The 57,671-nt window shown below is 66.4% G+C and carries 46 protein-coding genes and 4 pseudogenes (1 of these 50 running past the window's edge); 18 read left to right on the top strand and 32 right to left on the bottom strand.

The window, feature by feature from the left end:
* Positions 1 to 648 carry the 5' portion of a LysR family transcriptional regulator gene (locus OWR21_RS11245; RefSeq protein WP_147214758.1) on the bottom strand. The gene continues 297 nt to the left of window position 1, outside the view, so only the first 648 of its 945 coding nucleotides appear in the window; it begins with the start codon at positions 646 to 648; its stop codon lies off the left edge, out of view.
* A gap of 339 nt (positions 649 to 987) precedes the next feature.
* Between OWR21_RS11245 and OWR21_RS11240 the strand changes: the two genes are divergently transcribed.
* The 4 genes from OWR21_RS11240 (at position 988) to OWR21_RS11225 (ending at position 8,361) form a co-directional block, all read left to right on the top strand.
* Positions 988 to 2,079, top strand: a complete 1,092-nt coding sequence (locus tag OWR21_RS11240; protein ID WP_332395277.1) for an alpha/beta hydrolase — start codon at positions 988 to 990, stop codon at positions 2,077 to 2,079.
* 115 nt (positions 2,080 to 2,194) lie between these two features.
* Positions 2,195 to 3,505, top strand: a complete 1,311-nt coding sequence (locus tag OWR21_RS11235) for an efflux RND transporter periplasmic adaptor subunit (protein WP_147214756.1) — start codon at positions 2,195 to 2,197, stop codon at positions 3,503 to 3,505.
* 47 nt (positions 3,506 to 3,552) lie between these two features.
* The gene (locus tag OWR21_RS11230) at positions 3,553 to 6,759 is read left to right on the top strand and encodes an efflux RND transporter permease subunit (RefSeq protein WP_332395275.1); all 3,207 of its coding nucleotides are present in this window, start codon (positions 3,553 to 3,555) and stop codon (positions 6,757 to 6,759) included.
* Positions 6,760 to 6,834: 75 nt separating this feature from the next.
* A complete protein-coding gene (locus tag OWR21_RS11225; RefSeq protein ID WP_442968624.1) occupies positions 6,835 to 8,361 on the top strand; it encodes an efflux transporter outer membrane subunit in 1,527 nt (508 codons plus the stop codon).
* A 716-nt stretch (positions 8,362 to 9,077) separates the two neighbouring features.
* On the opposite strand, the gene OWR21_RS11220 is transcribed toward OWR21_RS11225, so the two are convergent.
* The 10 genes and pseudogenes from OWR21_RS11220 to OWR21_RS11175 all read right to left on the bottom strand — a co-directional run bounded on the left by OWR21_RS11220 (position 9,078) and on the right by OWR21_RS11175 (position 20,209).
* The gene (locus OWR21_RS11220) at positions 9,078 to 9,926 is read right to left on the bottom strand and encodes a hypothetical protein (protein WP_332395273.1); all 849 of its coding nucleotides are present in this window, start codon (positions 9,924 to 9,926) and stop codon (positions 9,078 to 9,080) included.
* Positions 9,923 to 10,933: a YaiO family outer membrane beta-barrel protein gene (locus tag OWR21_RS11215; protein ID WP_316891245.1), complete on the bottom strand. Its 1,011-nt coding sequence runs from the start codon at positions 10,931 to 10,933 to the stop codon at positions 9,923 to 9,925. The genes OWR21_RS11220 and OWR21_RS11215 overlap by 4 nt, the downstream gene beginning before the upstream one ends.
* Positions 10,934 to 11,023: 90 nt before the next feature.
* Positions 11,024 to 11,242 carry a hypothetical protein gene (locus OWR21_RS11210; protein ID WP_332395272.1) on the bottom strand — a complete coding sequence of 73 codons (219 nt, stop codon included), beginning with the start codon at positions 11,240 to 11,242 and terminating at the stop codon, positions 11,024 to 11,026.
* A gap of 445 nt (positions 11,243 to 11,687) precedes the next feature.
* Positions 11,688 to 11,819, bottom strand: a pseudogene (locus OWR21_RS11205) (hypothetical protein); the annotation flags it as partial.
* A gap of 305 nt (positions 11,820 to 12,124) precedes the next feature.
* Complete coding sequence (locus tag OWR21_RS11200) at positions 12,125 to 12,871, bottom strand: hypothetical protein (protein WP_332395270.1); 747 nt, start codon at positions 12,869 to 12,871, stop codon at positions 12,125 to 12,127.
* Entirely contained in the window at positions 12,868 to 14,427 is a 1,560-nt protein-coding gene (locus OWR21_RS11195; RefSeq protein ID WP_332395269.1) for a hypothetical protein, read from the bottom strand. The genes OWR21_RS11200 and OWR21_RS11195 overlap by 4 nt, the downstream gene beginning before the upstream one ends.
* On the bottom strand, positions 14,337 to 16,220 hold the full coding sequence (locus tag OWR21_RS11190) for a glycosyltransferase family 2 protein (protein ID WP_332395268.1): 1,884 nt from the start codon (positions 16,218 to 16,220) through the stop codon (positions 14,337 to 14,339). The genes OWR21_RS11195 and OWR21_RS11190 overlap by 91 nt, the downstream gene beginning before the upstream one ends.
* 21 nt (positions 16,221 to 16,241) lie before the next feature.
* Positions 16,242 to 17,393, bottom strand: coding sequence for a non-hydrolyzing UDP-N-acetylglucosamine 2-epimerase (wecB, locus tag OWR21_RS11185; protein WP_332395267.1), 1,152 nt, complete (start codon positions 17,391 to 17,393; stop codon positions 16,242 to 16,244).
* A gap of 556 nt (positions 17,394 to 17,949) precedes the next feature.
* Positions 17,950 to 19,251 (bottom strand): MFS transporter, encoded by a 1,302-nt coding sequence (locus OWR21_RS11180; RefSeq protein WP_147218456.1) that lies wholly within the window; start codon positions 19,249 to 19,251, stop codon positions 17,950 to 17,952.
* Positions 19,252 to 19,381: 130 nt separating this feature from the next.
* Positions 19,382 to 20,209: a putative hydro-lyase gene (locus OWR21_RS11175; RefSeq protein ID WP_316891250.1), complete on the bottom strand. Its 828-nt coding sequence runs from the start codon at positions 20,207 to 20,209 to the stop codon at positions 19,382 to 19,384.
* Positions 20,210 to 20,411: 202 nt separating this feature from the next.
* Between OWR21_RS11175 and OWR21_RS11170 the strand changes: the two genes are divergently transcribed.
* Positions 20,412 to 21,326: a glutaminase gene (locus OWR21_RS11170; protein WP_332395265.1), complete on the top strand. Its 915-nt coding sequence runs from the start codon at positions 20,412 to 20,414 to the stop codon at positions 21,324 to 21,326.
* Positions 21,327 to 21,363: 37 nt separating this feature from the next.
* Here the strand turns inward: OWR21_RS11170 and OWR21_RS11165 are convergent, their stop codons facing one another.
* Both OWR21_RS11165 and OWR21_RS11160 read right to left on the bottom strand, forming a co-directional pair.
* Positions 21,364 to 22,308, bottom strand: coding sequence for a LysR family transcriptional regulator (locus OWR21_RS11165; RefSeq protein WP_147218461.1), 945 nt, complete (start codon positions 22,306 to 22,308; stop codon positions 21,364 to 21,366).
* Entirely contained in the window at positions 22,305 to 22,592 is a 288-nt protein-coding gene (locus OWR21_RS11160) for a hypothetical protein (RefSeq protein WP_332395264.1), read from the bottom strand. The genes OWR21_RS11165 and OWR21_RS11160 overlap by 4 nt, the downstream gene beginning before the upstream one ends.
* Before the next feature lie 198 nt (positions 22,593 to 22,790).
* On the opposite strand from OWR21_RS11160, the gene OWR21_RS11155 reads away from it, so the two are divergent.
* Together OWR21_RS11155 and OWR21_RS11150 are read left to right on the top strand one after the other, a co-directional pair.
* The gene (locus OWR21_RS11155) at positions 22,791 to 25,154 is read left to right on the top strand and encodes a DUF4781 domain-containing protein (protein ID WP_332395263.1); all 2,364 of its coding nucleotides are present in this window, start codon (positions 22,791 to 22,793) and stop codon (positions 25,152 to 25,154) included.
* A complete protein-coding gene (locus tag OWR21_RS11150; protein WP_332395302.1) occupies positions 25,151 to 30,274 on the top strand; it encodes a glutamate cyclase domain-containing protein in 5,124 nt (1,707 codons plus the stop codon). The genes OWR21_RS11155 and OWR21_RS11150 overlap by 4 nt, the downstream gene beginning before the upstream one ends.
* Positions 30,275 to 30,358: 84 nt before the next feature.
* Here the strand turns inward: OWR21_RS11150 and OWR21_RS11145 are convergent, their stop codons facing one another.
* From OWR21_RS11145 to OWR21_RS11085, 13 genes are all read right to left on the bottom strand, one after another.
* Positions 30,359 to 31,426: an EscU/YscU/HrcU family type III secretion system export apparatus switch protein gene (locus OWR21_RS11145; protein WP_332395261.1), complete on the bottom strand. Its 1,068-nt coding sequence runs from the start codon at positions 31,424 to 31,426 to the stop codon at positions 30,359 to 30,361.
* Positions 31,423 to 32,223, bottom strand: coding sequence for a type III secretion system export apparatus subunit SctT (gene sctT, locus OWR21_RS11140; RefSeq protein WP_332395260.1), 801 nt, complete (start codon positions 32,221 to 32,223; stop codon positions 31,423 to 31,425). Before sctT ends, OWR21_RS11145 begins: the two co-directional genes overlap by 4 nt.
* 4 nt (positions 32,224 to 32,227) lie before the next feature.
* Positions 32,228 to 32,722, bottom strand: a complete 495-nt coding sequence (locus tag OWR21_RS11135; protein ID WP_332395258.1) for a hypothetical protein — start codon at positions 32,720 to 32,722, stop codon at positions 32,228 to 32,230.
* Complete coding sequence (locus OWR21_RS11130) at positions 32,719 to 34,077, bottom strand: FliI/YscN family ATPase (protein ID WP_316876461.1); 1,359 nt, start codon at positions 34,075 to 34,077, stop codon at positions 32,719 to 32,721. The genes OWR21_RS11135 and OWR21_RS11130 overlap by 4 nt, the downstream gene beginning before the upstream one ends.
* Positions 34,074 to 34,679 (bottom strand): type III secretion system stator protein SctL, encoded by a 606-nt coding sequence (sctL, locus tag OWR21_RS11125; RefSeq protein WP_332395256.1) that lies wholly within the window; start codon positions 34,677 to 34,679, stop codon positions 34,074 to 34,076. Before sctL ends, OWR21_RS11130 begins: the two co-directional genes overlap by 4 nt.
* Entirely contained in the window at positions 34,661 to 35,323 is a 663-nt protein-coding gene (locus OWR21_RS11120; RefSeq protein ID WP_332395255.1) for a SctK family type III secretion system sorting platform protein, read from the bottom strand. The genes sctL and OWR21_RS11120 overlap by 19 nt, the downstream gene beginning before the upstream one ends.
* A complete protein-coding gene (sctJ, locus tag OWR21_RS11115) occupies positions 35,320 to 36,087 on the bottom strand; it encodes a type III secretion system inner membrane ring lipoprotein SctJ (protein ID WP_316876465.1) in 768 nt (255 codons plus the stop codon). The genes OWR21_RS11120 and sctJ overlap by 4 nt, the downstream gene beginning before the upstream one ends.
* A 1-nt stretch (position 36,088) precedes the next feature.
* Positions 36,089 to 36,670, bottom strand: coding sequence for a hypothetical protein (locus OWR21_RS11110; RefSeq protein WP_316876466.1), 582 nt, complete (start codon positions 36,668 to 36,670; stop codon positions 36,089 to 36,091).
* Between the two features lie 61 nt (positions 36,671 to 36,731).
* Positions 36,732 to 36,935, bottom strand: a complete 204-nt coding sequence (locus OWR21_RS11105) for a hypothetical protein (protein ID WP_147218483.1) — start codon at positions 36,933 to 36,935, stop codon at positions 36,732 to 36,734.
* 140 nt (positions 36,936 to 37,075) lie between these two features.
* Positions 37,076 to 38,269, bottom strand: coding sequence for an FHA domain-containing protein (locus OWR21_RS11100; protein WP_332395253.1), 1,194 nt, complete (start codon positions 38,267 to 38,269; stop codon positions 37,076 to 37,078).
* A complete protein-coding gene (gene sctC / locus OWR21_RS11095; RefSeq protein ID WP_428984287.1) occupies positions 38,229 to 40,163 on the bottom strand; it encodes a type III secretion system outer membrane ring subunit SctC in 1,935 nt (644 codons plus the stop codon). The genes OWR21_RS11100 and sctC overlap by 41 nt, the downstream gene beginning before the upstream one ends.
* 15 nt (positions 40,164 to 40,178) lie before the next feature.
* Positions 40,179 to 40,454 (bottom strand): type III secretion system export apparatus subunit SctS, encoded by a 276-nt coding sequence (sctS, locus tag OWR21_RS11090; protein ID WP_024978637.1) that lies wholly within the window; start codon positions 40,452 to 40,454, stop codon positions 40,179 to 40,181.
* 44 nt (positions 40,455 to 40,498) lie between these two features.
* On the bottom strand, positions 40,499 to 42,454 hold the full coding sequence (locus tag OWR21_RS11085) for an FHIPEP family type III secretion protein (RefSeq protein ID WP_332395299.1): 1,956 nt from the start codon (positions 42,452 to 42,454) through the stop codon (positions 40,499 to 40,501).
* Between the two features lie 319 nt (positions 42,455 to 42,773).
* On the opposite strand from OWR21_RS11085, the gene OWR21_RS11080 reads away from it, so the two are divergent.
* The 5 genes from OWR21_RS11080 to OWR21_RS11060 are packed head-to-tail and all read left to right on the top strand — an operon-like array spanning position 42,774 to position 46,204.
* Positions 42,774 to 43,622 (top strand): helix-turn-helix transcriptional regulator, encoded by an 849-nt coding sequence (locus OWR21_RS11080; protein WP_147216330.1) that lies wholly within the window; start codon positions 42,774 to 42,776, stop codon positions 43,620 to 43,622.
* Complete coding sequence (locus OWR21_RS11075) at positions 43,619 to 44,557, top strand: hypothetical protein (protein ID WP_332395252.1); 939 nt, start codon at positions 43,619 to 43,621, stop codon at positions 44,555 to 44,557. Before OWR21_RS11080 ends, OWR21_RS11075 begins: the two co-directional genes overlap by 4 nt.
* Entirely contained in the window at positions 44,521 to 44,706 is a 186-nt protein-coding gene (locus tag OWR21_RS11070) for a FliM/FliN family flagellar motor switch protein (protein ID WP_332395250.1), read from the top strand. The genes OWR21_RS11075 and OWR21_RS11070 overlap by 37 nt, the downstream gene beginning before the upstream one ends.
* A 56-nt stretch (positions 44,707 to 44,762) precedes the next feature.
* Positions 44,763 to 45,422 (top strand): type III secretion system export apparatus subunit SctR, encoded by a 660-nt coding sequence (gene sctR, locus OWR21_RS11065; protein WP_332395248.1) that lies wholly within the window; start codon positions 44,763 to 44,765, stop codon positions 45,420 to 45,422.
* An 11-nt stretch (positions 45,423 to 45,433) separates the two neighbouring features.
* Positions 45,434 to 46,204 carry a lytic transglycosylase domain-containing protein gene (locus OWR21_RS11060; protein ID WP_428984288.1) on the top strand — a complete coding sequence of 257 codons (771 nt, stop codon included), beginning with the start codon at positions 45,434 to 45,436 and terminating at the stop codon, positions 46,202 to 46,204.
* A 40-nt stretch (positions 46,205 to 46,244) separates the two neighbouring features.
* Here the strand turns inward: OWR21_RS11060 and OWR21_RS11055 are convergent, their stop codons facing one another.
* Positions 46,245 to 47,342 (bottom strand): helix-turn-helix transcriptional regulator, encoded by a 1,098-nt coding sequence (locus OWR21_RS11055; RefSeq protein ID WP_332395247.1) that lies wholly within the window; start codon positions 47,340 to 47,342, stop codon positions 46,245 to 46,247.
* A 421-nt stretch (positions 47,343 to 47,763) separates the two neighbouring features.
* On the opposite strand from OWR21_RS11055, the pseudogene modB reads away from it, so the two are divergent.
* Both modB and OWR21_RS11045 read left to right on the top strand, forming a co-directional pair.
* A pseudogene (gene modB, locus OWR21_RS11050) lies at positions 47,764 to 48,472 on the top strand (molybdate ABC transporter permease subunit).
* Positions 48,469 to 49,212, top strand: a complete 744-nt coding sequence (locus OWR21_RS11045) for an ABC transporter ATP-binding protein (RefSeq protein ID WP_316898208.1) — start codon at positions 48,469 to 48,471, stop codon at positions 49,210 to 49,212. The pseudogene modB and the gene OWR21_RS11045 overlap by 4 nt, the downstream one beginning before the upstream one ends.
* Positions 49,213 to 49,214: 2 nt before the next feature.
* Here the strand turns inward: OWR21_RS11045 and OWR21_RS11040 are convergent, their stop codons facing one another.
* From OWR21_RS11040 to OWR21_RS11025, 4 genes are all read right to left on the bottom strand, one after another.
* Complete coding sequence (locus tag OWR21_RS11040; protein WP_332395245.1) at positions 49,215 to 49,712, bottom strand: flavodoxin family protein; 498 nt, start codon at positions 49,710 to 49,712, stop codon at positions 49,215 to 49,217.
* Positions 49,713 to 49,719: 7 nt separating this feature from the next.
* A complete protein-coding gene (locus tag OWR21_RS11035) occupies positions 49,720 to 50,532 on the bottom strand; it encodes a TOBE domain-containing protein (protein WP_332395244.1) in 813 nt (270 codons plus the stop codon).
* Between the two features lie 66 nt (positions 50,533 to 50,598).
* A complete protein-coding gene (locus OWR21_RS11030) occupies positions 50,599 to 51,102 on the bottom strand; it encodes a DUF6622 family protein (RefSeq protein ID WP_332395243.1) in 504 nt (167 codons plus the stop codon).
* A gap of 120 nt (positions 51,103 to 51,222) precedes the next feature.
* Positions 51,223 to 53,970, bottom strand: coding sequence for a sensor domain-containing protein (locus OWR21_RS11025; protein ID WP_332395242.1), 2,748 nt, complete (start codon positions 53,968 to 53,970; stop codon positions 51,223 to 51,225).
* 756 nt (positions 53,971 to 54,726) lie between these two features.
* Here OWR21_RS11025 and OWR21_RS11020 point away from each other — a divergent pair.
* The 4 genes and pseudogenes from OWR21_RS11020 to OWR21_RS11005 all read left to right on the top strand — a co-directional run bounded on the left by OWR21_RS11020 (position 54,727) and on the right by OWR21_RS11005 (position 57,062).
* Positions 54,727 to 55,080 (top strand): glycoprotein, encoded by a 354-nt coding sequence (locus OWR21_RS11020; protein ID WP_332395241.1) that lies wholly within the window; start codon positions 54,727 to 54,729, stop codon positions 55,078 to 55,080.
* Positions 55,077 to 55,501: pseudogene (locus OWR21_RS11015) on the top strand (hypothetical protein). The gene OWR21_RS11020 and the pseudogene OWR21_RS11015 overlap by 4 nt, the downstream one beginning before the upstream one ends.
* Before the next feature lie 51 nt (positions 55,502 to 55,552).
* A pseudogene (locus tag OWR21_RS11010) lies at positions 55,553 to 56,468 on the top strand (helix-turn-helix domain-containing protein).
* A gap of 153 nt (positions 56,469 to 56,621) precedes the next feature.
* A complete protein-coding gene (locus OWR21_RS11005) occupies positions 56,622 to 57,062 on the top strand; it encodes a universal stress protein (protein ID WP_147219106.1) in 441 nt (146 codons plus the stop codon).
* 60 nt (positions 57,063 to 57,122) lie between these two features.
* Here OWR21_RS11005 and OWR21_RS11000 read toward each other — a convergent pair whose 3' ends face one another.
* Positions 57,123 to 57,623 carry a Spy/CpxP family protein refolding chaperone gene (locus tag OWR21_RS11000; RefSeq protein ID WP_332395240.1) on the bottom strand — a complete coding sequence of 167 codons (501 nt, stop codon included), beginning with the start codon at positions 57,621 to 57,623 and terminating at the stop codon, positions 57,123 to 57,125.
* Positions 57,624 to 57,671: the final 48 nt, after the last annotated feature.

The following is a 57,671-nucleotide window of genomic DNA, read 5'->3' as shown; positions in this document are numbered from 1 at the left end:
CACCTTGTGGATCTGCTTCTGCCCGTCGATCACGAAATCCCAGTCCATGCGGCGGCCGTTGCGCGCAGAGAAGTAATTCACCGCCGTGTGGTCCTGCAGGTCTTCCAGCGTCTTGGGCGTGCCGCAGCGGGCCAGGTATTCCGGCGACGCGCAATTGACCATCGACAGCTGGCCGATGCGGCGCGCAACCAGGCTGGAATCCTGCAACTCGCCACCGCGCACGGCGCAATCCACGCCCTCCTGCACAAGGTCGACGGTGCGATCGCTCATGCCGATCTCCAGCTGAAGATCGGGGTACGCCGCATGAAAATCGCGAATGCGCGGCACGAGCAACCGTTTGCCAATCGACGCTGGAACATCGATGCGCAACGTGCCGCGCGCGCCCGACGCGCTCTGGGAGAAGGCAGCCTCGGTTTCTTCCAGATCGCCCAGCAGACGCACGCAGCGCTCGTAATACGCAGCGCCGTCGGCCGTGACATTCACACGGCGCGTGGTCCGGTGCAGCAGGCGCACGCCGAGATGCGCCTCAAGGCTTTGCACCAGGTTCGTCACCGTGGCGCGGGGTAACTGAAGGCTGTCGGCAGCCTTCGTGAAGCTGCTAGCTTCCACGACACGCGTGAAAACCTGCATGGCCTGCAAGCGATCCATCTGCGGCTCCTTAGGGACGGACTCCACGGGGCGGGCGCACTGCCCGATCAAAACGGGCAATGCGCCGGACCTGTGGAATCAAGGGGTCTGCTCATGCTCGAGAACACCCACGCATTCTGAGCATGGGGCGCGATCAGGAAGGCGGCGACTACGGATTTTCGCAGTGCAACAAGATCGGCCTTGAGCTAGGACACTTTGTAGCACAACCGTAAATTTTGATTGTTCGGCTGCAACTAATAGTGATGTCTGATTATAGGCATTTATCCGCGTTCGTCTAATCACCATCATTCAGCCCATCGATATCCGGGTTATCCGCAAAGGTAAGCCCCGCCTGACATCATGGGTTCTTCTCCACCGCGCCTCGTTGTTTCGGATCGCTCGCTGACCAGCGATGCGGCATCGGCCGCTGTTCGTCCAGCGCGACCGTACGCAACGCCCGCCCCCAAAAATGTTGCACTGAATAACAATTTGCGCGGCGCAGCATCGACGCTGCCTGAGCAAGCTTCTGCGTGCGAGGAAACGGCCCGCGCCGTGCCGCTGCCCCGCGCGGTCACGGCCGAAGATTATTGGACCCAGGGCTACGCCAGCCGCATCCGCCTGCGCGTGTTCCGCCCTGAAATGCACGCCGACGATGCCGCCGCACCGTTGCGCCGCCCCGGTGTGCTGTACCTGCATGGCGGTGGCTTCGTACGCGGCTCGATCGACGATGCTGACGCGCCGGCGCGCCACCTGGCCGCCACATTGCCGGCGGTGGTGGTCACGGTCGGCTATTCGCTGGCGCCGGCCGCGCCCTTTCCGGCCGCACCCGAAGATGTGTACGCCGCGCTGTGCTGCATGGCCGACCATGCCGACGCATGGGGTATTGACCGCCGCCGCATCGCGGTGGCCGGGCATGACGCCGGCGGCAACCTGTCTGCCGCACTGACGATGATTGCGCGCGACCGTGGCGGCCCGAACCTGCGTGCGCAAGTCCTGATCGCGCCGATGCTCGATCCGACCATGGCCCGCATGCGCCCCGACCACCTGGCCGACGCCGACAACTCGGCCGAAGTCTGCGCCGACTGCTATCGCCAGTACCTGCCCCGCCCGACCGAGCGCGTGCACCCCTATGCCGCCCCGGTGGAATCGCGCCGCCTGCAGGGCCTGCCCCCCGCCCTGCTGCTCACCGCGCCCCAAGACCTGCTGCGCACCGAAGCCGAGCGCTATGCCGCATGTCTCATTGAAGCGGGCGTGGCCACGCAGGTCGTGCGCGTGAACGAAGCCTGCCATGACTCGATTGCCATGAGCGCCGTGGCGCAAGACGAGATGACGTGCTTCCTGCGCTGGCACCTCGGCATGACGCGGCAGGCAGCAGCCCCCCGCAAACGCCGCCCACGTGCGGACCGGAAGGACCGCACCTCCATAGACCCGACCGGGGAGACGCCTGGCTGAACCCATACAACAAGAAACGGAGTGCGAGGCCGCCCGCGTATTTCTACGCTGCGGCCAACGCGCTTTTATCCAGTCTTTTTCTCTTTGCCTACCCAACAAAATCGAGAGAGTCATCATGAGCCTGTCCAAACGCACACTCGCCATTTCGGTTGCCGCCGTGCTCGGCGTTGCAGCTGTGGGCACCTACGGTCTGGTCTCCAGTGCCGGCGCTTCGCAGCAGCCGGCCGCCGCGCCTGCCGCCACGCCGGTGGATGTGGCGCCGGTGCTGGCCAAGAACGTTTCCGAATGGGATGAGTTTTCCGGCCGCATCGAAGCCGTTCAACGCGTTGAAGTCCGCCCGCTGGTGAGCGGCACCGTCACCGCCGTTCACTTCAAGGACGGCAGCATCGTCAAGAAGGGCGACGCGCTATTCACCATCGACCCGCGCCCCTACGCGGCTGAAGTGGCCCGCACACAAGCCGCGCTGACAGCCGCCAAATCGCGCGTGGCCTACACCACGTCGGAGCTGGACCGTGCGCAGAAGCTGGTGGCCGACAACGCCATCGCACGCCGCGAGTTCGAAGAGAAGGAAAACGCCGCACGCGAGGCCCAAGCCAACCTGCAAGGCGCCGCCGCCGCGCTGGAAGCCGCCAAGCTGAACCTGGAGTACACGCACATCGTGGCGCCGGTCTCGGGCCGCGTGTCGCGCGCGGAAATCACCGTCGGCAACGTCGTCTCTGCCGGTGGCGCTGCGCCGGTGCTGACCACGCTGGTGTCGGTCTCGCCGATGTACGTGGCGTTCGATGCGGATGAACAGAGCTACCTGCGTTACTCCGAAAAGGCCGCCCAGGGCGCCAAGACGCCGGTCTACATCGGGCTGGCCAATGAAGACGGCTACACGCGCGAAGGCGTGATCCAGTCCGTCGACAACCGGCTGGACGTGCGCTCGGGCACCATCCGCGTGCGCGCCACGCTCGACAACGCCGACGGCCGCCTCACGCCGGGCCTGTACGCCCGCGTGCGCATGAGCACCGGCGCGCCGCACGACGCCATTCTCATCACCGACAAGGCCATCGGCACGGACCAGGATAAGAAATTCGTCCTGGTGGTGGATGCGGCCAACAAGACGAGCTATCGCCCGGTGGTGCTTGGCGCCTCCATCGACGGCCTGCGCGTGGTCAAGTCGGGCCTGAAGGCCGGTGAGCGCATCGTCGTGAACGGCATCCAGCGCGTGCGCCCGGGCGACGCCGTGGCACCCAACACGGTGACCATGGATAGCCTCGTCACCAAGCGCGTGGTGTTGCCGGGTGCACAGCCGGACGCCCCTGCCGCACCCGCCGAAGCCAAAGCCGACACATCCGCTGCACCCGCCGCCAAGGCCGAAACCAAGCCCGCGAACGCCAAGACCGCAGCCAACGCACAACGCCTTCCGGCCGACCGCGCCTGATGGCCCCGATTGCGCTCAATCGCGACTGAACCTCATCGCTCACAGCCATGAACTTCTCTAAATTTTTCGTGGACCGCCCGATCTTTGCGGGCGTGCTTTCCACGCTGATCCTGCTGATCGGGATCATCTCGATCTGGCGATTGCCGATCTCGGAGTATCCCGAGGTCGTGCCGCCTTCGGTGGTGGTGCGCGCGCAGTTCCCGGGCGCCAACCCGAAGGTGATTGCCGAGACCGTCGCCTCGCCGCTCGAAGAACAGATCAACGGCGTCGAAAACATGCTGTACATGCAGTCGCAAGCCAACAGCGACGGCAACATGACCACGACGGTCACCTTCAAGCTGGGCACCGACCCTGACAAGGCACAGCAGCTCGTGCAGAACCGCGTGTCGCAGGCGCTGCCGCGTCTGCCCGACGTGGTGCAGCGCCTGGGCGTGACGACCATCAAGAGCAGCCCCGACCTGACGATGGTGGTGCACTTGCTGTCGCCCAACGACCGCTACGACATGACGTACCTGCGCAACTACGCGGTGCTGAACGTCAAGGACCGCCTTGCACGGATCAGCGGCGTGGGCCAGGTGCAGCTGTTCGGCTCGGGCGACTACTCGATGCGCGTGTGGCTCGACCCGAACAAGGTCGCCGAGCGCGGCCTGACGGCCAACGAAGTGGTCAAGGCCATCCGCGACCAGAACGTGCAGGTGGCGGCAGGCGTGATCGGCGGCTCGCCGTCGCTGCCGGGTACGGATCTGCAACTGTCCGTCAATGCACAGGGCCGCTTGAAGACCGAGCAGGAGTTCGGCGACATCATCCTGAAAAGCTCGCCCGATGGCGCCGTCACGTACCTGCGTGACGTGGCCCGCATCGAGCTGGCCGCGTCGGAGTACGGTCTGCGCTCGCTGCTGGACAACAAGCAGGCGGTGGCCATTCCGATCTTCCAGGCGCCGGGCTCCAACGCGCTGCAGATTTCGGATGACGTGCGCAAGACGATGGCCGAACTGAAGGAAGACTTTCCCGAAGGCGTCGACTACCGCATCGTCTATGACCCGACGCAGTTCGTCCGCTCCAGTATCGAAGCCGTCACGCACACGCTGCTGGAAGCGGTGGCGCTTGTGGTGCTCGTGGTGATCCTGTTCCTGCAGACGTGGCGTGCGTCGATCATTCCGCTGCTGGCGGTGCCGGTGTCGATCATCGGTACGTTCGGCCTGATGCTGATGTTCGGCTTCTCGATCAACGCGCTGTCGCTGTTCGGGCTGGTGCTGGCGATCGGGATCGTGGTGGACGATGCCATCGTGGTGGTGGAAAACGTCGAGCGGAACATTGCCGAAGGCTTATCGCCACGCGAGGCCACGTACAAGGCCATGCGCGAAGTGAGCGGCCCGATCATCGCCATTGCCCTGACGCTGATTGCCGTGTTCGTGCCGCTGGCCTTCATGACGGGCCTGACCGGTCAGTTCTACAAGCAGTTCGCGCTGACGATCTCCATCTCGACCGTCATCTCGGCCTTCAACTCGCTCACGCTGTCGCCGGCGCTGGCTGCCCTGCTGCTCAAGAGCCACGACGCACCGAAGGATTGGCTGGCGCGTGCAATGGACAAGGGCCTGGGCTGGATCTTCCGTCCGTTCAACCGCGTGTTTGGTGCGGCATCGGAGTCGTATGGCCGCAGCACCTCGCGCGTGATCGGCCGCAAGGCGGTCATGCTGGGCATCTACCTGGCGCTCATCGGTGCGACCGCGCTGCTGTTCAACAAGGTGCCGGGCGGCTTCGTGCCGATGCAGGACAAGCAATACCTCGTCAGCTTCGCGCAGCTGCCGGACGGTGCCTCGCTTGACCGCACGGAAGACGTGATCCGCCGCATGTCAGACATCGCCCTCAAGCACCCCGGCGTGGAAAGTGCCGTGGCGTTCCCGGGCCTGTCGATCAACGGCTTCACCAACAGCCCGAGCGCCGGCATCGTGTTCGTCACGCTCAAGCCGTTTGACGAGCGCAAGGGCGCCAACCTGTCGGGCGGCGCCATCGCCGGACAACTGAACCAGCAGTACGGTGCGATCAAGGACGCCTTCATTGCCGTCTTCCCACCGCCGCCGGTGCAGGGCCTGGGCACGGTGGGCGGCTTCAAGATGCAGATCGAAGACCGTGGTTCGGTCGGCTACGAACAGCTCTTTGCCGCCACGCAGGCCTTCATGGCCAAGGCACGCCAGACGCCTGAGCTGGGCCCGTCGTTCTCGAGCTACCAGATCAACGTGCCTCAGTTGAATGCCGACCTGGACCGCGTGAAGGCCAAGCAGCTGGGCGTGCCGGTCACGGACGTGTTCGACACCATGCAGGTGTATCTGGGCTCGCTGTACGTGAACGACTTCAACCGCTTCGGCCGCACGTATCAGGTGAAGGTGCAGGCAGACGCGCCGTTCCGCGCCCATGCAGAAGACATCCTGCAGCTGAAGACGCGCAACACGGCCGGCGAGATGGTGCCGCTGTCATCGCTGCTGCGTGTGTCGCAAGGCTTCGGGCCGGACATGGTCGTGCGCTACAACGGCTACACCGCTGCCGACATCAACGGCGGCCCGGCCCCGGGCTTCTCGTCGGGCCAGGCACAGGCGGCTGTGGAGCGCATCGCGCATGAAACGCTGCCCAAGGGCGTGCGCTTCGAGTGGACGGATCTGACGTATCAGCAGATCCTGGCCGGCAATTCGGCCGTGTGGATTTTCCCGATCTGCGTGCTGCTGGTGTTCCTGGTGCTGGCTGCGCAGTATGAAAGCCTGACGCTGCCGCTGGCCGTGATCCTGATCGTGCCGATGAGCCTGTTCGCCGCCATGCTGGGCGTGTGGGTCTCGCATGGAGACAACAACATCTTCACGCAGATCGGTCTGGTGGTGCTGGTGGGGCTGGCGTGTAAGAACGCCATCCTGATCGTGGAGTTTGCGCGCGAGCTGGAGTTGCAAGGGCGCACCATCGTGGAAGCCGCCATCGAGGCCTGCCGCCTGCGTCTGCGCCCGATCCTGATGACGTCGATCGCTTTCATCATGGGCGTGGTGCCCCTGGTGGTGTCGACCGGCGCCGGTGCGGAAATGCGTCATGCCATGGGCGTGGCCGTGTTCGCGGGGATGCTGGGTGTGACGCTGTTCGGCCTGTTCCTCACGCCGGTGTTCTACGTGCTGCTGCGCACGCTGGCGGCACGCCGCGGCCAGCGCTCGGAAGATGCACCCGATCGTGATCTGGACCTGGATGGCGCGCTGCCTGTGCCGTCGGCCCAGCACTAAGGTCAACACTCATCAAGACATCGTTATGAACGCGTCGACACAACAACAAACGGGTCCGGCCATGCGCGCGGGCCGCTGGACCCGCTGGCGCTGGCCGCCGCGCTGTTCCTGGCGGCCTGCTCGCTCGCCCCGACCTACGAGAAGCCGGACGTTGGCACGCCCAACGCCTTCAAGGAAGCAGCGCAGCCAGCACAGGCGACCGATGCACCGCTGGCCGCAAACGAGCAAGGCAAGTGGAAGACCGCCGAGCCCGCCCTGCCCGCCGACGGCGCATGGTGGAAGATCTTCAACGACCCGGCGCTCGACAAGCTCGAAGCGCAGGCCGCTGAAGCCAGCCCCACGCTGGCCGCCGCCGCCGCCCGCGTGACGCAGGCGCGCGCCTTCGTGCAGGCCAACCGTGCATCGCTGTTCCCGGAACTGGACGTGGGCTTCGGCCCGACGCGCCAGCGGGCGTCGGCGGCATCGGCCGGCTTGCCGGTCGGCGCGCCCGTGCAGCCGCAGACGTACTGGCGCGCGCAGTCCACCGTGGCGTATGAGGTGGACCTGTTCGGCCGCGTGCGCAACAACATCGATGCCGCCGGTGCCGACGCCGAGCGCGTCGAAGCGCTGTACCGTGCCGCACGGCTGACCTTGCAGGCCGACGTGGCGCAGACGTATTTCAGCCTGCGCACGCTGGATGCGGAAGAAGCCTTGCTGTCCCGCACGCTGGTCGGCCGCGAAGAGGCGCTCAAGCTCGTGCAGCGCCGCTTCAACACTGGCGACATCGGCGAACTGGACGTTGCCCGCGCCGATGCCGAACTGGCCACGGCACGCTCTGACCGCATCGGCGTACAACGTCGCCGCGCGGTGCTGGAGCACGCCCTGGCGACGCTGCTGGGCAAGGCACCGGCCGATTTCAACATGGATGCACAACCGCTCACCACGCTGGATGTGCGTGTGCCGGCAGGCCTGCCTTCCGCCCTGCTGGAACGCCGTCCCGACGTGGCCGCTGCCGAGCGCTCGATGGCTGCGGCCAACGCGCGGATCGGCGTGGCGCGTGCGGCGTTCTTCCCGCAACTGCAGCTCACGGGCGGCTTTGGCTACGAGTCGCACGACATCGGCGATCTGCTGAAATGGGGCAGCCGCACGTGGATTCTCGGGCCGCTGGTGGGCACTGCGCTGTCGCTGCCGATCTTCGACGGTGGCGCCCGCAGCGCCGGCGTGAAGCAGGCGCGCGCCGCGTATGAAGAGAACGTTGCCAACTACCGCGAAAGCGTGCTCGTCGCCTTCCGCGAGGTGGAAGACAACCTCTCGGAACTGCGCCTGCTGGCCGATCAGGCCAAGGCCCAGGACGACGCCGTGCGCGCTTCCACGCGTGCCGCGCAGCTGTCCCGCACGCGCTACAACGCGGGCTCGGTCAACTACCTGGACGTGATCGATGCCGAGCGCAACATGCTGTCCGCCGAACGCATCGGCGTGCAACTGGCCGGCAGCCGCGTGAACTCCACGGTGGGGCTCATCAAGGCACTGGGCGGCGGATGGGGTGATCTGCCGCCGGCCGCACCGGCCAACGCGGCAAACACCACCAACACGGCCCAACCCGCAACGGTGGCGCAACAGTAACCAGGCATTGCTCCCTCTCTCTGGAAAGCGAGATCTGCGCGGCTTCGGCCGCGTTTTTTTTGCCTTTGCTTGAGTGAACTGGGCCGATTGCAACGGCGGACGCTTCTTCCACGTCCTGATTCCATGCACGAGGCTTGGGGCTTCAACAGCGGTGCGCATATTGCGGATTCCGCGTCGCAGCGCGCGGCAATCGAACCTTGCCGAAGCGGACCTCACCCTTGACGCACCGCCGTTGCCCCGCAGACGGCGGTGCGCCACAGTTTTCGGTGCGTGCATCCGTCCCAAACATCCGATGTCCACAGCCCGAGAGCGGCGTGCGACCCTCAAACAGTGGCGCACGACCCTCGGAGGCCCGAACGCGGCCCAAAAACATCCGATACATCGGACCTCCGAGGCCCGAGCGCCACCCTCAAACCGTCAACGTTGGCCCTCTGAGGCTCATGCGCGACGGTCCGAGGCTGGAAGGTGGCTGTCCGAGCTCGAAAATTTCGACCTCTGACTGTGGAAGACGACTGTTTGAGGCTCGTGTTCGGCCCTCGGAGGGTCGACCTCGACGGTTGGAGGATCACGTTCGAGCCGTCGACGCTCGTGATCGACCGTTCCAGGCTCGCGCTCCAGCGTACGGGCCTCATGCTCTTGCGGGTACGCAGGCCACGTTGGCCGACGAAGCCCCCTGCCTGCGACGCGCGACGGCACCTCGCAGGCTGGCGGTGCGCCTACGAGAGACGCCGCCCACCCGCCCCACGCGCGTTCCAGCTCATCGCCCACGCATAGAAGCCGACCAGCGTGCCGAACTGCAGGAACACCGCCCACAACAGAAAGATCTGCGGGTACCACAGCATCGACCCTTTGAGCAGCACCACCGATGCGAGCGTGTACTGAAACGGAATGAACACCGTGAGATACGCCATGCCCATGACGGACAGCACCAGCTTGCGGATCAGGCCGAAGTCCAGCACGTTGTAGATCAGCGCATAGAGCCACGGCGTGATCAGCACCACCACGACCGACGCCTGCGTGAGCGAGCCGATCGAGCCGCCGCCGTCATACGGAAAGCTCGCGGGCCACATGAAGAAGTAGAACTGGGCGCTCGCCTGCACCACGCCAATAAAGCGCAGCCAGTACGCCAGCGGCAACGCGCGGCCGCCGATGAAACGCGTGCCGAACAGCAACGCGAGCGTGACGATCATCCCGACCAGCCATTGCACGGCGGTGGGCAACGCGGCGTCGCTGTGCGGATACGGAATCGCGCCGAAGCCCGGCACCAGCGCCTTCACGGCCGCCAGCCGCACCTGCCCCTCCAGGGCGACGCTCCAGAAACTGATGATGCGTTCCCACAGCCCGGCAATGGTTGGCCACAGCGCCCAGTAGCCGGCCGTGAGCGCCAGCGGAATGCCGAGCACATCGATCCAGCGCCAGAGCGGAAACGACAGGCGTCGCATCGCGCGGTGCATGACGATGCGATCGCCGCGATAGCCGATCACGCGCTTGGGCTCATGCCCGCGCAGCCGGCGCTTGGTGGGCAGGCTGTCGGCGGGCCCCTCCTCGACGGGCTTGGCGTTCATCGGAAGCTCCAGCGGAAGCCGATCTCACCGTAGGTGCGGTTGTAGAAGGGGTTGTGGTAGTACTGCGCGCCGATGATGAGCAGCAGGTCACGCGCGACACGCTCGCGCCACTGGATGGCGTAGCTCATGCTGTTGTAGTCCGCGCGCTCGGTGCCGGTGGTCAGCACCTGGTAGGCCTCGCGGGCGTGTTCCACGCGCAGGACGAGCGCGCGCTTTTCGTCGTTGCCGATCGTGGCCGCGATGTACTGGCTCGGGCCGAACACCATGCCCGGATTGGCCCGGTTGAAACGCAGGCCGCCCTCCAGCACCACCGACGGGAAATACGCCAGCGTGCTGAGCACCAGCCCCTGGTCATTGCGCACGCTGTCCTGGCCCTGCGCGTAGTAGGCGCCGATGCCGGCCACGAAACGGCGGTCGGGGCCGAACTTGCGATAGCCCGCCACATCCACACGCCACTTCGAGAACAGCTCGCTGTTGCCCGTGCCCGCACCGACGAGGACGTAGTAATCCTCCGAGAGATCGCGCGTGAGCGAGAGCGCGCCGTACTGGCCCGCAAAACCAAAGCGGCTCTGCCGGTCCAGCTCGGCCTGCCAGATGCCGTACGAGGTGACCATCATGCCGCGCAGGGCCACGGCGGTGGCGCCGCCAAAGCCATCGCTCATCCGGCCGGTGTCGAGCACGGCCTCGATGGCGGCGCGCTCCGGGGCGTAGGGTTCGGGCAGCGGCTCCGGCACGGTGGGCGCGGTGGCACCGGGCGTCGGCACGGGCGTTGCGGCCAATGCCGTTGCATCTGCTGGCGGCGTGGCACCTTCCTGTGCGGCCGGTTGCTCTGGGTCCGTCGCGGCCTCTTGCGGTGTCGCCGGCTCGGCCGGTTGCATGGCTTCGGCCGCTTGTGTCGGTTGCGCGTCTTCGGCGGGCTTGGCCGCGGCGGCCTGTGCCCATGCCGTGGGCGCTGTCATGCCGCAGATGGCAGCCGCCACCACCCACGCAATTGGAGTTCGATCCACGCTGTATTTCCCCGTCTGTTGTCGATGCGGGCGCCGGCCTTTTTTGATGCGTGGCGGCGGCCTCTCTGCTTGTCGTGTTGTGTCTTGTGCTCAGGTGCCGGTCTTCAGCTTGGCTGCAATCGTCAGCTTGCTGACGGCGCCCGCCACCACGCGCCAGTTGTTGCCTTCCCGCACCACACTGGCCTGCCCGGCCTCGACGCGCGGCTCGGCATAACGGTCGGCCGCAAACAGCCACGTCAGCTCGTTCAGGGTGTCCGGGTTCTCTGCCGTCACGCGCACGTCGCCGCGCTCCGATGTCGTCTGCCACACGGTTCTCGCGGCGCTCGGCAAAGTCGGCCATCTGCGTGATGGTGTGCCAGCGGAAGCGCTTGCGCGCCTCTTGCGCATCGGCGGCTTCCATCAGGGCGTCAATGGCGTGCAGGTAGCGCACGGCGCCCGGCGGGTGGAAGTAGATCAGGCGGATCTCGCCGGACTCCGTGGTGAACTTCACCAGCGAGGTCAGCCACGCCGCAATCTCCGCTTCCGGAATGTGCGCCATGTCGGCTTCTTCAATGGTCGCGTACTGCCCGTACGTCTGCACCGGGAACGACCAGATGTGCGCGTCGCGCCGGCCGTTGCGATACGTGCGCGTCGGCCCCTGGCCGATGTTGCCGGTGAAGTAGTAGCCCTTGACGTTGTGCTCGTCGAGCCAGCGCGTCGCCCACTCGGGCTGGTTGCCGGTCGGGGCGGAATATTCGGTCTGCGGCTTGCCGGTCAGCGCCTCGATGGCGTCTGCGTTCTTCTGCAGATAGGTCTCCATGGTGGCCTGGTTGTCTTCCGTCACGTTCAGGCCGAACCAGTCGTGAATCCAGCCGCCGTGGCTGCCCACCTCGTGCCCTTGCTTCATCAGGCCGTGCACGACCTCCGCAAACGCGGGGTTGTGGGCCAGGTTCACGCCCAGCCCGTCGCCAAACTGGCGCTGGTCGGGGCCGGCGGTGATGTGGAAGCTGAACGGGCCGCGCTTGAAGACGCCGTCTTCGATCAGCTTGTCGGTGGCGTCAATACAGATGCGCGCATCGCAGTGCCAGTTCAGCACCAGGCCCCCCACGCCCTGCGGCGCCGGCGACAGGCGCGGCTGCTCCAATACGTGGCTGGCAAAGTAGCTCAGGAAGCCGTGCATCAGCACGCCGTCGGTGCGCAGCTTCAGATACGTCAGCGGCAGGTTGACGAACAGCACGTGGCCTTTGCCCACGGTGCGCTCGCCGGCGATGATCGAGTTGTCTTCGGAGCGCAGCAGCACCTTGCCTGCGTAGTCGCCGTGCGTGCGCAGGGTCGGGTACTGCAGCATGTCCTGGCCGTAGCCCGACAGCACCGCACGCCCATTCGACACAATCCAGCGCCCCGGCGGAATATGCAGATCGACCATCGCATCGGGCTGGCCGTAGACGGTCGCCTGGCTGGCCATCTTTTCGCCCAGCGTCGAATAGAAACCGTATTGCACGCCGGCCAGCGTCGACAGGCGCGAGGCGCCGTCCTCGTAGAAGCCCTTTTCATGAGGATGCCGGCGTCATACACCTGCATCAGCGCGCCGCCGTCCTGCACGAACTGGCTGATCTGGTTGACCAGCGCGGTCGTCATCGAACGGTGCACGGTGTCCGGCAGGATCACGCCGGCAAACACGCGCTCCCCATTCAACCCGTGGCGCACGAAATCTGATGCCGACATGGTGCGCAGGCGCACGCCCTCTTCCAGCGCCGCGTCTTCCCAGGCCTGCACGTAGATGCGGTTGTCTTGCCCGAGGTTGTCGGGCACCACCAGCACGATGTCGTCGGTCTGCGGGCGGCCGGGGCCGGCACTGAGGTTGCGCGCCAGCAGCAGCGCACAGGCTGTAAAGGCGATCAGGATCAGCAGACTGGTCAGGTGCTTGCGCCAGTCGATGCGCTTGGAAGGTGTGCTCATTGGGAAACGGCCAGTGCATGCGAGAGCCCGATCAGCGCGCCCTCTTCCATCAAGTTCCAGCGGCCGGCGGCGCGCCATTGCGGCGCGGCCTGCAGCCACTTCTGCGCGGTCGGCGCATCGCCCAGCGTGTAGGCAGCCCAGGCGATCAGGCCCCAGGGGAACGGGTCTGCCTTGCCCGACAGCCACGTCTGCCCATGGCGGAACATCCACACCGCCCACTTGCGCCGGGCAGCCGAGCCGGTCTCCAGGTCATGCACCCACGGATACACCGACGCAACCGCCGTCGGGTAAAAGCCGTACGGCGTGGGCGGCAGGCTCACGCGTGCCGGATCGAGCGCGCCGTTCAGTTGGTAACCGTAGGCATGGGCGAGGCCGTCCATCATCTGCTTGTGCGACGGCAGCGCGGCCAGCTCCAGCGTGTAGTGCAACGCGGCCTTCGGGTCGGCACGCAGGCGCTTGAGCGCGCCAGCCACTTCCACGTTGTCGGCAAAGTAGGCTTCGGGCCGATCGGCAAACGCCTGGAACGTCGTGCGCTTCGGGTCCCACAACGTGGCAAGGTGCGCAAGCGACAGGCTGCAGCTGGCCAGCAGTTGCGGCGGGCCGTGCAGGATCTCGTTGACGAGCAGGCACCAGAACACGGCCTGCGAGTCATCCGCATCGGCTTGGCCGCATGCGGCCCACCCATCGGTGCCGCTGCGGCAGATGCGCGGGAACGTGCCATTGGCCTGTTGATACGGCAGCAGCCAATTGGCCAGCCCCACTGCCGGCGCCTGCACGTCGACACCCAGGCGGTGCGCGACCAGCAGGGCCTCGATCGCAACGTAGGGCTCGACGTAATCGCCTTGGGCGAAGACGGTCATGGCGCCGTCGGGCGTGGTGAAGTCTTCAAACATCGTGGCACCGTGCGCAGCAGTCGACAGGGCAAGCCCGGCCAGCACCGCGCCACAGCAGCAAACGCAAGCGCGCCAGAACGTGACCATGCGTGCCTCCTCAGCCTTCAAGCGCGCGAACTCGTGCGCGGTAATCACGCCATGCACACAGCCCGGCGAGACGAACAGGCGGTTGCAGACGAGCGTGGTCGGCGCATCGGGGCGGCCGATGCGGCAGTTCGGCCCGAGCACGATGTCTTCAAAGCCGATGAGCGGGCCCAGCACCGCGCTGCCCGCACCGATTTCCAGGTTCTTGCGCGCCGATAGCGTGCCCGCGATGCGCACGCCATCACCGGTGCGCAGGTGCCCATGCGTCTTGATGCTGCCCTGGAGCGCCATGCCACCCGCGACGCGGCAATCGCCGCGCACCACGTAGTCGCAATCGGTTGCCTCGTTGGCCGCCAGCGTGGCATCGCCGTCCAGCACGCGGCGCTCCGTGGCCGGTTTCGGCAAACCGACCGGCTGCGCTGCGCTGCGCACGTCGCCAAACATCACCTCACCGGCGCCCGCACGCTCGAAGCGCGCCGGGGCGGCCATCACGATGCGCTCCTCCGCCGTGACGCGGCCTTCGACACGCACATTCGGCAGCAGCCGCACATTGCGGCCATGCACCCAGCGCTGCACCACCACGTTCTCGCCCAGTTCGATATCCCCTTCGGCCAGGCAGGCTCGTAGCGGGTATCGCGCTCGACTTCAACGTCCTGCTCGACATACAAGTCGGCGCGCACGCGGCTGCGCGGGCCCAGCCACGCGTTGCCACGGAACACGACGATGTGGTTGACCTTGTCGAGCATGCGCGCAAGCCCGGACTGCTCGACTGCGGGGCGGCCGCGCGGGTCGCGCCCCACGCTCAGTTCTGCGCTCACGGGCACCTGGTAGGCGGCGCCTGCGGCCCGCATGGCTTCGATATCCACGCCGTACTGCTCTTGCAGCCGGCGGCGGAAACTGTTGGCAAAGAAGGTGAGATTGTTCGGCTGGTCACGCCGCATCGGCAGCGGCGCGGAATCGGTCGGGCGCAGCCACTCCGACAACGCCGGCAGGAACGGCAGCACCAGCAGCCCCGCAACCGAGCCGCTCAGCAGCAGCATGCTTCCGATCATGTGCCCTCCGTGCCCGTGGGCACCGGCACGTCGCCGGCCATGATGTTGACCACGCCCGCGGCTTCCGTGCGGAAGCGCTCGGTCTTGTCCCACCAGCTCGCGCTTCTTCACGGCGTCGATCACCTGCGTCACGCCAGCGCGTGCGATCGTCATCATGCTGACCAGGAAGCCAAACAGATTCAGCGGCAACAGGCGGATGCGATTGCGATGGCCGTCCAGGTAGGTGGCCGCCGCGATCTCGAAGAAGGCCGCATTCGTGCCGAGCCCGCCGTAGCACAGCAGCGCGGCCAGCAGCACCCAGCCCGAGACGATCGACTGCGCCGCCGCATAGAACAGGATGACGGCCACCACCCAGCCGGCCAGCTGCACCATCGGCATGACGAAGATCAGCAGCAGCAATGCGCCGTCCAGCCGTTCCAGCCGGCTGATGCGATCGTTGGCGAGGAGCTTGCGGATGTTGTTCACCATCACCTGGTTGTGCCCGCGCGACCAGCGGCTGATCTGCTTGAGCCGCACCGGCCAGACTTCAGGCACCTCTTCGTAGCACTCGGAGCGGTTCTGGTAGACCGTCTTCCAACCGTGCTGCAGCAGGCGGAACGTCACGTCGGTGTCTTCGGCCAGCGTGTCGATGTTCCAGCCGCCAATGTCGTCCAGCGCACGGCGGCGGATACCGCCCACGGTGCCGCCGTACTGCGGCACCAGGCCCAGGTTCATGCGCGCGGTCTGGTCCACCTGGTAGCCGCCGGCACGCTCCAGATCAAGCAGGCGCGTCAGTAGGTTGGCGCCGGCATTCACGGGCACCACGCGGCCCATGATGGCGCCCACTTCCGGGTCGAAGAACGGCGCCACAAGCTGTTTGATGAGGCCGCGCGCCGGCAGGTAGTCGGCGTCGAAGACGATCATGATCTCGGCGTCGATCAACTGCGTGGCATCGCGCAGCGCCGCCGCCTTGCCGGGCCGGCCTTCGGTGCGGTGGAACAGCTGGAAGCGCCCGGGGTTGCGCGCCGCAATCTCGTCGATGATCTCGCGCGTGCGGTCCTTGGAGCGGTCGTTGACCGGCATGATGGTCAGCTTGTCGCGCGGGTAGTCCACGAGCAGCAGCGCGTTGAGGCAGTCGGCAATCACGCGCTCTTCGTTGTGCGCCGCCACGCAGACGACCACGCTGGGCCACGCGCCCTGTTCGATGTCGAGATACGGCTGACGCTGACGGCCGAACAGCCGGTTCAGCGTGAACAGGTAGTGCCGCGCCGTGTAGACGACGAGCAGCGTGATGATGCAGAACGCGAGCACCAGCAGGATATCGATCGCGAGCGTGGACATGGTCTTCGTTGCCTTCGGCCGTCAGGCCGCTTGAAGTTCTTCGCCCAGAAACTCCTGGACATGCGCACCGCCCAAGGCCGCCACGATGCGCTGCGAGGCGAGCCCGTCGCCGTATGGGTTCAGGCGCTGCGAGAACGCGCGCCAGGCGTCGTCGTTGTCGTACAGGTGGCTGACGGCACCGACGATGCTGTCCACCTCCGTGCCGACCAGGCGCACGGTGCCGGCCTGCACGGCCTCGGGGCGCTCCGTCACATTGCGCATGACCAGCACCGGCTTGCCCAGCGACGGCGCTTCTTCCTGCACGCCGCCAGAGTCCGTCAGGATCACGTGGGCGCGCTGCATCAAGCGCACGAAGCGCGCGTAGTCCAGCGGCTCGATCAGATGCACGTTCGGCAGGCCTGCCAGCGCGGCCTGCACCGGCCCGCGCACGTTCGGGTTCAGGTGGATGGGGTAGACGATCTGGATGTCGTCGCGGCGCGCCAGCCTGGCCAGCGCATCGCAGATGTTGGCGAAGCCGGAACCGAAGTTCTCGCGGCGGTGGCCCGTCACGAGCAGGACCTTGCGTTCGTCGTTCAGAAACGGGAAATGCGCATCCAGTTCGGCGCGGAAGGCGTCGTCCGTCACGATGCGCTGCGTGGTCTGCAGCAGCGCGTCGATCACGGTATTGCCCGTCACCACGATGCGGCCGCCCAGGTTTTCCGCCTGCAGGTTGCGGCGCGACGAATCGGTCGGGGCGAACAGCAGATCGGCACACACGTCGATGGTGCGGCGGTTCATCTCTTCCGGCCACGGCTGGTAGAGGTCGCCCGTGCGCAGGCCGGCTTCCACATGGCCGATGGGAATGCGGCGGTGGAACGCCGCCATGGCCGACATCATTGCGGTGGTCGTATCGCCATGCACGAGGATGCGGTCCGGGCGCACCGTTTCTAGCACGTCGTCAAAAGCCGTGAGCAGGCGGGCACTGAGTCCGTTCAACGTCTGGTTCTGCGTCATCAGTTCCAGGTCGTACTGCGGCGTGATGTCGAACAGGTCCAGCACCTGCTGCAGCATCTGCTTGTGCTGCCCCGTCACGCACACGACGGACTCCATGGCCGACTGCTCGGCCAGCGCCTTGACGAGGGGCGCCATCTTGATCGCTTCGGGCCGCGTGCCGAAGACGGACAGAATTTTCATAACCGGATAGAAGAAGCACGGCATACGCGTCGCAGACGCGCATACAGCACACAGGACTGACGAAGGGATTCGATTGACGCCTCGTCCGTGCCTCCTTCTTGTTCTTGTGCAACCGCGGGGGCGGGGAAACCGGGCGTCGTGCAGGCCGCAATTTTCTCAATGAATGCGCCATTGCCGCCACCCCTCGTTTTTTTAAACAGAAAGGCTGAATAGGATTACCCCTTCTTTAGGGTATTCCCAAAATAACGGGCAGACGCAGAGAAAACAGGATGAAGGATCGCGCGCGTTGCTGACACTGTCCGCTGGCCGCGAAGCCGCGCTGGGTCTTGCATTGCGGCTGAGTGCTTGCCCGAATGCGAATCATCGGGCAATAAATCGGCGCTTCCTCTTCGGTTTTTTACGCAACCGAAGCATGCGCAATTGCAACGCAAATGAAAACACAAAAATGTTAGATCATTCCCACCCATTGGTGGGGTATGCCGATTTATATTTGGCAAAAAAGCGCGGCGTCTTCCAAACGCCGCGCGCTGTGCACTTTTGGGGGAAAGCACAGGAGTTAAATCGATTCGAGTTCCCGGCCGCGTGTTTCCGGCAGCGTGAGCGCCGCCACGATCAGCAACCCATAGGCGCCCGCCGCGAAGATGCCGATGGCATGCCCCAGTGACGAATGCGCACTCACCTGCCCGATCAGGAACGGGAAGCACGCACCCACCGCCCGGCCGACGTTGTAGCAGAAGCCCTGGCCCGAGCCGCGCACTGCCGTCGGGAACAGCTCGGTCAGGAAGGCGCCCATGCCGGCAAAGATGCCCGACGCAAAGAAGCCCAGCGGCAGGCCGAGCAGCAGCATCATGCTGTCGGTCACTTCCAGGTGCGTGTAAGCCAGCGCCACCACCATCGAGCCCACGGCAAACAGGATGAAGTTGCGCTTGCGCCCCAGGCGGTCGGTCAGCACCGCGCTGGTCAGGTAGCCGATGTACGAACCGATGATCACCACGGCCAGATAACCGCCGGTGCCGAGCACGGTCAGATGGCGCTCGGTCTTCAGGAACGTCGGCAGCCACGTGGTGATGGCGTAGTAGCCGCCCTGTGCGCCGGTGGTCAGCACGGCGGCACGCAGCGTGGTGCTCAACAGCCGTGGCGAGAAAATCGCGAAGAAGCTCGTGCGCTCGGCGGCTTGTGACTTCGCTTCCTGAAACACTTCCGGCTCTTTCACCAGCCGGCGCAGGAAGAACACGAACACCGCCGGCACGATCCCCACGAGAAACAACGCGCGCCATGCAGTCTCAGGCGGCATCACGCTGAAGAACCACGCATACAGCAATGCCGACGCGCCCCACCCGAGCGCCCATCCGGCCTGCACCATGCCAACGGCCTTGCCGCGGTCCTGCGCGCGAATGGCTTCACCGATCAGCACGGCGCCGGCCGTCCACTCGCCGCCAAAGCCGAAGCCCATGAGCGTGCGCGCAATCAGCAGTTGCTCGTAGTTCTGCGCGAGGCCGCAGAGGAAGGTAAACACCGCAAACCAGAGGATCGTGATCTGCAGCGCGCGCACGCGGCCGATGCGGTCCGACAGGATGCCCGCCACCCAGCCGCCCGCCGCCGATGCCAGCAACGTGCACGTGCCGATCAATCCCGCATCGGCCTTGGACAGCCCCCACACGCCGATCAACGTGGGGATGACGAAGCTGAGGATCTGCGTGTCCATCGCGTCGAGCGCGTAGCCGACCTTGCAACTCCAGAACGTGCGCCGCTCCTGCGCGGAGATCTCTCCGTACCAGCGGAACAGGCCGCCGGAATTGGCTGCGGCTGAGGCGTCCGGCTCGGCGGGCGCTCGCGCAACCGTGGCTTCGGTTGTCATGGTGTTTCCTCCTTGTTACTGATGCTGTCTCGATGCGTTGATCGCTTATTGCTATAAACCAGCGCCTCTGCGTGCGCCAGTTGGAACCCCGTTACCCGTCCGTCTTTCTTCTGGCCCTGCGACCGCGTGTTCAGGCCAGCGCTGCGGTGCGCAGGTCGGTGATCAGCATGTGCCCCGGCGCATGCGTGATGCACAGCTCGGGCCGCGCCTGCTGCACCACGGCCTGGGGTGTCACGCCGCAAGCCCAGAACACCGGCACTTCGCCCGGCTGCACGGGCACCGCGTCGCCCCAATCGGGCTGGGAGATATCTGCAATGCCGATGGCGGCCGGATCGCCAAAGTGCACCGGCGCCCCGTGCGCACGTGGCATGCGCGAAGTGATTTCAATGGCGCGGATGGCATTGGCCACCGACATCGGCCGCATCGACACCACCAGCTTGCCTGCCAGGCGGGATGTACCGACCGTCTCGATCGAGGTGCGATACATCGCCACGTTGCGCGACATGGCGATATGGCGCAGCGGCACGCCGGCTTCCATCAGCGCGTGCTCGAACGAGAACGAGCAGCCGATGGCAAAGGCGACCATGTCGTCCGTCCACAGCGCTTCAACGTCGGCCGGCTCATCAGCCAGTTCGCCGTTGCGGTAGACGCGATATCGCGGTACGTCGCGGCGCACGTCAACGTCCTGGCCCAGATGGCGGAACACCGGCACGCCGGGCTCGGTCACGTCCAGCAGCGGGCACGGTTTGGGGTTCAGCTGGCAGAAGCGCAGGAACTCGTTGGCCCACGTATCGCGCAGCATCACGATGTTGGCCTGCACATAGCCATCGCACAGGCCGCTGGTATGGCCGCGCAGCACGCCGGAGCGCGCCGCCAGCCGCGCGGAATACGGATTTGCGTAGGCCACGCTGGCACCCGTGCGGGCCAGTGCGGGTGCGGGCGCCGGTTGTTCCGGCATTCTCTTTGCCTGGGCTGTCTCCACTGCCGTCGTCATGCAAGCTCATCCACAAGGTTGTTCGTGCGGCAGATTGTGAAAGCGTGATGGAACCCGGTCCAACGAAAGTTTCGGATGACAGGCGATAGGAAAAGGTGATTGCCGAGGCGGCTGCGGCACCCGCGTGTAGAATCCCTCGCCCCACCGTTTGCCCTCCTGGCCTGACATGGACTACCAAGCGATCCTGGACACCATCCACCGCGACATCCAGCCGTACCTCGGCCGGGGGCGGGTTGCCGATTACATCCCCGAGCTGGCCGGCGCCAGTGCGACGGATTTCGGCATGGCCCTCGTCACACTCCGCGGCGACGTCCACACGGTGGGCAAGGCGGATGTGCCGTTCTCGATCCAGAGCGTGTCCAAACTGTTTGCCTGCACGCTGGCCTTCCAGCTCGAAGGCGAAACGCTCTGGCAACGCGTCGGCCGCGAACCCTCCGGCAATGCATTCAACTCGCTGGTGCAGCTCGAATACGAGAACGGCATCCCGCGCAACCCGTTCATCAATGCCGGTGCGCTGGTCGTGACCGACGTGCTGTGCCGGCGCTTCGTGCAGGCCGAGACCGCGCTGGTGCAGTTCATGCGCCGCCTGGTCGACAACCCGCGCATCGACTATGTGCGGCGGGTGGCCGAATCCGAACTGGCCCATGCCGACCGCAACCGTGCGATGGCGCACTTCATGAAAAGCTTCGGCAACCTGCACATGCCGGTGGAAACCGTCATCGATGCGTACTGCCGCCAGTGCGCGATCGAGATGGACTGCACCGACCTCGCCCGCGCCGTGCTGTTTCTTGCCAACGGCGGCGTGGTGCCGTGGAGCGGCGAGCGCATCGTCGACGCCAGCCCCGCCAAGCGCCTCTCCGCGCTGATGCTGACCTGCGGCACGTACGACGCCGCGGGCGACTTCGTCTATCGCGTTGGCCTGCCCGCCAAGAGCGGTGTGGGCGGTGGCATCGTGGCCGTGCTGCCGGGCGAATTTGGCGTGTGCGTGTGGTCGCCTGGGCTGGACGTCAGCGGCAACTCGCTCGCCGGGTTGCAGGCGCTGGAATGGCTGACGACGCTGACCGGACGCTCGATCTTCTGACGCGGCCGCCACGGCACGCTTGCGTAATTCAGGCGGCTCAGGCCGCTTCCGTGTTGCGCTCGACTTCTTCGGCAATGGCGTAGCGCGGCCCGACCGACAGGCAGAATTCCCGCGCCATCGTGCGCGCCAGGCCAACGATGGCCTCATGCACCTCAAGCCCCGCCCCCGCCCGCCACGACGCGATGATCGGCAAGGCGGGTAGCGCCGGCTCCACTTCGAGCACCGTCAACGCGCCGCTCTCGATGCGGTCGCGCACCAGCACGGTGGGCAACGCACCCACGCCAAAGCCATCGCCCACCAGGCGCGTCATGGCGGCCACCGAGTTGACGCAGTTCACGCGCGGTGACTCCACCCCGCTCAGGTGCAGCAGGTTGAGCATGTCCTGATGCGGCCGCGAATTGCGCACGAAGGTGATGAGCCGTTCGCGCGCCAGCTCACCCAGGCTGGCATACGGGTGCGCCAGGCGGGAGTTGGTGGCCACCACCCAGTGGATCGGGTACTGCGCGAGCTGCACGTTGCGCACGCTCTCGGCGCGCAGCAGATCGGTCTGGAAGGCAATGTCGAGCGCGCCCTTCTGCAAGTGCTCGACGAGGTGCATGGCGCTGTCGGCCACGAGTTCGATTTCCAGCGCAGGAAACATCTCGGCCGTGCGTGCAACGAGCGGCGAGAGCCACGTATGGATGACGCTGTCCATCGCCCCCACGCGCACGCGCCCTTCAAAGCCCGGGCGCTGTGCCACTGCAGCCTGCAATTGGTGCAGCGTGCTCACCATGCGGTCGGCATATTCCAGCACCTTGTGGCCGTCGGGCGTGAGCTGCACGCCGCGCGTATCGCGGTCGAACAGGCGCACGCCCAGTTCTTCTTCCAGTGCGGCAATCCGCGCGGAAATGGACGCCTGCGTGGTGAACAGCTTGTCTGCGGTCAGGCGAAAACTGCGCAGCCGCGCCACCCAGACAAAGGTTTCCAGAAAACGTAGGTTCATGCCCTGCCCCTCGTGTTGTTGTATCTGGCGCCGTTGCTGCGCACGCGCATGCACGCCTGTTCGGCGGTTTTACCAATGCCGCGCCAAAACTGCCACGGAACCTCGTAGTTTCTACAACGCGGGCGCACCCACACCCGCACCGCGCTACGTAATTTGCCAATAGCTGCGCTGGCAACCGGCATCCAGAATGCCTTTATCACCCGATTGTTTTCAATCAGGCCCACCCCGCATGGGGCGCCGCTGGAGACCGCCATGCCCGCCATCGATGAGATCAACGGCCGCATCGTCTACTACCGTCCGCCCCCCCTGCGCCGCCTCCGCCCACCCCCGAGCAGAAACAAGCCGCCGCCAACGCCAAAACCCAGACGGACGCAGCCATCCAGACGGCCAACACGGCAGTCAACAACTACATCAACAACGGCGACGACTCCACGGCCGCGCAGGCCAAGCTCGACAAGCCGCTGTCCGACGTCATCAATTCGGTGCAGAACGAGTTGCGCCGGCAGGCCGACGAGGCACCGGCCGGCAGCGAAAAGAAGGCCATCGAAGACGCGGCCGCCGCCATCAAGAAACGCGACCCCGATGCGAAATGGCTCGACAAGATCGTCGACGACGCAAAAGACGCGGTGGAGAAGCAAGACCCGAGCCAGCGCACCGCGTCGGAAGCGCGCGACGGCGTGCTCGACGCGCAGGACAAGCTGCAGGACGCGCAAGACATCAAGGTCACCAACCGCACGATCGCTGAAGACAAGCAGGACTCGATCAACACGGCGCAGGCCAACCTGAACAAGGCCATCCAGGATTTCAAGGCGGCCCTCGGCGGCGAGCTTTCCACGTACGAAAACTTCGGCTCCGGCGACAACCTGAAGGCCGCCAACGACGCCGTCGATGCGCTGGCCAAGGCGCACCCGGACTGGGACGACGGCAGCCTCGCATTTGCCAGGAACATCGCCACGGCCGATGCCATTCAGTACCAGATCAACCACATCAACCCGAACGACCCGACGCTGTCGGCGCAGGACAAGGCGCTCGCCACCAACGACCCCGTGCAGTTCGCGTGCGTGCAGCTCGCGCGGCCTTACGCCAACGACCCGACCGCCGAGAAGATCTACGAGCAGATCGGCGCCGCCAGCTACGACGTGCGCGTGACGTACACCAAGGACCAGGTCGCCGCCAAGATGAAGGCCGGCGATGCCGAAGGTGCGCTGAAAATCCTGTCGACGAACATGAACGACGTGTCGGTCACCAGTGCCGACCCCGACGCACGCGCGCATCTGTACGAGGTGGCCGGCGCGCCCTTCTTCAACGCGCACAGCGACTACTTCAACAAGCAGATCACCGACCTCACGCAGGTCTACAAGTACAACCCCGACGACCCGGACGCCAACCGCAAGATGGCCGACAGCACCGTCAAGTACGACGCCGTCGGCAAATGGATGAAGGACCTCGCCAAGGTGGCGCCGCCCGAGGTGGCGGGCAACCTGCTCACCACCGTTGAGGACCGCTTCAACGACAACGGGCACTGGTTCCAGAGCAACGCCGGCCCCGACACATCGGGACTCGTGCCCCACGGCTCCGACTTCTACGGCGGCCTCAGCCTGACCGCCGCAGTGGCCGATGCGCCGCGCTTTGCCAGCGACCAGCCCAGCACCGACCACGCCCAGCAGGTGGCCGACTGGCTGACCACCAACTCCAACGCCAAGTCGTTCCTGTACAGCATGCAGACCTCCGGCTCCGGGGGCAGCATGCCGTCGTGGGTGCCGGTGCAGAACGCCGTGGGCGATGGCAACGGCGCCACGGTCACCAACGCGCTGATCCAGCAGCACGGCAAGGACTTGCCCAACGCCGACATGCTGCAGCGGGCCTTCGACCGCGGCAACGAGAAGGTCCAGCAGAAGCAGGCGGAGGCCGACTACAAGACGTTCCAGTCCGACCAGAACGGCGGGCTCAAGACCATCTTCGGGCAGATGTCCAAGGCCACGTTCGGCAAGGACACGCCGCTCTACAACGACACGGCGCAAACCTTCAGCGGCCCCGATGCCGACACGCAGCTCAAGAACTACATCGGCGGCGCGTTGATGATCCAGGCCGACAACGCGGGCGCGCAGAGCAGCGGCACGACCGGCACTGCCTGGTTTACCAGCGGCAACAGCACCAAGGTCATCAACGAGGTCGACAAAACGATCCACGAGGCGGGCGGCGACAACCCGACCGTGAAGGCGATTCCGATCGTCTACGTGGACAAGAGCGCGGGCGTGATGCCGACAACGTTGTTTGAAGTGGCCGACAAGAAGGGAGGCAAGCCGCACTACATCGACGATCGCGGCTGGGACTACAGCAGCCTCGATGATTACCGCCACAACAACGCGCTGTCCGACGGCGGCACGATCTACGTGCCGAAGAACCTTGCCGGCACGGTGGCGCTCGGCAGCAACGGCGTTCCCGACGTCGACCACTTCAGCGCGCACATCACCACCACGGGACAGAAGATCCGGCACGTGGTCGACATCGTGGCCGGCGTGGCGACGGCGGTAGGCGGCGTGATCCTGTCGGTCGGCACGTTTGGCGGAGCCGCACCCATTGGCGGCGCCCTGGTTGCGGTCGGCACAGGCTGGATCGTGGGCGAATCGATCGACCATCTCCACACGCTGGCCGACCACGGCCGCTCGTGGTCGCCCTCAACCCGGAAGCGACGAACGACTGGTTGGCCATCGTCACATCGGCTGCAGGCGAATACAGCCTTGCCGGCAAGGGCCTGGTCGCGGTATCGGACGTGGCCAATGCATCGAGGCTGTTCAAGATCACGCGCTCGGCGTCGGACCTCGTGGCCGGGGGCGGAGGCATGATCATGACCGGCGCGCAGGTCAAGGACCTGCTGATGTATGGCGACCGGATGTCGGGCTCGCAGAAGGCCGAATCCATCATGTTCCTGGGGCTCGGCCTCGGTCAGGTGGGCGCAACGCGCATGCTCGAACGTGTCGGGCTGTCGCAAGGCACTGAACGCGTCGGTCTGCTCAACGCACTGAAGAACAACGCCGACCGCTACAAGCCCACCGAGATGGCGCCCGATCCCACCACGGTAGCGGCCAATGATCCGGCCAGTGCCGGGCGCCCCACGACCGACCCGACCACCGAGCCGGTCATCCTGCAAGCCGGCGGCAAGACCCCGGAGCGAGGCGGCACCACACCCGGTAAAGACGGAAACGATGGAAACGACGGCAAGCCCGGCACCGACCCGATCGACCCGGCCACGGGCAAGCCCAAGGCTGCAGGGGATCCGGCCACCGAACCCGGCAAGACCGGCACACCGGGCGACGAAGGCAACCCGACCAACACGGGCCCTGCCCGCCCCTCGCGGCCGCTGCCGGGCGCCCTGGATGACCTGGCCAACCCGGAAGTCACGCTGACGAGTTTTACCGACACGCAAAAGGCACTCGACGCCGCCACGCAGAACGCGCTGTCGCAGCATGCCGACCTGCTGCTCGACGCCGAGAACTACCGCACCGACGGCACCACCATCGGCCGTCACCCGCGCGGCATCGGCGTGCGCCGGCTGGCCGCCAAGCTGGCCGAGATGAGCGACGAGCAGCGGCGGCTCATCCTGAGCAAGGCCGAGTTCGCACACGACACCGCCAACATCAAAGACCCGGTACGCATGAGCTGGCGCCAGCGCATGCAGCTCTATCGCGGGAAGTCGTCGGTATTCGGGCGCACGGCCGACCGCATCATGTCGCCGGTGGACCGCATCCAGGCGCTGTTCGTGGATCGCGGCATCCGCAAGTTCTTCGTCAAGGGCGGTACGGAAGACGCAGCCGCCGCGCTGAAAGACAGCCAGCGCATTCTGCTGGTGACGGGCTTCACCGTTGGGCGGGATCCGGTCTCCGGCCGCGCGCTGCCCGAAACGGACGGCCCCGTCGGCACTGCCGAAATGGCAGCCAAGCTCGCGCTGGCCGGCCGCGACATGACCATCGCCACCGATTCGGCGAACATGCCGGTCGTGCAGTCGGTGCTGGCGAGCTTCGATGGCGGGCACCTCGTCAAGCTGGAGCCGTTCGATGCCAAGCGCGGGCAGCCCGCTCGCGATGCCGCGAACGAACTGCTTGACCGCGTGCAGCCCGATGCCGTCGTCGCCATTGAACTGCCGGCCCGCAATGCCGACGGCGATTACCTCAACATGCGCGGCATCTCCGTGGCGGAAGTGAATGCCCCGAAGGATCAGATCGTGCTTGAGGCCAACAAGCGCAAGGGGATCATCACGGTAGGCGTGGGCGATGGTGGCAACGAGGCCGGCATGGGCAGCCTGCGCAGCAATATCCCGCCCGTCACGCTGGCCGACAACACCACGATCGATTTTGCATCGACCGTGCCGGTGGACCATCCCGTGACCGCATGGAACTCCAACTTTGGCGCGCAGGCCATCCTGGCCAACATGCTGCACCGCATGGGCCGCATGGACCTCATGACCACGCCGGAAGAACTGCACGCAGCCATCAAGGCTTCAGTCGATGCGGGGGCGGTGGACGGTGTCAGCCGCAAGAGCGAAGCCAGCGTCGACGGTTTCTCCTCACAGGTGCATCAGGGCATGCTCGTGCTGCTGCGCGAAGCGATGAACCACATGCCCAAGGACAAGACCTTCGACGAGGCCACGCCCACCGAGCCGTTTACGTTTGCCGCATTCGATTCCAGCAACGGCGGGCTGATCGCCGCCAAGAACATGCTGGCGACCATCAAGGCGCAAACCGGCGAAGACCTGCCCGTGGCCATCGTGGTCGACCACGCCAACGCGCCCTATGGCCCCAAGAGCCCGGACGCGCTCATCCGCCTGGTGGGCAACGGCCTGCAAACAGCGCAACGCCTGAAGGCCGCCATGGTTGCCATGGCCTGCAACACGGCCTGCACGGCCTTCCCGAAGGCGCTGGAAAACGTGGACGTGCCCGTCATCGATCTGGTCGACGTCACCTCGCGCGCCATCGTCGAGCACGGCGGAGAGCGCCCGGCAGTCATCGCCACCGCCGGCACCGTCAAGAGCCACGCCTATCAAGACAAGGTGGCCGCGCTGAGCGGCAGCCCCCCGCCGCAGGCCGTCGCCGCCCATAAGTTTGCGGATTTCGTCAACGAGCTCAAGCACAAGAGCGACAATCCGGCGGTCAAGAAAGAACTGCAGGAGGCATCCGACCTGTACGTATCGGAACTGGACGAGGGCACCACATCGCTGTGGCTGTGCTGCACGCACTATCCAGCCATGAAGGATTTCCTCGTGACGTCGCTGCAGAAGCGCGGCTTGGATATTCCCGTGGTCGACCCGATGCAGTACCAAGCCAAGGCGGTGCTCGATGCCATCGGCCAACAGGAATGGAAGGTGCCCAGCGCGGCGTATTCGTCCGATCCGTATGTCGTCACCTCCGGCAAGACGGGGCCGGTGAGCGAGTCGGCGCAGAACCTGATGGAGCGGCCCGATGTGCCAGTGCAACGCGTGCGCAGGTTTGGCCCCGGCAGGACGCTGGATAGCGTGATTCCTTCGAACGCGCGGCTTGAGCCCAGCCCCATCACCAATGCCGTGCAGGCGCTGTTCACCGGCGACTCGGTCCGCATTGAAAACCCCTTGGGCATCGACCGGGCGGCCGCCGCGCTGCAGGACAGCAATCGCATTCTGGTACTGGCCGGCGCCCGCAACGCCCACGGCGCAGTCGATACCGACGGCATGGCAGGCGCCGCTGTGTTCGGGCATGACATGCAGGCGGCGGGCAAGAATGTCGTTTACGTGGTCCCGCATGAAGCCGTGCCGGCGCTCGATGCCGCTTTGCAGGCGCGCGGTGCCGCCGTCAACGACTACAGCATCGTCCCGTTCAACGCGGAGCCCGGCGAGCCGGCGCGCACCACCGCGCAAGACCTCATCAATGAGGCGTCGCCGGACACGATCGTCTCCATCAACGTGCACGGCCGCAATGCCGATGGCCGCTATATCGACCAGAACGGCAACGACGTCACCGACCAGACCGTGCCGCTGGACGAGGTCGCCATTGCCGGCTGGAAGACCGACGGCGTGACCACCATCGGTGTCGGCTCGCGCGGGCATGAAGCCGGCATGGGCAACACGCGCCGCACGGCCGCGCAGGTGACGCTGCCCGATGGCACGGTCGTGGACCCGCGTTCCGTGGTGCCGGCCGACCACTACGTGAGTGCGTCCAACTCCAACTGGGGCGCGCACGGTCTCGCGGCTTCGGTGCTGGAAGCCGCCGGCCGCACGGATCTGCTGACCACCCATCAGCAGCACATGGACGCGCTGAACGCCACCGCCAGCGCCGGTGCGGTCGATGGCGCGACGGGCCAGGCCACCGGCACGGTGGGCGGACACGACAGCAACACCTACCAGACCGTCGTGCAGATGATCAACCTGGCGGCAGGCAAGAAGCCCAATGCGCCGCCACCCACAGCCGCAAATGCAACGGGGCCGAAGGGGCCGACGGGCCCAGATGGCGCGCAACCCAAAGAGCCCGCGTCGACCACGGAGCCGATCACTGCAAAGAGCAGCGAAGCCGGCGACGACGGCAACGGCACCCCGCCCACCGAGCCGGACAGCGCCGCCAGTGCCGGCGAACCCAAGCGCAAGCCGTGGATCCGCTGGATCTTTGCGGGATCGCTCACGGGGGCATTCTCCACGGCGGCGAGCTCAGCAACGCTCACCGGAAGCGCCGCTACGCATGCGGTATTCGATCCGTCCATCACCAGCCCGCTGTCCTTCATGTATCGCGGCGGCATCGCGGCGTTGCGAGCCAACAAGACACGCGCCGTCTCTGACCAAGTCGGCAAGCTGGGCACAGAAGATTCGGACGCTGCACTGGCTTGGCTCAAGACCAACATGTCCGACCACGGGCGCCGCTGGGGCGTGACGAAGAGCGACCGGCAAACCATCGCCGACGCGGTCACGCGGTTCCAGGACAACCCCGATGCGCTGACGGCCGCGCTGTCCAAGGTCGACGATCCCAAGGCCAAGGATGACCCCGACGTGCAAGCACTACTGGCACTCAAGGGGGCGCCGGGCAAGCTGCTGTCGCCCAAGAGCCCCGTGGGCCGCGCGAACGACACGCTGCAACTGCTCACGCTCGCGCTCAACAACGGCAACACGGCTTACTGGTTTGCCACGCACGGCGCGCACCTGAACACACCGTCGTTCTGGAGCAACGCGCTGTTCCTGAGTGCCAACCTGGCGCTGTCGAGCCGCAACTTTGCCGGCCGCCTGGGCGCCACGTTCAACGACAAGGCGACCAACACAAGCCCGTGGTTGAACCGTGCGCAGGCATTCACGATGTCGCTGTACACGGTCGGCTCGGTGCCGCTGGCAATGAACGACGCGCTCATGCATACGAACAGCCCGGCCATGGGCGCCACCAAGGCGGCATTGGACCTCGCATTCGGTGCGGGCGCGCTGCGTATTGCCGGCGACCTGATGCCCAAGGTCGGCCAGCGGTTGCCGAGCCACGCCATGCTGCCGGGCGGCGTGATCCTGGGCGTGGCGGCAGTCACCCGCTTCGGCATCGAGCTGTTCGTGCCCAACCAGGCGGCCAAACCGGCCGTGGCGAACGTGCAGGCCAACGGCAACGGGCAGGATCAGGACAACCAGCCCATTGCCGCGTTCCCGCTGCCCGACATGCAGGGCGTCAGCGGTGATCTGCTGCGCGCCAACGCCCCGCACGCGTTGCCATCGATCGGCACAGGCACCTCACCGCAGTACGCGATCGTTGGCCCAGGCGGCACGCTCTGGCAATTGAGCGCGGCCGATGCCGCCAAGCTGCTCGGCACCACAGGCCCAGCATCCGACGCGCGCACCGCAGCCGCGCTGGACAAACTGCCGCCGATGAACAGCCAGTTCGACTGGTCCGCGCTGGATGGCGATCCATATACGCCAGCCACAACGGGGCAGGACCCGGATCTGGTCGTCCCGGGTGACCTCGTGCGGATCGGATAACGGATAACGGAGAAAGCGAGCCTGCAGCGGCGGGCGCAGCAGTCAGGCGCTCGCCGCGTTTTTTCCCGCGTTCTTTTTGCGCGTTCAGGAGGTAGACGACACGTACGGGTTGCCCACCGCGTCTGCGCCTTCGGCCCAGCGCAGCAGCGCGGCCACATCGCGGAACAGCGTGCGGTCGATGGTGGTATCCATCGGCACGGTGTCGTGCAGGCGCTCCGCCAGGCCTGCATTGGCGGCGGTCGGCACGAGGTGGTATTCGGCCATCTGCCGGATGCGCTGGACAGCCTCGCCACTGCCCTTGGCGATCACCATCGGCAGCGTGCCGTCGCCGGGGTAATACAACGCCACGGCATGCCGCGCGCTGAACACGATGGCGGTGGCAATGCGCATGCGATCTTCCAGCGCGCTGTATTGCACTTCCAATGCAAGCTGGCGGCGGCGCCCCACGATGTGCGGATCGCCCTGCAGTTCGCGGTGCTCGCGGCGCAGCTCTTCGGTCGACATGCGGTTCTTCTTGAAGAACTCGAAGCGCACGTGCCAGTAGTCCAGCGCGGCCATCAGCACATACACCACCGCCGCCCAGCCAAACAGCAGAAGAACGAGATGCGCGACGACCGCCAGAATCGCCGCCGGCCGCCCATAGCCGGCCTGCAGCGGCAGCGCCAACGACCCGCGAATCACCACAAACAGCGTCAGCGCCAGGCAAGCCACCTTGAACAGCATGATGGCCAGGCCGATCAGGTTGCGCACGGAAAACATGCGCTGGATGCCCTCGCCTGGATTGAGCCGCGACATTTTCGGCGTCAGGCGTTTGGGCGCGAACATGCCGCCCACCTGGGCAAACGCCCCCAGCGCCGCCAGCAGGGTCACCAGCACCAGTACGGCTGCGCTCAACAGGAGCCACTCCGCGCCTGCCGATGCCAATGCCTGCCGGACCGCCGCAGTCGGGTCGCGCGCCTGCGCCACGGCGGTCACGTTCTGTATGAGCAGGCCACGCAGGCGTTCGAGCAACCACGGACCGCCTTGCCACAACAGCACGAGTATTCCGATAAAGACGAGCGCGCTCGTCACGTCCGTGCTGCGGACGACCTCGCCTTCGCGCCGCGCATCTTCCAGCCGGCGCTGTGTTGGCTTGTGCTGTTTCTCGCTCATGCGCCGGGACTGTGCAGCAGCGCACGCAACAGCCAGACCATCTCGCCGTTGCCGGCCAGGAAGGTGCGCATCGACTCGAAGACAAAGCCGAGGAACAGCACCATCATCAGCACGGCCAGCAGGCTCTTCACGGGCTGGGCAAACAGGAACACGTTCAACTGCGGCACCGAGCGGTTGATCAGCCCGATGCCCAGCTCCGCCACCACCAGCACGATGATCACCGGTGCGGCCAGCTTGAGCGTCCAGCCGAGCACGCTATCAGCCTCGTGCACGGCAAACTGCTCCAGCGCAACCGACGCGCTGGGCAGCATGCGTTCGATCGGCCAGAGCTTGTACGACTCGAAGAACGCGCCGAGCATCACGTGCAGGCCGCCGCCCGTGACGAACAACGTGACGGCCATGAAGCCGAGAAAGCTCGCGGTCGGCCCGCTCTCGTGCCCCGCTACGGGGTCGAAGAAGGAGGCGTTGCCGGAGCCGGTCTGAAAATCGATGAGGTGGCCGATGTTCTCGATGGCCCAGAGCAGCGCACCAAAGGCCATGCCCAGCAGCACGCCGATCAGCGCCTCCTTGAGCGCCAGCGCCATCCACAGGCCGCCGCCCTGCACGTTCATCGCCGCGCCCTCCATGGATGGCGCCACGAACACCGCCAGGATGGCGATGAACCCGCTGCGCACCATGCCCGTCACCACGCGCCCGCTGAACACGGGCACGATGAACATGATGGGCAGCAGACGCGGCATCACCAGCAGCGCCTGCCGGAACAGGCCTTCCATGGAGTGCGGATCGAACCCTTGCATCGGCTCAGGCGGTGGTTTTCTGGCCGGCAAACTGGCGCGCGAGCTGGGCTTCGAGCGCGGCGTCTTCTTCCTGCCATTCCGTCGCGCGGCGCCGCGCGGCCACCATGCGCTGTTCGGCGCGGTCGACCGCTTCGCATTTGGCGTTGGCACGCGCGACATGCCGCTGCGCGCGTGCCTGCGCCATCTGCTCGGCTGCCAGCGCCGTGCCGGTCTGCTGCGATTCGACATGCGCTTCGGCAATGGCGCGATCCAGCGCCAGCCGCGCAGCATTGGCCCCGCATAGCAGCGCGACGGCACTGCGCGCATCTTCACGCACGGCTTGCTCGATGGCGGCGTCGTGCGCGGAACGGGCCGATACCGTCTGCTGCAGCCCCTGCTGTGCCGCCGCGTTCTGCGCGGCAGCCTGCGCCACCAAGGCAGCCTGCTTCTGAGCCCGCGCCACGGCACCGAGCTTGCGCGCCTCGCGCACGCGGGCGAGTTGACGGAGTACGTCGCTCATAGCGCCCCCACCACGGCTTCGAGATCGGCCACCGTGCGCTCCAGCTTCACATGCGCATCGGCGTCCTGCTCAAAGAAGCGTGACAGCGCGGCATGCGCGCGCAATGCGGTATCGCCCAGGGCGTCGCTGCCCTCGCGGTATTCGCCAATCTGCACGAGCAATTCGATCTCCTGGTATTTGGCCAGCAGTTCGCGCACGCGTTGCGCGGCGGCGCGGTGCGCGGGCGTCGTCACCTGCGGCATCACGCGGCTGATACTGGCCAGCAGGTCGATGGCCGGATAGCGCCCCGCCAGCGCCTGCTTGCGTGAGAGCACGATGTGCCCGTCGACGATAGAGCGCACTTCTTCGGCAATCGGGTCGCTCTCTTCGTCGCCTTCCACGAGCACGGTGTAGAAGGCCGTGATGACGCCATGCGCACCGGCGCCCGCGCGCTCCAGCAATTGCGGCAACACCGAGAACGTCGACGGCGGAAAACTGCGCCGCGTGGGCGGCTCGCCGCTCGCCAGGCCCACCTCGCGCTGCGCGCGCGCAAAGCGCGTGAGCGAATCGACCAGCAGCAGCACGTTCTTGCCCCGGTCGCGAAAGTACTCGGCCACGGCGGTAGCCACCAGCGCGCACTTCACCCGCTCCATGGCCGGGCGGTCAGAAGTCGAAACCACCAAAACCGTCTTGCGCCGCGTCGCCTCGGGCAGGCACAGCTCCAGGAATTCGCGCACCTCGCGCCCGCGTTCCCCGATCAGCGCGATCACGTTGACGTCGCTCTGCGCGCCGCGCGCAATCATGCCGAGCAGCGTGCTCTTGCCCACGCCGGATGGCGCGAAGATGCCCAGCCGCTGGCCAATGCCCACCGTCAACATGGCGTCGATGGCGCGCACGCCGGTGGAAAGCGGTGCGTCGATGCGGCGGCGTGACAGCGGGCTCGGCGGCTCTGCGTGCGTGGAAACACGTTCGTTGGTGAAGAGCGGCCCGGCGTCATCCATGGGCGCGCCCAGCCCGTCGAGCACGCGGCCAAGCAGCGCATCGCCCACGCCAAAGCGATGTGCGCTGCCGGACGGGATCACCTCCGTGGCGGCAGACAAGCCGTGCACGCTGCCCAGTGGCGTCAGCAAGGTGGACTGCCGCTCGAAGCCGACCACTTCCGCATAGACGCTGCGCTCACCGGGCGTACGCAATTCGCACACCTCGCCCAGCCGCGCCTGGATGCCGGATGCGTTCAGCATGAGCCCCACCGCACGGTGAATGCGCCCGCGCATCTGCACGCCGGTGCCCACGCCGTCGGCGCGATCCAGCACGCCGCGCAGGCTGCGTTCCAGATCGCCCGCGTCGATGATGTGGCTCACGGCCGGTTCGGTCATGCTTCGTCCCCCACCAGCGCGGCGTGCAGCGCAGCCAGTTGCGTGTCGATGCCGGCCTCGAGCACGCCCGATGCGGTTTCCACCACCAATGCCTCTTCCGACAGGCTGGCATCGGGCACCACGCGCACGCGGCGGGTACCGTCGGTCATGGTGCCGAGCACACGCTCAAGATCGGCCACCTGCTGCGGGGCGATGCGTACCGTCAGCACAGGCTCGTGCTCGACCAGCGTTTCGATGCGGGAAAAGGCCTTGGCATAGATGGCGTCGCGCGGCAGGTCGGCCGCCAGCTCGCGCACCGTGCGCGTGACGAGTTCCGCCATCAACTGCTTCATGGCGGCCAGGGCGCGCGCGTTCGCCAGCGCATCGGCGTACAGGCGCGTGGCGGCTTCGCGTTCGCCCTTTTCATAGCCGGCGTCGTAGCCGGCCTTGAGCTGTTGCTCACGATGGGCCTCGGCATCCTTGAGCAGGCGCTCCCGCTCCTCCTGGGCAGTGCCGAGGATGCTCGTGGCATCGAGCAGCGCGGCGTACTCGTGCTGTTTGAGCACCTTACGCTCGCTCAGGATGTGCAGCTTGTCGGTGGTAATCAGAAAAGCCAGTCCCATGCCGGCACCTGTTCAGGAATCAAACTCAGCCGCAGCAGCTCGCCCAGTTCTGCGCGCTGCGTGCGGCCCAGCAAATACGGTGGCCGATCGGCATCGGCGGCGTTGCGGGGAAACTTCAACGCCAGCCGGCGGATGACGGCCGGGCCGAAGGGCACCAGAAAATCAGTCAGCAGCCGGCGACCACGGGCACGCAGCGTTTCCACCGCCAGGCGCGGATACTGGCGCTGCGCCTGCAGGGTCTCGGCGACGGCCTCGAAGGCCGGCATGCGCTCCAGCGCGAATGCCACCAGCGGTGCGCCGAACGCCAGGTCGATGGCCTGCCGCGTCTTGCGCGACACCTCGCCCTCGCGCAGCCACTGGCGATGCAGGCACAGGCCGCAGCACACCGCCATGCGCCCCAGTGCGTCGGCAGGCAGCAGAGCGATGCGCTTTTCCACGGGAGCAAAGTCGTAGTCCCATTCGCCCTGCAGCTGATGGGCCTGCAGCAGCGCCCGCGCCAGCACGGCGCGCCCGGCCTCGCCGTAACGGGCGGGGTCGCGCAGCGGGAGCGGCCAGTCCGCCGGCAGCCACGATGCGTCGATGTAGCGATCCGGCCGCAGGTTGAACGTGGCGACCAGCGCTGCCAGGCGCGCATCGAGAGTCATGACGCGCGCTCCGGCCTGCGTCCGGCGAGGTTGTCGAACACGCCACGCCGCCATGCGACGAGACCGGTCACCACCAACGCCGCGACGATCAGCAAGCCGAGCAACCACACCAGCGGGTTGCGCGTGCTGAATGTGCCGAGCAACGCCGCGCCTTTGCGCACATCCACGGGCACCGGCTGCGCGCCCTGCAGGAACAGCGATACGTTGTCGTAGCTCAGCCCCTCGATGCTGTGCGCGACGAGGTCTTTCACCATCGGCGCCATGGCGGTGAGGTTTACGCCGGGCCGGTAGCGGATGTACACGGCTGCAGACGCGGGCTTGGCCTTGTCGGCCAGCGGGTCGTTCTCGGGAATGACGACGTGCACGTGCGCGAGCATCACGCCGTCCACATCCAGCAGCGTGCGCGACAGCTCCTGCGATACGCCGTAGATGTAGCGCACGCGTTCTTCGGCCGGCGTGGCCACCAGGCCCTGCTTCTGAAACACCTGGCCAAGCGACGCGAGGCGCGGGCGCGGCAGGCCCTGCGCGCGCAGCACCGCCAGCGAGGGGCCCATGTCGGCCTGGTCGACGGTGAGCGTCCAGGTGCGGCCCTCCTGCCCCTGGCCGTCCTGCACGAGCTTCTGGCCGCTGATGCCGGCTGAGGACAGCGCGGCCACCATCTCGTTGACCTCGACCTCCGACAGGCCGGTGTACAGCTCCTGCTCGCACCCGGCCAGGCCGAAGAGGCAGGCAAGCGCCATCAGCACACCCAGCAATCGGTTCATGTCAGCCTTCCTGGTTCTTCAGCAGCGAGTGGCTTACGCCGTTGGCGGCCTGCGCAAAGCTCATGTCCATCTGGTACTCGGCCAGCGTCATCGAGGCGAAGTAGCTGAAGTCGGCGAGCTTCACCATCGTCATGGTCACGTCCATGCTGTCGAGCGAATCGAGCATCTCCTGGCGCTTGCTGTTGATGCTGGTGTAGCGCTCGTTGAGGTCGTGGCCGTAGTCGCGCCACTGGCCCATCGCACCATCGGCGCCGGGCCCCCGTGTGAATGAGAACGACACATCCGGCACCGGCGACGGCGTTGCGTTGCCGGCCATCGGAATCGGCTGCGGCGGTAACGTCGCCGGCTGCGCCGCGGTGGTCGCAACGGGGCGCATCATGCTGCCGAACTGCTGCGCGTCGGTGGGCATTGCAGCCTGCGTTGCTGGAGCGCCGATGCCCTGTTCGACCTGCCCCGGCCCTTGGGCCGCATACGCGGCGGGGTTCACCTGTGCGGCCTGGCTGGCGCCGGCAGCACCGCCGGCTTGCACCTGTGCGGCCTGAGTCGCGGCAACGGCCGCAATCGCGTTTGCTTCGATCGACATCGTGCCCTCCTGAATTCGATGAAGCGGCGGCAGGCCGCGCCCGCCGCCGCTGGGTTGCGCGTCAGCTCGCGCGTGCGCCGTCGCGGACGGCACCGGCAGCGGAGGCTGCCGTGTTGCTCAGCGATTGGGCCGCGCCGATGATGCCGCTGGCGGCGGCGCCCTTAGCTGCGGCGGCCTGCACGGCCGTGGCGATCTTCAGCTGGTCTTCGCCGGACTGGTTGATGCTGCCGATGGCGCCGTCGACGCCGGTGGTGGGTGTACCCATGGTGCTCTCCTGGATGTCAGTCAAAAGGGTGAAAAGGGACTACCAACTTCACTGTCAACTGCTTGCGGTGGAAGCCGACATCGCATCTGCCGGCCCCTCCGTACGACACACCCCGCGCGCGGGAAAGGGAACCCGCTGCGCTACGGTGTTTGCGGCTGCACCGGCCATGTGACCGATTGCCCGCCGCGGTCGAGCACCACACCATCTGAAGCGATGCTCTTCACCTGGAGGCCGCCCTTGAGCCGGGCGCCCTCGAAATACAACTGGCCGTCGCGCGTCTGCACAAACCGCGTGCCGTCTTCGTCTTCGTACGTGCTGACGATGGCGGGCAGGCCGTCGGCGCGCGGCGTTTCGGCCGCGATGTTCGGCGGCGGCGGGCCATCCCACGCCACGCGGTCGACCACTTCGACGGCGGGCTTGGCGTCGCGCGCGTAGTTGCGGATGCGCTGCCAGGCCTGGGCGCGATCGGCCGTGCCGCTCACCACGATGCGACCGTGTCCTTCGTAGGCCACGTTCAGCGCGGCGGTGCCGCTGGTGCCGCCCGCACTGAAATACTGCTGCGCGGCGGCCAGCAGGTCGCTCACCACGTACACCTCGCCGATCGACACATCGGACAACCCGCGCGCGCGGCTCAGCAGCGCCTGGTGGTCGGCCTCGGTCGGCACGTAGCCGGAAACACGCGAGGTGCCGTCCGACGCGGGCGTCACCACGATCTCCGGCGGGTCGCCCAATGCATGACGCACCTGCGCCGCGCGCGCCGCAGGGTCGCGGCCCCAGAGCGACCAGCCGTCGTGCCCGGCAAACGCCACCACGCCACCGGCCAGCAGGACCGCAAGCCACAGGCCGATGCCGGCCACCAGCCACGTCCGCCCGCGGCCCGCCTTGGTCGACACTCGCGACAGCCACACCGCCGCGGCCAGCGGCAGCCACGACGGCACGCGCTCTGCCAGCACCGCGGCACCCGCGCCTTCCACCGCGGCGGCTGGCATGCGGATCGTCCCGACCTTCTCGATGCCGACGCGGATGTCGCCCATGGCGATCACATCGCCCGGCACCACGCTGCGGCGCGTCTGGCCGAACGGCTGGCCGTTGAGCGTGGGCTCGGCGTCGTCCAGCCGCCGTGCGGACACCGCGATGCCGCCTACCTCGAACATCAGCTCCCGCGCGGCGACGCTGCTGTCGGGCACGATGATTTCGCAGGTGGGCGCCGAGCCGACCACGTTGGCGCCCATCCGCAGCGGCATCGATCTGCCGTACAGAGGACCGCTCAGGAAGCACAGCTTCCAGGGCGATTTATCCGAGTGCGGCGAGGGTTGTGTGGCTGGCGGGTTCATGCAGTCGCGAAACAGGCGGCGTGGGCAAGGCACCGACACTGGCCGGCGGCTGATTGGGTGCCGGCGTGTCGGGCAACGGGCCCGGTTTCCAATCGGTCGCACCCGGCACCGGCATGCCAACGCCCGGGATCGACACGGCGGGCACGTCGTTCGGGTTGGTGCTGGCGGTGGTCAGGACGCGCGGGGTCAGCAGATAGAAGCGCTCCATGTGCTGGCCGGTCTTGTTGGTGTACTTGAACAGGTTGCCGATGAAGGGCACGTCCGACAGGAATGGAATGCCCGACTTGGTGTTGTTCAGGCTGTCGGAGTTGAAGCCGGCAATCAGCAGGCTCTTGCCCTCTTCGATCATCGCCTTGGTCACGATCGAGCGCTCCTGCACCACCGGCAGTTGCGAGACGCGGTCGTTGGTCAGGTTGCCGTCGTCGATGTCGATCGACATCATCACGCTCATCTGCCCGGCTTCGTTGACGATGAGCGGCGTGACCTTCACGCTCGTGCCCGTCGTGATGCCGTACAGCGACGCATCCTGGAAGCCCGACACCGGCACGTAGAAGTGGATGAGGTTTTCGAGGATGGCCTCGGTGTTGTCCAGCGCCAGCACCTTCGGCTTGGCCTGCAGTTGCGCGTTGCCGCTCTGCGTGAGTGCGTTGATGCGCGCCAGCAGGTAGTTGCGCAGGCTGCCGCCAATCGACGCGGTGAGCGCCATGCCAACCGGCGTGGTGGCGCCGGTCTGGCCGTCTTCGGTAGTGCCCACGTTGAAGGTGAGCGGCGGGTTGTTGCCGTTGCCGGATTGGAAATCGCCGTGCTTGGTGTGCAGGCGCCAATCCACGCCCAGGCTGTCGAGCGAATCCGTGCTGATGTCGATGATCGTGAGGTTGATCTCCACCAGCCGCGGCTTGGTATCGAGCGAGGCGATCAGGCGCTCGTACTGCGCCATGTGCTCGGGCACGTCGCGGATGAGCACGGCGTTGATGCCGGCGTCGGCTTCGATACGCGGCAGGTCAGGCGGCGTACCACCGCCCGATGCGGCGGGCGCCTGCGCGCTGTAGCCGGAATCCCCTTGCGACCCTGCCAGCGGGATCTCGATGCGCGGCACGTTGATGCTGTCACCGGAGCTGAGCTTCATCTGCCGCGTCGGCCCGGTCAGCCGCATGGCGCGCGTGGGCGACATGCCGGGGCTGCTGGCTGCCGGATTGGGCGCGCCCAGCAGCCGACGCATCATGGTGGCAATGCCGGGAATCGTCACGGGCTTGCCGGACCGGTTGATCTCCACATCGCCCGCCCAGGCGTACTTGAGCGGGAATGCGCGAATCTCGGCGCGGTCCGCACCGCGTGACGGATCGGCAATCGATGCAATGGCCTGGCGCACGAGTTCCACATAGCGCTTCGGGCCAGACGCGTAGACCGTGTTCTCCTTGTCGCTCACGACGAGCGGGAAGCGCTGATCTGTGATCTGCATGGCGCGCAGGATCTGCGCAAGTTCCGGGCCGCTGCCCTTCGGGATCGGGAACACCTGCGTCTGTGAATCGTCGGCGCGGTCCACGTAGATGAGCGAGCCGTCGTAGTACCAGGTGAGCCCGTAGGTGGCGCACACGGTATTGAGCGTGCTGGCCGGCGGGCCCGAGAACTTGCCGTTGATCGTGCCTTCCACCTTCGGGTCGACGACCGCCGTCACGCCCTGGGATGCCGCCAGCTCGCGGATGAAATCGCCCACTTTCTTGCCTTCGGCCACCAGCGTGTACGACCGGTTGCGCCAGCGCAGCTCGGCCGCCTCCACCACGGCCGCCGTCGTCAGCAGCCACAGGCACGCCGCTGATGCACTCCACTGCAGGAATCGATAGCGTTTGTTCACGCGTGTTCTCGCTCGGTTATGTTGTTGTTCGTTCAGCGCCATCTCGCGATCCCCCCGCTAGAAAGGCGCCACACCGCCGTAAAACACCTGATCGAGTGCCATGCGGGCAAAACGCAGCACCTCGCGTCCGCCCCACCCCGCCAGCACCACGATGGTCACCATCACCGCAATCAGCCGCACCGACAGGCCGATGCTCTGATCCTGGATCTGTGTCACTGCCTGCGCGATGGCAATCAGCAAGGCCGATACCGTCGCCACCGCCACCACGGGCAACGAGACCAGCAGCACCAGCAGCAGGCCCTGGCGTGTGGCTTCGAGAATGGTGGCGCTCATGTTCATGGGCCTGTCTCCTTGCGTGTTCCGCGTGTTCTGTGTGTTCAAGCCGGGTTGGTCACCCAGCCCACGGTGTTGAGTTCGATCGCTTCGTCGATCTCCTGGTACGACAGCACCGGAAGATCGCCAAACACCGGCTGCAGCATCGTCTTGACGTAGCGCCGGCAATTGAGCGACACCATCACCGCCAGCGGGCGGCCATGGCGGTCTTTCTCCAGCGGGCGGGTGCCGCCCAGGATCTTGACCACCTGGTCGGTGATCGCCTGCTTGGCGTCGCGCGTGAGGCTCAGCACGCTGCCCTGCTTGGTGTGCACGACGGCCTGCTCGATGCGCTCCTGCAAGGACTGCTCGAACAGCACCACATCGAGCACGCGGCTGGTGCCGCAGAACTGCTCGGTGATCTGGCGGTGCAAGTCAACGCGCACCAGCTCCACGAGGCCGATCACGTCTTCGGGCTCTTTGGGCGACCACGTGATCAGGCTCTCGAAAATGGCGCGCAGGTTGCGGATCGACACGCCCTCCTGCACCAGCCGGCGCAGCACTTCGGTAATGCGCTGCGGCGGGACGAGGCGGGTGAGTTCGGCTACAAGCTCGCCGTGTTCGCGGCGCATGATCTGGATGAGGTTCTGCGTTTCCTGAATGCCGATGAGCGAAGCGGCATTGCGCTCGATGAGCGTTTCGACTTCGGCGGCAAGACGGTCTTCGGCCGGCACCGCGCCGTCGGAAATCGCATCGCGCTCGGGCAGCGTGCCTTCAGCGGCCAGCACGTCCTGCACGAGCAGCGCGTAGCCGTGGGCGGGCAACGTCGCGTCCCAGTTCAGTTGCACGCGCGGGAACACCGCACCGAGCCTGCGCTGCACGCGCGATTTGGCTTCGGCCAGGCGCGTCTGCAGGGCAGCGAGTTCGATCTCGCCGCGCAGGTCTTCCGACAGGCGCACGGCGATGGGCGGCGCAATGCCTTCCGCCGGCGAGCCTGCCTCGGGCTCGGCCAGGCGCCGTGCATCGGGGCCGAGCACAAGCAGGTCGAGCGGCGGCGCCTGTCGGCGCTGGCGCATGCGCAGGAAGGCGGCCGCCGCGGTGCCGATCGCCAGCAGCAGGAACGACCACTTCGGAAACCCGGGCACGAGCAGGAACGCCAGCAGCACGCCGCTGGCCATCAGCATGCCGCGTGGGTGGGCGGTGATCTGCGCGCCGATCTGCTGGCCGAGGTGGCGCGCTTCACGGTCTCGCGTGGCCACACGGGTGGTGACGATGCCGGCAGCAATCGACACCAGCAGGGACGGAATCTGCGAGGCCATGCCGTCGCCCACCGTCAGGATCGCGTAACGGTGCAGCGCATCGCCGATCGACATGCCGTGCATCAGCGCGCCCACGGCAATGCCGGCCAGGATGTTGATGACCGCGATGATGATGCCGGCAATGGCGTCGCCCTTGACGAACTTCATCGCGCCGTCCATCGCGCCATGCAACTGAGATTCCTGCTCGAGCGCTTCACGGCGGCGCTTGGCTTCGTCCGACGTGATGATGCCGGCGCGCAGATCGGCGTCGATGCTCATCTGCTTGCCGGGCATCGCATCGAGCGAAAACCGCGCACCGACCTCCGCCACGCGCTCCGAACCCTTGGCGATCACGATGAACTGCACCACCGCGATCACCAGGAACACGACGCCGCCGACCACGAAGTTGTTGCCGACCACGAGCTTGCCGAAGGTGTCGATCACGTGGCCCGCATTGGCCTGCAGCAGGATCAGCTTGCACGAGGCGATGTTCAGCGACAGCCGGAACAGCGTCGTGAACAGCAGCACCGCCGGAAACGACGAGAACGCGAGCGCCGACGGCAGATAGATCGACACGCACAGCAGCACGATGCTGGCCGCCAGGTTGAGCGAGATGAGCCCGTCCAACACCACGGTCGGCAACGGCAGCACAAAGAGCGCGACCACCGCGACCACGAACACGGCAATCGCAATGTCGTAGTTCACCAGCCGCGCCCAGCGCATGCCGGAGAGCGGAACATCCAACGCTGCAGCAAGATTCCGAGGCTTTGCCATGGAGCGCCTTTGGGCCCGTTTTGGACTGTTGGGACTGTTTTGGGGCCGCGTGGGCCCACGAATCTCCGTAGAAGACAGGCGCTGTTGAGCACCTGCTTCTCTTGCGAAAGTGTAGAAGTGAGGGGCCTCTGCGCTCAACGCGAAAACTCGTAGTCAAGCGGACAATCTCTGACGAAGATTCGGGGTCGACTACGCTTTTCGGTAGTTCATCGCCGCGTGTGCGCGCCACTACAGTGAGTGCATTCACTTGCCACGCGAGAGGCCACGGTTGACTGCTTCGAATGTGGGTGCCGGCGATGTCCGCGCGCCGATCCTGTTTGGCGAAGAACACATCGTGGTCGATGCGGAATCGATCCGCCTGGGCGCAATGGCACGCGCCGAGTCCTTCTCCGAAACCGCGCAGGACCTGCGGGCCGCGCACGGGGCGCAGGAACGGCAGTTGCTACTGCGCGCCGTCTTGCGCAGCATCGGCTTCGACTGGCTCTGCTACTACCGGCTGACACGCATTGGCGAATCGATTACGCGCGTGCTGTACTTCCGCGCGTATTCGCCGCCCAACTGGCCAAAGCGCTACGTCGACGAACGCTACTTTGAAGTCGACCCGCGCCTGGCCTTCGCATTGCGCTACGAGTGGCCGCTGGTGTGGGACCTGGCGGATCTGGGCGCCACGCTCACCGCGCCATCGGATGCCGATCGCCTGCACCGCCTGCTGCAAGACGCAGAACGCTCTGGCCTGCGCAGCGGCATCAGCTTCGGGGTCGTGAGCCCCCGCAGCCTGGAACACAGTGTCATCTGCTTCGGATCGGGCAACAACGCCAAGGGCTGGATTGCCGACAACGTAGTCGGCCAGGCCTATGCCGTGGGGCTTGGCGTGCATGAATTCCTGATGCAGCACGCCAAGCCGTTGCATGAAGACGCGCATGCGCGGGCGCTCTCCCAGGTGCAACGGCAGATTCTGGAATTCATCACCAGCGGGTTGTCGGACAAGGCCATCGCCGAGCAGCTCAACATGTCGCCGCACAACGTCGACTATCACCTGCGCCAGCTCAAGAAGAAGTACGGCGCGCAGAACCGCGTGCAGCTCGCCTACATGGCCGGGCGGATGTTGATGACATGAACACGCTCGACGCCCGCATGCTGTCGGCAGTGGACCCGGCCCTGGCCCGCACGCTGTCTCGCCTCTATCTCGCGCGCGCGGCACTACCGTTTTCCGTAGGCGAGACACCCTACGAGGTGCGTTGCGAGGCCCATGCCGTGCAAGCTGCGGCGCAAGCCTACCGATTCACGCTGGGCGATGCGCTGGGCTGGCTGCTGCTCGACGCGGCCGCCGAACGCGCATGGCTGGCCGACGCCGCGGATGTGCACGTGCCGCAAGCCTTGCGCTGCGCCGTGCTGGCCGATGCGCTGGCGCCGCTCGCACGCGGCATCGAACAACGCAGCGGACGCGCGCTTGCGTGGTTGCCGGAGGCCGCCTCGCCCGACATACGGCTGGACCGGCCCGACGTCCTGCAAATGCTGGTCTCACGCCGCGATGAAACACCTGCCGAAGACGGGGTCGCATCGTGGCAGGCACGCGCAGGGCTGCTGTTCGACGCGCCGCAGGCACTGCCTGAACTGTGCCCGGCCGAGTTGGCTGCGGAGCCCATCCCGCTGGCGGCCTTCATGGGTACGCAGGTGCCGCTGCGCTTCGAGCTGGGCGCCACGTTCCTGTCGCGCCGCGACTTTGCCGGCATTGCGCTCGGCGACATCGTGCGCATCGAGAAATGGCTGCCGGCCGGCAACGCCCTGCGCTGTGTGGCCCGTGTGCGGGGGCGGCTGCACCTGCGTGTGTTCGGGCAGGTGCAAGGCAACCGCATCGTCGTGGAAAACATTGAGGAAAAACCGATGACAACCGAAAACGCTGCCCCCTCAACGCTGCACCCGGCACAGAGGCCGCAGCGAGGCCGCTTCCGACCGACAGCCTGGACGACATTGAACTGGTCACCACCTTCGAGCTGGAAGAACGGCGCCTGTCGTTGGCCGAGCTGCGTGCGCTGCGGCCCGGCACGGTGATGGAGCTGGCGCAGCCGCTCAACCAGGCCGTCATCCGGATCCTCGCCAACGGCACGCCGGTGGGCGAAGGCCACCTGATCGCCGTCGGCAACCGGCTCGGCGTGCGTGTATCGCGCTTCATCGGCCAGGCGGCACCCGGGCAGGCATAACGCCCGGCCCGCTTCTCCCTCAACAAGAACAACGCATCGACACACTCGACACGCACATGGGAAACCTGCCCAATCCCGTAGCGATGATTGCCGTGGTGGCGGCACTGGGCATCGCACCCTTTGCCGCGCTCATGGTCACGAGCTACACCAAGCTGGTGGTGGTGTTTGGCCTGCTGCGCTCGGCGCTGGGCATCCAGCAGGTGCCGCCCAACATCGTGCTCAACGGGATCGCCCTGATCCTGACGGTGTTCATCATGGCGCCCGTCGGCATGGACATGGTCGACAACCTGCGCGGGCGCAATTTCAACCTGAGCAGCCAGATGAGCGTGGACGATGTGATCGCCATCCTCGATGCCGCACAGCCGCCGGTGAAGAAATTCCTGCAGAACCACACGCTGGAATCGGAGCGCAACTTCTTCGTCAAATCCGCCACGAGCATCTGGCCCAAGGAGCGCGCGGCCGGCCTCAAGAACGACGACCTGACCGTGCTCGTGCCGAGCTTCACCCTCACCGAGCTGATCAAGGCGTTCCAGGTGGGCTTTGTGCTCTACATCATCTTCGTGGTGGTCGACCTGATCGTGGCCAATCTGCTGCTGGCGTTGGGCATGCAGATGATTGCGCCGACCACCATCTCGGTGCCGTTCAAGCTGCTGCTGTTCGTGATGCTCGACGGCTGGTCGGTGCTGGTGCACGGGCTCGTATTGTCTTATCGATAAAGGTGGCGACGATGCGTGCCAGTGCCTTCATCGTCGCCGCCATGGCGTTTGCCGCCTGCATGGCCGCCACCTCTGCCGTGGCGGGGCCGCGCATTGATGCGCGTGCCTTCGCCACGCTGGCCGCCACCTGCGCGCCGCGGGTGGACCGCCTCACGCTCGAAGCGCTGGTGCGCACGGAATCGGCCTACAACCCGTATGCGATCGGCGTGGTGGGCGGCCGGCTCGTGCGCCAGCCCGCCACGCTCGAAGAAGCCGTGGCGACGGCACGTTCCCTGGAACGTCAGGGCTACAACTTCAGCGTCGGCCTCGGGCAGGTCAACCGCTACAACCTCGCCCGCTTTGGCGAGACGCTGGAGACGGCCTTCGACGCCTGCCGCAACCTGCGCGCAGGCGGCACCATCCTCGCCGAGTGCTTCGCGCGCTCGCTGCCGCGCTATGGGGACCAGCAGCAGGCGTTGCGCGCCGCGCTGTCGTGCTACTACAGCGGCAACTTCGAGACCGGCTTCCGCCACGGCTATGTGCAGAAAGTGGTTGCCAACGCCGGCGACGTGCCGGCCATCGTGCCCGACGCGGCCGGTGGGCGGATCGAGCCGATTCCCGTGGTGCCCGCGGGCGGCGGCACGCCGGCCCCGAGGGGGCCACGCGCAGCTTCAGCGCCGGCGCAACCACGGGTGCTGACCGGCAGCGCGTGCACGGGCCAGGCCGGCCGGCAAGTGATGATCCTTGCGTGCAATCGCGCCGACGGCACATCGTGCCTGCGCTGCGTGGCGCTGCCGCGCTGACTGCCGCGCAGCAGCTTCCACAACGTCGTTCCTGCTCAAATCAGATGAGGTTCAGGCGGCCCGCAATGTAGGCGAGTTGGGCACGGTTGGTCGCTCCGTAGCGGCGGCGGATCAGGCGCAGGTGGTAATCCACGTTGTGCGCCGTCGTGTGCAGCTTGATGGCGATTTCCTTGTCGCTCATGCCGGAGGCCAGGCACGTCAGCACACGGCTTTGCATGACGGTAAGCGGTGCCTCTTCGCCGCATGCTCGCGTATTGCGCGCGAACGTTTGCAGCGGCGCCCGCCAGACCTGATGCAACGCCATGCCAAAGAGAATCGACTGGCCGAGCACGCTGTCGCTGATCCACTCCCGCCCGGCGTGCGGCGAGCTGAGGCTGACGATCGCATGGCTCGTGCCCTTGCCGGCGCCCAGGCTGAACATCACGCCGCTGCGCAGGCCGTGTTCGTCCATCGTCTGCAGCAGCGCGCGCAAGGCGGGCTCCATGCGCGCCTGCCCACGCGCGAGCGACGCCAGATCCCACACCAGCGGCATGCCGGTCGCAAACACCGCAGGCAGACGCGGGTCGACCGTGAAGAGGCGTTCGTCGCAATAGCGCTGCAGGAACCGGGGCGTCACGTAGTTCTTCAGCATGGCCACCGTCGGCGGCGCGTTTTCGTGGCGTTCGGTCAGCGCGTAGGTCAGCGACGAGAAGCCCATCAGCCCCATCAGCCCCGACACGATGCGCGCGCGCTCGGCCACACCGCGTGCGGCCTGCAGCTCTGCCGCGAGACGCAGGCGGCCGGGGTGTGCGGGCGCCGGTTCAAAGAGGAGCGCGTGCTCGTCTACGGGAACAACGTCCGTGCCCGGCGGCAGCGGCACGAAGAAACGATCGCCGTTGGCGGCATCGTCTGCAGCGGTGCGTGCGGATAGGGAATCGGCGTGGCCGGGTAAGGCGGCGGCGGGTACCGAGGCGGCGTCCGCCTGTGGTACGGGCAGCGCATCCAGGTCGATCTGGACGGAAGCCCCTGGGCGGGCGGAACCGCGAGACTGCCCGTCCGCCCCCTTGAGCGCGGGGCGCATGTCCATCAGCAGCGCCAGATCTTCGGCGCGGGGGAAACGTACTGCCTGCAAACCATCTGCGCGATGTGCGGCGGCCATTGCCGTCCTCCGGTCATGTTGGAAACACCTGCTTGGCCGCCGGAACGCTTCCGGCCATCGCCAAGACTGGTTTCCCCCGGGGGATGACTTTTGCTGTGCGGTGACCCTGTTCACCGCGGGCCCGGATCGTGAAAAGCGACGTCCGGCCTACGTTTTGGCGCATTGTGGCAAGCCGGCGGCAACGTTGTCCAACAAAACTTTTAGTTCCCCACCATCGACGCGGCTTATGTCGCAATGCAGCGAACAACGCCCCTGACAGTCGCCATGGGGCGGCGGCTCCATGCCCCTTGCCGCATGCCGGGCATCACCGTGTCAGGATTGACCTGGCGTTATAACCAACCCTATATTGCGAAGAACCCACCCAATCTGTCGCCGGCGCCCAACGCGTCACCTCGGTTCGAGGGAATCGTCCGGCCGGCCGATGGCACCCTCGCAAACTATCCGCATGTCCGCATCCATCTGGACGCCTCTGCTGCTCTCACTCAAGGTGGCCGGCTGGGCGACTGCCCTCAACCTCGTGCTTGGCGTCGGCGCGGCCTACGCGCTGGCACGCACGCGCAACCGCCTGCGCGACGTCGTCGATTCAGTCCTCACGCTGCCGCTGGTGCTGCCGCCCACGGTGCTCGGGTATTACCTGCTGGTGTTGCTGGGCCGGCGCGGCACGATTGGCGGATGGCTCGACAGCCTGGGGATCCAGCTCGTCTTTACTTGGCAGGGGGCGGTGATTGCCTCCACGGTGGTGGCGTTCCCGCTGGTCATGAAATCGGCTCGCGCCGCCTTTGAAGGCGTCGATCATCAATTGGAAAACGCGGCGCGTGCTGGGCTTGCCCGAAGCCGCCGTGTTCTTTCGCGTCACGCTGCCGCTGGCTGCACGCGGCATTGCCGCCGGCGTGCTGCTGGCCTTCGCACGCGCCTTGGGCGAATTTGGCGCCACGCTGATGATCGCAGGCAACCTGCCAGGCCGCACGCAGACGCTCTCCGTCGCCATCTACGAAGCCGTGCAGGCCGGCGACGACGCCACGGCCAATACGCTGGTGCTGATCACCTCGCTCACGTGCATCGTGGTGCTGGTGGTGGCCAGCCGCCTGCTGCAAGGGCGTACACCGAGCCTGCAGGAGCAGTTGGCATGACCGGCGGCATGATCGATCTCGTGGTGCAGAAAACGCTCACCAGCGCGGCGCGGGTGTTCTCGCTCGACATTGCCGTCCGCTCGGACAGCCGGCGCGTGGTGCTCTACGGCCCGTCGGGCGCCGGCAAGAGCCTCACGCTGCGCGCCATTGCTGGCCTGATGACACCTACGCGAGGCCGCATCGTCCTGAACGGCCGCACGCTGTTCGACCATGCCGACCGCGTCAACCTCAGCGCGCAGGAGCGCCGCGTCGGCTATCTCTTCCAGGACTACGCGCTCTTCAACCACCTGACGGTGGCGCAGAACATCGCGTTTGGGCTCAAGCGCGGGTGGTTCAACCCGCCGCGCCGCACCCGCGACCCGCGCGTCCAACAGTGGATCGACACGTTCGAGCTGGGCGCCGTGGCCGCCAATTACCCTTCGCAGATTTCCGGCGGCCAGCGCCAGCGCGTGGCGCTGGCTCGCGCGCTGATCGCCGAGCCGTCCATGCTGCTGCTCGACGAGCCCTTTGCCGCGCTGGACCCGGCGTTGCGTACGCGCATGCGCTCGGAGCTGTCTGCCCTGCAAGCGCGGCTGCAGGTGCCGATGCTTATGATTACGCACGATCCGGCCGATGTAGAGATCTTCGGCGACCACGTATTCGAGCTGCGCGATGGCCGTGTCGTCGCCGATGCCGTGCGCGCGCCCGACGCGGCACCGCTGTCGCCGTATCCGCATCTGACGGCGGTTGTGACCCGCTGACCTTAGAAGACGCCCAACGCGAGCCCGATAGCCATGGCCTGCCCGACGGCACAACAGCGCTCCAGGTCGTCTGCTCCAAGTTGTTTTGGCGCGAGGATGGCCTCCGGCGTTTGCGCGTGCGTGCAGACGATGATCGGCTCGGCCACGGGCTTGAGCCGCCAGCCGGTGGCAATGCGTTCAATCTGACGCACGGCGTTCTGGCCATCGCTGCCCGCGCAGACGAGGCACGCGTATGGACGGCCGTTGATGCGATCGAGCGCGGGGTAATAGCAGCGGTCGAAGAAATCCTTCAGCTGCCCGCTGATGGCGGCGAGGTTTTCCGGTGTTGCGAAGAGATAGCCGTCTGCGGCGAGCACATCGTCGGGGCCAGCCTGCGCGGCATGCAGCAAGCGCACAGTCACGCCGCCCTCTTCTGCCGCGCCCGCCTGTGCGGCCTCGGCCATCTGGCGCGTGCCCCCCGTCATCGAGTGATAGACGATCAGCAGGGTCTTGGGCGTCATGGGCGCTTCAAGCCAATCCCAGAATCACGCTGGATGCTTCAAACACGGCCACGGCTTCCACGCCTTCGGCCAGTGCCAGCGTTTCCACCGCCGTGCGCGAGAGCATGGCCACCAGGACGGTCTCGCTTGCGGACGCGGCATTGGCATCCGCCAGGCGCAGCCGCACTTCGGCTTGCACTGCGCCATCACGGATTTCCGTAACGACGCACGGCAATTGGTTCTCTGCCGAGACGCGCCATTCACCGGCGCCGCGCATCAGCATCACGGCAGGCGCCTTGATGAGCGCGACGGCATGCACACCGGGCGCCAGCCCCAGCACGCGTGTGCTTTCCTGCGTGATGGTGGCGGCGACGGCCTGACCGCCCGGCAGACGCAGCGTTACCACATCGTTGACGGCCCCTGGTGCGACCGATTCGACTGTGCCAAACAGCGTATTGCGTGCGCTCGTTCGCAACATCAGGCGACGCATCAGGTTGACGTCTTCACTGGCGGCTTGCGCGGCGGCATCCAGGCGATCGACAAAGCGGCGGTGCTCGGCTTCCAGCACGCGGAAACTCTCGATCAGCCGTTGCGCGCGCGGCGTCAGCACGCTGCCGCCACCGCCCTTGCCACCCGTGGTGCGCACCACCAGCGGCTCGCCGGCCAGGTTGTTCATGGTGTCGATGGCGTCCCACGCGGCCTTGTAGGAAAGACCCACGGCCTTGGCGCCTGCCGTGATGGAGCCAGTCTGCCCGATGGCAGCCAGCAGTTCGATCCGGCCGTGCCCGCCCCAGTTGTCTTCACCGGCGCGCAACCAGATGGTGCCGTCGAGTTCCAGCATGTCGTCCCGTCTTGGATGGAGATTGCAACATGCAGGATGTTAACGTGTTAACGCCGATTTGCTGGCTTAAGCCGCCGCCAGGCGCGGCGTACGCACATGCAGCAGCACCGAGCGCGAGAGCAGCAGGCCGCCCAGGAAGCCGAACAGCGCGCTGAACAGCGCCATGAAGCTGCCGGAGTGGGAAACTTCCGGGTGCATCGCCAGCATCACGTTGTAGACATAGCGGGCGGCAAACAGGCCCACGATCACCACCATCGGCACCCAGCTTCCGGACACGCGCACGGTGTCGGCCGTTTCAGACACGGCACCGTCGGGCGGCGACATGTACGTCAGCAGGAATGCCACCAGAACGGCGACCAGCCACATCGTCAGCGCCAGCGGGCTGCCATGGCTTGCCGTCGACACGCCGTGCAGCGAGTACGCTGCCACCGCCAGCGGCAGAACGATCAGGCGGCGGCGCGACACGACGCGCGGCTGCAACTGGCGCACCCCGATGCCGATCAGCACGGCAAACACCACGAACACCCAGGCGGGCGTGTGCGACACGATGGAGGTAATCGACTCGAGCATGGCGGTCTCCCTGTTGGAATGCCGCCAGCAGGTGCCGGCTCCCGCACGCGGGAGCGGATTGCGACGAACGGCAGAAACGCCGGTGTGAACGGTGGGAAAAGCGCGATTCGGGTCGGGCGGTCAGCCCAGCGCGGCGCGCACGCCGGCATCCACCACCGACAGGTGCGCCCGCAGTAAGCGGTCGAAACCTTCAGCCGTGACCGGCTTGCCGATGTAGTAACCCTGGATTTCCTGGCAGCCCGCCTTGGCGAGGAACTCCACCTGGTCAGCGTCTTCCACACCTTCAGCGGTGACGGTCATGCCCAGGGCGCGGGCCATGGCGACGATGGCCTCCGTCAGCGCCACGGAATCCGGATCGCCCGGAATGCCGGTGATGAACGAGCGGTCGATCTTCACGTTGCTGATCGGGAAGCGCTGCAGATACGACAGCGACGAATAGCCAGTGCCGAAATCGTCGATGGAGATCCGGATGCCTTGCGCGGTGAGCGCATCGAACATGGGGCGCACTTCATCGGCACCGCCCATCAGCAGGCTTTCGGTAATTTCGACTTCGAGCGCGGTGGGCGGCAGGCCGGTGTCGGCCAGCGTCTGCTCGATCATCGGCACCACGTCGCCGGCCTGGAACTGGCGCGCCGACAGGTTGACCGCCATGCGGAAGTCGTAGCCAAGCGCCTCGTACCAGATCACGGCCTGCTCGCAGGCACGGCGCAGAACCCATGCGCCAATCGGCACGATCAGCCCCGTCTCTTCCGCCACCGGGATGAACTCGACGGGCGAGATCGCCCCAAGCTTGGCGCTGTTCCAGCGCAGCAGCGCCTCGGCGCCGACGATGCGATGGCTGGCCAGGTCGTACTTGGGTTGATAGACGAGTTGCAGCTCGTTGTTCTCGCGCGCGTCACGCAGCGCGTTTTCCAGCATGTAGCGGCGTTGCAGCCGGGCGTTGAGTTCAGCCGTGTAGAACTGCGCGCGGTTGCGGCCGTTCTGCTTGGCGCGGTACATGGCGGCGTCGGCAGAACGCAGCAGATCGGACCCCGAAATGCCGTCGTGCGGATACAGCGCCACGCCAATCGACACGCCCAGGTAATAGCGCCCGTTGACGGTATCGAACGGCTCGCGCATGGCCTGCAGCAAACGCTCTGCCAGCAGCGCAATGCGCTTTCCTTCGACACGCTGGTCGATGAGGATGACGAACTCGTCGCCGCCCAGACGGGCGATCACGTCGCCGGGGCCGATGCAATCGGTCAGGCGCGCGGCGGCGCTTTGCAGCAGCGTGTCGCCGCAGGCATGGCCTGCCGTGTCGTTGACGCTCTTGAAGCGGTCCAGGTCGAGGAAGAAAAGCGCCAGTTCGCGGCTCTCGTCGCGCGCGCGCTCGATGGCGCTCTCCAAATGCGCGATGAAGAAGCTGCGGTTGGTCAGCCCTGTGAGCGCATCGTGCGCGGCCAGATGGCGAAGGCGCTGCTCGGCACGCTTGATGTCGGTGATGTCGGCAAACGACAGCATCACGCTGCTGGGCGTCGGCTCGGCATGACGACGGATGGGGATGATGTTCTGCCGCACCCACATCAGCTCGCCCGTCTTGAGCAGCAGCCCGTAGACGCGGCCGAAGATCGGCTCGCCGGTGCGCAGCACGTGCCCGGACGGCATCATGGTCAGGCCGACTTCCTTGCCGTCTTCGTCCACGACGCGTTGAATCGGGTCGAGCCGGTTACGACCGACGAGCTGCCCGGGACGCACGCGCAGGATGCGCTCGGCACTGGCGTTGGCCGCCTGCACCACACCGTCGGGCGACATGATCACGACGCCCTCGTGCAAGTTCGAGATCGCCAGGCGATAGCGCTCTTCGCTTTCGGCCAGACCGCGTTCGACGTTGTCTTTCTGGATGGCGACGCCCGCCAGGTGCGTGACGTCGTCCAGGAAATGCTGTTCTTCCTCCACGGGCATGCACGGCTGTCGATAGAACAGGCCCAGCACGCCAAGCTTGTCCCCGCGCGACGAACGGATCGGCAACGCCCAGGCAGAAGCAAAGCCGGCCGACAGAGCTGCCGTGCGCTCATGCTGCCAGCGCGGGTCGGTCGCAATGTTGTCGATGAAGACGGCGTCGCCCAGGTACACGGCGCAACCGCATGCGCCGGCATCGGGGCCGACAGGCGTGTTTTCCAGTGTGGCGGCATAGGCCGCAGGCAGCGTGGGCGCAGCGGCCACGCGCAAGGTCTGCGAGTCGGCGTCCAGCAACAAGAGCGCCGACATGGCGTTCGGATAGACCTGTTCGACGTACAGGCACAGGTGGCGCAGTACGGTCGACAGCGTCGCATTGGAAGCAAGTTGCGCAAGCACGGCATTCTCCGAAGCGAGCAGGCGGCGCGCATGCAGCGCCTCGGCGCGCGCCTGTACGTGGCGCTCCAGCGCATGACGCGACACGGCTTCGCGCAGCACCAGCATGACGGCAGGCTGGCCCTCGTGCTCGCACGCGGCGGCTTCGCTGGCAACCAGCACGTGCGTGTAGTCGGCGCGCACCAGACGATGTTCGACCGGCTGGGCGGAAGCACCGCTGCTCACCATGCCGGCCAAGCGCGGCACCACCTGTGCAACGTCATCGGGATGAATCAGGCCGGCCAGCTGCAGGCCTTCCAGCTGCGCTGTGTCGTGAGCACCCAGCAAGCGCACGGCCGCCGGGTTGGCTCGCACGACATGCCCGTCCACGGTCAGCAATACGGCGTCGGACGACAGCCGTGACAGTGCGTCGAAATCGGAACCGCGCACCCCGGTCATTGCCCCGGCCATGGCCGCCACCGGACGTTGCGCGGCCTCGGAGCCCGGCGCAACGTCTGCAGGAGAGGCTCCGGCCTGGGCCGGAAGAAACTGGGTCATGGGCAGTGCGATGGCTTGAGCAGTGACAGCGACAGCGACGGCAACGGGAAAGCGGGACCCGAGACGACACGTGTCTCCGCCCTAACCACAACGGCGCGCCGGCGGAAAACTGAAGGGTGCTGTGTGCGATACCCCTGAGGGCCGTATGGTGGCGATCCTACGTTGGCATCGCTCAAGAAAAACCCGCGCTCAGTTGACGAGGCGCGGGTTGAAATCTCTGGACCGTGTCGATCTGTTCCAGAGAGGAGAACCGACCCATGAGGCGACCGACGCAAGGCTGCATCGCACCGCCATGTTGTGAATCATAGTGGCCCCCTTGGAAAAACAAAGGGCGGAAAAGGCCGGGTATTCCATCCCATTTTCATTTCCGCCGACCCATTTGTTCTGGCACTGCACGAACCCCGTTGCTGCTTGTCCCGTCTGCTTACATCGTCCGCATGTGCGGGCCGTGTGTGGAGGCCGTTTCACGATGCCAACGATGCCGGAAAAAAATCTCCCCGCATATTGGTTGGTCGCTACATTCAAGAGAATGTTCCAGGGCTTCCGATTATGTCGTTCACATGAACTATTTGCGCAGGCAAAATCACGCGCGGGTGACCCATGAGGCAGATTGCCACGTCAGTTCGCGCGCGGCGTGCCGTTACTGGTCGAAAGAGCGCGCCTGTCTCGTGACTTGGCAGGCGCAATTTGGATGCCCGTGCCTGGACTGTTCATGCCGTCTCTGTCTCCCCCAATCGATCGCTTTCACGGCGCACCGTGCGGTTGCTGATTGCCGTCAGCGTGCTGGCCGCACTGGTTGCGTTACCGCGCGCGCACGCTTCAACGGCACCCACGGCTGCGGCAGCAGCCGCGCCTGGCCGGCCGCCTGTTGCGGCCGCCGCACCCGCCGCAATTCCGGTTCCGAAGACAACCAAGGCCACGACCGTTGCCTCTACGGCCCCGACCTGCCGAGCAATCATGCAGCGCCTGTCGGGCAGCCTGGCTGCCACGCCCAGCACGGCCGACAAGCCGGGCACCGTGATGATCGACGTCGACAAGGCCGGCGTGATGATGGCCTGCAGTCATTCCGACTCGATCGCCATCCCCGTACCGGGCGGCAAGCCGCGATGACGCGCTTCGTCTTCGGCCCCCGCGTCTTGACCGGCATGCTGGCGGCGCTCGCAGCGCTGACCTTGCCGGTGGACGGCGCAGAGCGCTGGATCGCACTGCCCGATCAACCGGACAGCCGCGCATCGCTCGACGTCGGCAGCATCCAGCGCATGCCGAGCGGACCGGTCAGTGCCTGGGTGCGCGTGGAAGCGTCGAACCGCGCGGGCATGCGTTCGCTGCAGCGCATGTTCGGCGCCTTTCGCGGCGACATGGCCGATTTTCTGTACACCGTCGATTGCCGCAGCCGGCAGTTCTCGGTCTCGCAAGCCAAGCTGTATCAAGGCGCGCTGACCGTCAGCGAGCGGCAGATCGCCAACGATGCCGGCTGGCAGCGCGTGGACGGCGGGCGGGCGAAGTGGCGCACCAGCTCTGCGGCGGATAGCCCCCTACTTTTGCGCGCGCATCACGGTGCCATCGTTGGTAACATCGACGCGTGCGCCGCGCCTCCACATCCCCTTCGCTTCAACCTGCCGACCCTCGCGTTACTGCAGACGCGAGCGTCTTCGGCACGCTTGCACGCGGCTCGCGCGCATCGCTTGAGCGCGTCGCCAATCTGGGCGACGGCGTAACCGCCGCCATCTGGCGCAACGAGCACGACGAGGCCCGCTACATCCAGCCTGGGCACCACACGCTCGGTCTATCTGCAAGGTGGCTACACCGCACACCGGCAAGATCTGCCGCACCTGTTCGGCGCACCCGGGCGCGTGTGCATGCTGCCGGCCGAGCACCAGTCGAGCTGGGTGATCGAGCAACCGATGCGCTTCGTTCATCTATATTTCGCGCCCGACGCGCTGGCCGGGCACGCGGTACGTCTGCTCGACGCAGAGCCGCGCCTGTTCACGCTGCACGACCGCACCTTCATCGAAGACGCGCATCTCGCACAGGCTTGCGCGAACATCGCCCAGCTCGATTGGACCGACCTGGACGATCGCATGCGCGCCAACGCCCTGGCCAACGACACGCTGTCGTACCTCGTTCAGACTCAGGGCCGCACGCGAGCGCTTGCCGTGCGCGGCGGGCTGGCGCCACACGTGTGCCGACGCATTGCCGCACGCATCGATGCCGAGCTGCATCTGCCCTTGTCGCTCGGACAACTGGCGGCCGAGGCGAACCTGTCGGAATTCCATTTCGCGCGGATGTTTCGTGCGTCGTTCGGGGCCGCGCCGCATGAGTGGGTGATGCAGCAACGCATGGCGCGTGCGCAAACGCTGCTGCGCACCACCACGCTCGCGCTGGCGACGATTGCCGAGCGATGCGGCTTTGCGAGCGCCAGCCATTTCAGCCGGCGATTTGCCTTGCAGCTGGGCGCATCGCCGTCACGCTACCGGCAGGCGTGGCAACGCGGGTAGACCGCAAGCTGCCACGTCAATATGCGAACGACCGTGCATCGATTTTCCGGTCGTCCCTCTCAGCCGAAAACCTGTGCTGGACTAGCGTTTTCCACGATAGAGGCGTATCGGCCGGCGCAGTAACGTGGAGTCGGGTTCCCCATGGAGACCGCCATGTTTACCCATATCCTCCTGCCGACCGACGGCTCCGAGCAGTGCCGCAAGGCCATCGACGGCGCGCTCAAGCTGGCGCGCGCCACGGGCTGTCGCCTCACCGCCTACACGTGCATTGAAGAATTCCCCAACATGGCGTATTCGGCCGGCGTGGGCGAGTGTCCGCATGCGCACTACATGGAAACGGTGCAGGGCCATGCCAAGGACTGCATCGAGCGCATTGCAGAGCGCGCCCGGGAAGAAGGTGTGCAGTTCGACAGCGATGTGTCGCAGTTTGCCGAGCCCTATCTGGGCATCCTCGATGCGGCAAAGCGGCACGCGTGCGACGTCATCTTCATGGCATCGCACGGGCACCGCAGCTTGATGGGGCGACTGCTGATCGGCAACGAGACGCGCAAGGTGCTCACCTACGCGCACGTGCCGGTCGTGGTCTACCGGTAGAAAATCCGGTCGCAGCGATCAGCCGCGCGCCGCGTCTCCATCTTTGGTCCGAGCCCCGGATTACATCATCGGCGGGGCTTCCGGCCCAGCCTCTCCGGGCTCGAGTTCCGCCACGCGCTGGGCTTCACGCTCGCCGACCTGCTTGCGCTGTTCCGGCGTGAGCACCTGCATGATCTTGGCGTCGGCCTGCGCACGCAGCTGCGCTTCGCGGGCCACGGCGCGGCCCAGCGATTCGGTCAGGCTGCGTGCACGCGCTTCGTCGTATTGGCCGGAGGCCACCATCTGATGTAGATCGCGGCGGGCATGCTCGATCGCCTTGCGCTGCTCACGCGCTTCCGGCATCTGCGCATAGTGGATGGCGAAAATCTTGTCGCGCTGCTCTTCGCTGAGCTTCAGACCACGCAGAAAGGCGCGCCGCCATGATGCGGGCCCATGCCGCGTGCGCCGCCCGGGCCGGCGCCTGGCCCGCGCTCCATCATGCCCGGGCCATGTGGCGCCATGGGTGGCATGGGCGACAGCGGAACGGCGCCGGGGCCGGCGGTCTGGGCCAGCGCGGCGCATGAAAGCAAAGTCCGGCAGCAATGCCGGCTACGCGGGAAATCACAGCGG

Source organism: Ralstonia sp. 1B3 (assembly GCF_036631435.1).
Note: the sequence above shows the minus strand (reverse complement) of the source record. Positions and strands in the feature narration are given on the sequence as shown.

Coding starts and splice junctions, on each gene's coding strand:
- OWR21_RS11085 (WP_332395299.1), bottom strand. CDS start 42,454: ATGCGCTGGGCGCGGCTGGTGAACTACGACATTGCGATTGCCGTGTTC.
- OWR21_RS11135 (WP_332395258.1), bottom strand. CDS start 32,722: ATGAGCGACGTACTCCGTCAACTCGCCCGCGTGCGCGAGGCGCGCAAG.
- OWR21_RS11035 (WP_332395244.1), bottom strand. CDS start 50,532: ATGCTGGAACTCGACGGCACCATCTGGTTGCGCGCCGGTGAAGACAAC.
- sctC (WP_428984287.1), bottom strand. CDS start 40,163: ATGGCGCTGAACGAACAACAACATAACCGAGCGAGAACACGCGTGAAC.
- sctS (WP_024978637.1), bottom strand. CDS start 40,454: ATGAGCGCCACCATTCTCGAAGCCACACGCCAGGGCCTGCTGCTGGTG.
- OWR21_RS11130 (WP_316876461.1), bottom strand. CDS start 34,077: ATGACCGAACCGGCCGTGAGCCACATCATCGACGCGGGCGATCTGGAA.
- OWR21_RS11200 (WP_332395270.1), bottom strand. CDS start 12,871: ATGAGCACACCTTCCAAGCGCATCGACTGGCGCAAGCACCTGACCAGT.
- sctT (WP_332395260.1), bottom strand. CDS start 32,223: ATGCAAGGGTTCGATCCGCACTCCATGGAAGGCCTGTTCCGGCAGGCG.
- OWR21_RS11075 (WP_332395252.1), top strand. CDS start 43,619: ATGAACACGCTCGACGCCCGCATGCTGTCGGCAGTGGACCCGGCCCTG.
- OWR21_RS11045 (WP_316898208.1), top strand. CDS start 48,469: ATGACCGGCGGCATGATCGATCTCGTGGTGCAGAAAACGCTCACCAGC.
- OWR21_RS11005 (WP_147219106.1), top strand. CDS start 56,622: ATGTTTACCCATATCCTCCTGCCGACCGACGGCTCCGAGCAGTGCCGC.
- OWR21_RS11160 (WP_332395264.1), bottom strand. CDS start 22,592: ATGCGGCCGTTGATCTCATCGATGGCGGGCATGGCGGTCTCCAGCGGC.
- OWR21_RS11145 (WP_332395261.1), bottom strand. CDS start 31,426: ATGAGCGAGAAACAGCACAAGCCAACACAGCGCCGGCTGGAAGATGCG.
- OWR21_RS11175 (WP_316891250.1), bottom strand. CDS start 20,209: ATGCCGGAACAACCGGCGCCCGCACCCGCACTGGCCCGCACGGGTGCC.
- wecB (WP_332395267.1), bottom strand. CDS start 17,393: ATGAAAATTCTGTCCGTCTTCGGCACGCGGCCCGAAGCGATCAAGATG.
- OWR21_RS11030 (WP_332395243.1), bottom strand. CDS start 51,102: ATGCTCGAGTCGATTACCTCCATCGTGTCGCACACGCCCGCCTGGGTG.
- OWR21_RS11120 (WP_332395255.1), bottom strand. CDS start 35,323: ATGACTCTCGATGCGCGCCTGGCAGCGCTGGTCGCCACGTTCAACCTG.
- OWR21_RS11180 (WP_147218456.1), bottom strand. CDS start 19,251: ATGACAACCGAAGCCACGGTTGCGCGAGCGCCCGCCGAGCCGGACGCC.
- OWR21_RS11190 (WP_332395268.1), bottom strand. CDS start 16,220: ATGTCCACGCTCGCGATCGATATCCTGCTGGTGCTCGCGTTCTGCATC.
- OWR21_RS11165 (WP_147218461.1), bottom strand. CDS start 22,308: ATGAACCTACGTTTTCTGGAAACCTTTGTCTGGGTGGCGCGGCTGCGC.
- sctR (WP_332395248.1), top strand. CDS start 44,763: ATGGGAAACCTGCCCAATCCCGTAGCGATGATTGCCGTGGTGGCGGCA.
- OWR21_RS11025 (WP_332395242.1), bottom strand. CDS start 53,970: ATGACCCAGTTTCTTCCGGCCCAGGCCGGAGCCTCTCCTGCAGACGTT.
- OWR21_RS11100 (WP_332395253.1), bottom strand. CDS start 38,269: ATGAACCCGCCAGCCACACAACCCTCGCCGCACTCGGATAAATCGCCC.
- OWR21_RS11055 (WP_332395247.1), bottom strand. CDS start 47,342: ATGGCCGCCGCACATCGCGCAGATGGTTTGCAGGCAGTACGTTTCCCC.
- OWR21_RS11060 (WP_428984288.1), top strand. CDS start 45,434: ATGCGTGCCAGTGCCTTCATCGTCGCCGCCATGGCGTTTGCCGCCTGC.
- OWR21_RS11170 (WP_332395265.1), top strand. CDS start 20,412: ATGGACTACCAAGCGATCCTGGACACCATCCACCGCGACATCCAGCCG.
- OWR21_RS11240 (WP_332395277.1), top strand. CDS start 988: ATGGGTTCTTCTCCACCGCGCCTCGTTGTTTCGGATCGCTCGCTGACC.
- OWR21_RS11220 (WP_332395273.1), bottom strand. CDS start 9,926: ATGAACGCCAAGCCCGTCGAGGAGGGGCCCGCCGACAGCCTGCCCACC.
- OWR21_RS11000 (WP_332395240.1), bottom strand. CDS start 57,623: ATGCGCCGCGCTGGCCCAGACCGCCGGCCCCGGCGCCGTTCCGCTGTC.
- OWR21_RS11230 (WP_332395275.1), top strand. CDS start 3,553: ATGAACTTCTCTAAATTTTTCGTGGACCGCCCGATCTTTGCGGGCGTG.
- OWR21_RS11150 (WP_332395302.1), top strand. CDS start 25,151: ATGATCATGACCGGCGCGCAGGTCAAGGACCTGCTGATGTATGGCGAC.
- OWR21_RS11235 (WP_147214756.1), top strand. CDS start 2,195: ATGAGCCTGTCCAAACGCACACTCGCCATTTCGGTTGCCGCCGTGCTC.
- sctJ (WP_316876465.1), bottom strand. CDS start 36,087: ATGAACCGATTGCTGGGTGTGCTGATGGCGCTTGCCTGCCTCTTCGGC.
- OWR21_RS11110 (WP_316876466.1), bottom strand. CDS start 36,670: ATGTCGATCGAAGCAAACGCGATTGCGGCCGTTGCCGCGACTCAGGCC.
- OWR21_RS11105 (WP_147218483.1), bottom strand. CDS start 36,935: ATGGGTACACCCACCACCGGCGTCGACGGCGCCATCGGCAGCATCAAC.
- OWR21_RS11040 (WP_332395245.1), bottom strand. CDS start 49,712: ATGACGCCCAAGACCCTGCTGATCGTCTATCACTCGATGACGGGGGGC.
- sctL (WP_332395256.1), bottom strand. CDS start 34,679: ATGGGACTGGCTTTTCTGATTACCACCGACAAGCTGCACATCCTGAGC.